Annotated in this window: 41 protein-coding genes; 17 read left to right on the forward strand and 24 right to left on the reverse strand. The window is 41.4% G+C overall.

The annotated features are described in order from the left end of the window. Positions 1-231: 231 nt before the first annotated feature. From CWC28_RS03520 to rnm, 6 genes are all read right to left on the reverse strand, one after another. Positions 232-1,083, reverse strand: coding sequence for a GNAT family N-acetyltransferase (locus tag CWC28_RS03520; protein ID WP_063704576.1), 852 nt, complete (start codon positions 1,081-1,083; stop codon positions 232-234). A 53-nt stretch (positions 1,084-1,136) separates the two neighbouring features. Beyond that, complete coding sequence (locus CWC28_RS03525; RefSeq protein WP_105174329.1) at positions 1,137-1,508, reverse strand: hypothetical protein; 372 nt, start codon at positions 1,506-1,508, stop codon at positions 1,137-1,139. Positions 1,509-1,622: 114 nt separating this feature from the next. Further along, entirely contained in the window at positions 1,623-1,985 is a 363-nt protein-coding gene (locus CWC28_RS03530; RefSeq protein WP_105174330.1) for a hypothetical protein, read from the reverse strand. Between the two features lie 229 nt (positions 1,986-2,214). Continuing rightward, a complete protein-coding gene (locus tag CWC28_RS03535; protein WP_138624749.1) occupies positions 2,215-3,018 on the reverse strand; it encodes a segregation and condensation protein A in 804 nt (267 codons plus the stop codon). Between the two features lie 41 nt (positions 3,019-3,059). Then, positions 3,060-3,680, reverse strand: coding sequence for an L-threonylcarbamoyladenylate synthase (locus CWC28_RS03540; protein WP_063704570.1), 621 nt, complete (start codon positions 3,678-3,680; stop codon positions 3,060-3,062). A gap of 9 nt (positions 3,681-3,689) precedes the next feature. Then, positions 3,690-4,529: an RNase RNM gene (gene rnm / locus CWC28_RS03545; protein ID WP_105174331.1), complete on the reverse strand. Its 840-nt coding sequence runs from the start codon at positions 4,527-4,529 to the stop codon at positions 3,690-3,692. Positions 4,530-5,052: 523 nt separating this feature from the next. Between rnm and CWC28_RS03550 the strand changes: the two genes are divergently transcribed. The 6 genes from CWC28_RS03550 to trpA are packed head-to-tail and all read left to right on the forward strand — an operon-like array spanning position 5,053 to position 11,613. Next, positions 5,053-6,621, forward strand: coding sequence for an anthranilate synthase component 1 (locus tag CWC28_RS03550; protein ID WP_138624742.1), 1,569 nt, complete (start codon positions 5,053-5,055; stop codon positions 6,619-6,621). Beyond that, positions 6,621-7,226, forward strand: coding sequence for an aminodeoxychorismate/anthranilate synthase component II (locus CWC28_RS03555; protein ID WP_138624743.1), 606 nt, complete (start codon positions 6,621-6,623; stop codon positions 7,224-7,226). The genes CWC28_RS03550 and CWC28_RS03555 overlap by 1 nt, the downstream gene beginning before the upstream one ends. 9 nt (positions 7,227-7,235) lie before the next feature. Then, entirely contained in the window at positions 7,236-8,255 is a 1,020-nt protein-coding gene (gene trpD / locus CWC28_RS03560) for an anthranilate phosphoribosyltransferase (RefSeq protein WP_138624744.1), read from the forward strand. Then, entirely contained in the window at positions 8,248-9,612 is a 1,365-nt protein-coding gene (trpCF, locus tag CWC28_RS03565) for a bifunctional indole-3-glycerol-phosphate synthase TrpC/phosphoribosylanthranilate isomerase TrpF (RefSeq protein ID WP_138624745.1), read from the forward strand. The genes trpD and trpCF overlap by 8 nt, the downstream gene beginning before the upstream one ends. 7 nt (positions 9,613-9,619) lie before the next feature. Further along, the gene (trpB, locus tag CWC28_RS03570; RefSeq protein ID WP_063706120.1) at positions 9,620-10,804 is read left to right on the forward strand and encodes a tryptophan synthase subunit beta; all 1,185 of its coding nucleotides are present in this window, start codon (positions 9,620-9,622) and stop codon (positions 10,802-10,804) included. Beyond that, on the forward strand, positions 10,801-11,613 hold the full coding sequence (gene trpA, locus CWC28_RS03575) for a tryptophan synthase subunit alpha (RefSeq protein WP_138624746.1): 813 nt from the start codon (positions 10,801-10,803) through the stop codon (positions 11,611-11,613). Before trpB ends, trpA begins: the two co-directional genes overlap by 4 nt. A 60-nt stretch (positions 11,614-11,673) precedes the next feature. Here trpA and CWC28_RS03580 read toward each other — a convergent pair whose 3' ends face one another. Both CWC28_RS03580 and CWC28_RS03585 read right to left on the reverse strand, forming a co-directional pair. Then, positions 11,674-12,246: a type 1 glutamine amidotransferase domain-containing protein gene (locus CWC28_RS03580; protein WP_063704556.1), complete on the reverse strand. Its 573-nt coding sequence runs from the start codon at positions 12,244-12,246 to the stop codon at positions 11,674-11,676. 137 nt (positions 12,247-12,383) lie between these two features. Next, on the reverse strand, positions 12,384-12,653 hold the full coding sequence (locus CWC28_RS03585; protein ID WP_054561225.1) for an HU family DNA-binding protein: 270 nt from the start codon (positions 12,651-12,653) through the stop codon (positions 12,384-12,386). Positions 12,654-12,846: 193 nt separating this feature from the next. Here CWC28_RS03585 and CWC28_RS03590 point away from each other — a divergent pair, with 193 nt between their 5' ends. Next, positions 12,847-13,434, forward strand: a complete 588-nt coding sequence (locus CWC28_RS03590) for an inner membrane-spanning protein YciB (RefSeq protein WP_119851616.1) — start codon at positions 12,847-12,849, stop codon at positions 13,432-13,434. 58 nt (positions 13,435-13,492) lie between these two features. After that, positions 13,493-14,131, forward strand: coding sequence for a CPBP family glutamic-type intramembrane protease (locus CWC28_RS03595; RefSeq protein ID WP_119851615.1), 639 nt, complete (start codon positions 13,493-13,495; stop codon positions 14,129-14,131). A 60-nt stretch (positions 14,132-14,191) separates the two neighbouring features. Here CWC28_RS03595 and CWC28_RS03600 read toward each other — a convergent pair whose 3' ends face one another. Beyond that, on the reverse strand, positions 14,192-15,616 hold the full coding sequence (locus CWC28_RS03600; RefSeq protein WP_063704554.1) for a sodium-dependent transporter: 1,425 nt from the start codon (positions 15,614-15,616) through the stop codon (positions 14,192-14,194). 176 nt (positions 15,617-15,792) lie between these two features. On the opposite strand from CWC28_RS03600, the gene CWC28_RS03605 reads away from it, so the two are divergent. From CWC28_RS03605 to CWC28_RS03625, 5 genes are all read left to right on the forward strand, one after another. Further along, positions 15,793-16,092, forward strand: a complete 300-nt coding sequence (locus CWC28_RS03605) for a YciI family protein (RefSeq protein WP_063704552.1) — start codon at positions 15,793-15,795, stop codon at positions 16,090-16,092. Between the two features lie 151 nt (positions 16,093-16,243). After that, a complete protein-coding gene (locus tag CWC28_RS03610; protein WP_063704550.1) occupies positions 16,244-16,495 on the forward strand; it encodes a PepSY domain-containing protein in 252 nt (83 codons plus the stop codon). A gap of 2 nt (positions 16,496-16,497) precedes the next feature. Then, positions 16,498-17,172, forward strand: coding sequence for a response regulator transcription factor (locus tag CWC28_RS03615; RefSeq protein ID WP_063704548.1), 675 nt, complete (start codon positions 16,498-16,500; stop codon positions 17,170-17,172). Continuing rightward, positions 17,166-18,503, forward strand: a complete 1,338-nt coding sequence (locus CWC28_RS03620; RefSeq protein WP_138624747.1) for an ATP-binding protein — start codon at positions 17,166-17,168, stop codon at positions 18,501-18,503. The genes CWC28_RS03615 and CWC28_RS03620 overlap by 7 nt, the downstream gene beginning before the upstream one ends. Then, positions 18,490-18,906, forward strand: a complete 417-nt coding sequence (locus CWC28_RS03625) for a hypothetical protein (RefSeq protein WP_119851613.1) — start codon at positions 18,490-18,492, stop codon at positions 18,904-18,906. The genes CWC28_RS03620 and CWC28_RS03625 overlap by 14 nt, the downstream gene beginning before the upstream one ends. Positions 18,907-19,116: 210 nt before the next feature. Here the strand turns inward: CWC28_RS03625 and CWC28_RS03630 are convergent, their stop codons facing one another. Continuing rightward, positions 19,117-20,154: an AI-2E family transporter gene (locus CWC28_RS03630; protein WP_063704542.1), complete on the reverse strand. Its 1,038-nt coding sequence runs from the start codon at positions 20,152-20,154 to the stop codon at positions 19,117-19,119. 152 nt (positions 20,155-20,306) lie between these two features. Between CWC28_RS03630 and CWC28_RS03635 the strand changes: the two genes are divergently transcribed. From CWC28_RS03635 to CWC28_RS03645, 3 genes are all read left to right on the forward strand, one after another. Then, complete coding sequence (locus tag CWC28_RS03635) at positions 20,307-20,897, forward strand: hypothetical protein (RefSeq protein ID WP_105174337.1); 591 nt, start codon at positions 20,307-20,309, stop codon at positions 20,895-20,897. 63 nt (positions 20,898-20,960) lie between these two features. Then, positions 20,961-21,866 (forward strand): M14 family metallopeptidase, encoded by a 906-nt coding sequence (locus CWC28_RS03640; protein ID WP_138624748.1) that lies wholly within the window; start codon positions 20,961-20,963, stop codon positions 21,864-21,866. Between the two features lie 185 nt (positions 21,867-22,051). Further along, a complete protein-coding gene (locus tag CWC28_RS03645) occupies positions 22,052-22,468 on the forward strand; it encodes a hypothetical protein (protein WP_063704538.1) in 417 nt (138 codons plus the stop codon). Between the two features lie 37 nt (positions 22,469-22,505). Here CWC28_RS03645 and ccoG read toward each other — a convergent pair whose 3' ends face one another. The 9 genes from ccoG to CWC28_RS03690 all read right to left on the reverse strand — a co-directional run bounded on the left by ccoG (position 22,506) and on the right by CWC28_RS03690 (position 34,162). Beyond that, the gene (ccoG, locus tag CWC28_RS03650) at positions 22,506-23,888 is read right to left on the reverse strand and encodes a cytochrome c oxidase accessory protein CcoG (RefSeq protein WP_119851611.1); all 1,383 of its coding nucleotides are present in this window, start codon (positions 23,886-23,888) and stop codon (positions 22,506-22,508) included. A 151-nt stretch (positions 23,889-24,039) separates the two neighbouring features. Next, positions 24,040-25,446: a sigma-54 interaction domain-containing protein gene (locus tag CWC28_RS03655; protein ID WP_054553081.1), complete on the reverse strand. Its 1,407-nt coding sequence runs from the start codon at positions 25,444-25,446 to the stop codon at positions 24,040-24,042. A 111-nt stretch (positions 25,447-25,557) separates the two neighbouring features. Beyond that, the gene (locus CWC28_RS03660; protein WP_063704534.1) at positions 25,558-26,115 is read right to left on the reverse strand and encodes a YceB family lipoprotein; all 558 of its coding nucleotides are present in this window, start codon (positions 26,113-26,115) and stop codon (positions 25,558-25,560) included. A gap of 55 nt (positions 26,116-26,170) precedes the next feature. Then, positions 26,171-28,852, reverse strand: coding sequence for a DUF349 domain-containing protein (locus tag CWC28_RS03665; protein WP_063704532.1), 2,682 nt, complete (start codon positions 28,850-28,852; stop codon positions 26,171-26,173). Continuing rightward, positions 28,842-29,123 carry a YeaC family protein gene (locus tag CWC28_RS03670; protein WP_063704530.1) on the reverse strand — a complete coding sequence of 94 codons (282 nt, stop codon included), beginning with the start codon at positions 29,121-29,123 and terminating at the stop codon, positions 28,842-28,844. The genes CWC28_RS03665 and CWC28_RS03670 overlap by 11 nt, the downstream gene beginning before the upstream one ends. A gap of 1 nt (position 29,124) precedes the next feature. Then, a complete protein-coding gene (locus CWC28_RS03675) occupies positions 29,125-29,451 on the reverse strand; it encodes a hypothetical protein (RefSeq protein ID WP_063706116.1) in 327 nt (108 codons plus the stop codon). A gap of 151 nt (positions 29,452-29,602) precedes the next feature. After that, positions 29,603-31,105: an alanine/glycine:cation symporter family protein gene (locus CWC28_RS03680; RefSeq protein ID WP_063704528.1), complete on the reverse strand. Its 1,503-nt coding sequence runs from the start codon at positions 31,103-31,105 to the stop codon at positions 29,603-29,605. 285 nt (positions 31,106-31,390) lie between these two features. Next, positions 31,391-32,518 (reverse strand): M14 family metallopeptidase, encoded by a 1,128-nt coding sequence (locus tag CWC28_RS03685; protein ID WP_063704526.1) that lies wholly within the window; start codon positions 32,516-32,518, stop codon positions 31,391-31,393. A 201-nt stretch (positions 32,519-32,719) separates the two neighbouring features. Further along, positions 32,720-34,162: a glyceraldehyde-3-phosphate dehydrogenase gene (locus CWC28_RS03690; RefSeq protein WP_063704524.1), complete on the reverse strand. Its 1,443-nt coding sequence runs from the start codon at positions 34,160-34,162 to the stop codon at positions 32,720-32,722. A gap of 174 nt (positions 34,163-34,336) precedes the next feature. On the opposite strand from CWC28_RS03690, the gene CWC28_RS03695 reads away from it, so the two are divergent. Beyond that, positions 34,337-35,143 carry a DUF2989 domain-containing protein gene (locus tag CWC28_RS03695; RefSeq protein WP_105174338.1) on the forward strand — a complete coding sequence of 269 codons (807 nt, stop codon included), beginning with the start codon at positions 34,337-34,339 and terminating at the stop codon, positions 35,141-35,143. Positions 35,144-35,199: 56 nt separating this feature from the next. Here CWC28_RS03695 and ihfA read toward each other — a convergent pair whose 3' ends face one another. The 5 genes from ihfA to CWC28_RS03720 form a co-directional block, all read right to left on the reverse strand. Then, entirely contained in the window at positions 35,200-35,499 is a 300-nt protein-coding gene (ihfA, locus tag CWC28_RS03700) for an integration host factor subunit alpha (RefSeq protein WP_002960690.1), read from the reverse strand. 2 nt (positions 35,500-35,501) lie between these two features. Continuing rightward, positions 35,502-37,889 (reverse strand): phenylalanine--tRNA ligase subunit beta, encoded by a 2,388-nt coding sequence (pheT, locus tag CWC28_RS03705; protein WP_063704520.1) that lies wholly within the window; start codon positions 37,887-37,889, stop codon positions 35,502-35,504. A gap of 15 nt (positions 37,890-37,904) precedes the next feature. Further along, positions 37,905-38,885 carry a phenylalanine--tRNA ligase subunit alpha gene (gene pheS, locus CWC28_RS03710; RefSeq protein WP_062568835.1) on the reverse strand — a complete coding sequence of 327 codons (981 nt, stop codon included), beginning with the start codon at positions 38,883-38,885 and terminating at the stop codon, positions 37,905-37,907. 77 nt (positions 38,886-38,962) lie between these two features. Next, entirely contained in the window at positions 38,963-39,673 is a 711-nt protein-coding gene (gene hda, locus CWC28_RS03715; RefSeq protein WP_171038282.1) for a DnaA regulatory inactivator Hda, read from the reverse strand. Then, entirely contained in the window at positions 39,673-40,728 is a 1,056-nt protein-coding gene (locus CWC28_RS03720; protein WP_105174340.1) for a DUF2066 domain-containing protein, read from the reverse strand. Before CWC28_RS03720 ends, hda begins: the two co-directional genes overlap by 1 nt. Positions 40,729-41,422: the final 694 nt, after the last annotated feature.

A 41,422-nucleotide genomic window follows, 5' to 3' on the forward strand; every position in this document is an offset into this window, starting at 1 on the left:
AAAACGAACAGCTTCTGTGCGTATATGCACACCCAGGGAAAGAGGAAAGTTGTAAGGGGAAAGGAAAAAGAAGGTGCTAGGTGCTAGGTGCTAGGTGCTAGGTGCTAGGTGCTAGGTGCTAGGTGCTAGGTGCTAGCAGTAGTATGAATCCTCGTTAATAAAAGCGTCTAATTCTTAACGTGATAAATTTTTAGTTTTCTCACAACCGATTAATCGCTCACCCCAATAAAATCAGCCGATTTCAAAAGAAGTAACACCGAAAATACGGTTTAATGGCAAACTCGGAGAGTCGTTGGTATACATTCTGGCGGTTTCAAATGACACCTGCATGTTGTACTTCTGTGCTAAAGCAACAGCAGCTTGATTGATTTCTGGCGTATCAAGGAAAATAGCGTCAGAGGCACCCACTTTAGATTTTAAAGCTAGAAATAGAGATTCAGCCATTTCTGGTGAGTCGGCAAATAGAGGGCCAATTTTAAAGCCATTCTGACATTTGCGAATAACGCCGTATCCTGCCAATTCCCCATTTTGCATTACGCCAAACGCATCGCACTGGGGTTGGCTTAACCACGCTTTAGTAAAGTTTGCCCTATTTACCGGGAAAAAAGCCTGTTCGTATGCGTCAATAATTTCGAATGGCACAGCATTAAGATCTACAATATCTGCATTTTGCGGTGACCTACCACCGCCTACTCCTGCAAAACGGATATTGCGATAAGCCAGATTAAAACCAGACTTTTTATAGTTTTCTTGCTGTTCCACCACACCATCAAGGCCGATATTCAACCCTTCAAGGCGTTTTAACGCGGCATTCCAGATTTGTATTCCGTAACCTTTGCCACGGTAACCGGGTTTAACAATGTAGAAGCCAATAAAGCCAAATACATCGTGGTAATTAATGGCAGAAATTGTAGCGATAGGCTCATCGTCTAGAAAACCAACTAGAAATCCTTCAGGATCAGCTGCAAAATAACACTCTGCATCATTAAGGCCTGGATTCCAACCTTCTGCTGCAGCCCAATCAATCATGAGTTCGACTTCCTTTTTGGTCATGGTTTTGATTGTAAAGTGTTTACTCTGCATCTGCTTTCCTTAAAAAATTGAGATAGTTATAAGTCTATCGTTTTTATAGCTGTTTACTTGTGATACTTCTCACAGCTAGTTGACCAATCATATTTTATAAATTTAGTAAACTGAGGATAATCATCATCTGTTTTGTAGGATACGACCACTCCCCCATTACCTATAACATTTACTTTAAATGCTGGTGAATCATACGTTTGCCCTGGGACAAAACTAGCATAAGATGTTTTCCAACCATCCTTGTGTTTGACTAATACCTTTTTCAGCTCGTCATACGCAAGATCGCCCTCAGTTATTATTGTTTCGCAAAACTCAAACTCTGGAGGAATGAGATCAACCCTAATCTGTTGATCACGATTAATATATAAGTAAGTTGCAGCCAACAGAATCATTATAGATAAAATTATTAGTGATAAAGCTTTCATAGTAATCTCTTAAACTAGAATCTTTGTAAAACCTCTATCCCAGTCATTTTAATGATTTCTTGCACTACTCGGTGTTTAGTATTTTCAATAAACACCTGAGTAGATAGTTAGCAATTATATTTTACTTGCTGTTATTTCAATCCTATACACTTCAACACCCTCCGTTCCAACCTCAATCGTTGCAGGTTCGTTAAGGTTTACCATTAACTTAGGTTCTTGAAATTTATTGTAAGAGCCATTTTCAAATTTATAGAGTGCTGATGTTAGTGTCACAGTTTGCTCGTTCAACGTAGGGGTTACATCAAATTTAAGAATATCATCTGCAGTGACTGTTTCAGTTTTGTCTTCTTCAGTTTTAACAACGTGCGTTTTTACAAGTTGATTATTCAAATAAAGGTTAAGGTCTAATTGCAAACTTTCTGCAGCTGAGGCACCAAATGCAGCGAGAGATAACAGTACCATTCCTAACTTTTTCATTATATTTTCCTTAATAGTTGGCTTACCCCAAAATGGGAAAACCAACTTATCAGTTACTGAGACTTGGCGCAATTGTTTAACACTCTGTAAGTTAAGTGTTTTATTCGCATATGAAGCAAATTTTCGTGACGAGCTACTTCTTCACTGATCATAGCCACTTGGCATGAAAGAAGTCACAACTTTGAAACTTAAAACTTACCGCTTAAAGCTTCTAACTATTAACTTCCAGCTATTCGCTTTCTTCCACTAAACCAACATAAATCTGGCTGTTGGCATCTACCTGAAAGCAGCTGATCAGGTTTTCTTTCACCAGCTCTAACATGGCAATAAAGCTAACAACAACACCACTTCTGCCCTCTTCTATGGTAAAAAGAGTACTAAAAGGCAGCTGTGATTGAGCCTCTGAGAGTTTATCTAAGATTAAGCTCATGCGCTCACGGGTCGATAAGGCTTCTGCGGTAATATGATGGTGTTCAAATGTTTTGGCTCGGGCCATAACGTCGCTTAGCGCAACTAACAAGTCTTTCATGTCAACGTCAGGTAACAGTACCTCACGCTCACTGAATTCTGGCACCAGTGCTTCGGCTACAAATATATCGCGGCCTTCGCGAGGGATCTCATCAAGATTTTCTGCGGCTTTTTTAAATTGTTCGTATTCTTGTAAACGTCTTACAAGCTCAGCTCGTGGGTCTTCTTCCTCTTCAAGCTCTTCATGTTTTGGTAATAATAATCGTGATTTAATTTGTGCTAATAACGCCGCCATCACAAGGTATTCACCAGCCAGTTCAAGCTGAAACTCGCTCATCATTTCAACATAACTTACATATTGCTCAGTAATACTAAAAATAGAGAGCTCTAGCACATCGAGTTTATGTTTTTTGATTAAATACAGAAGTAAATCAAGAGGACCTTCAAAGGTTTCTAAAATGATCTCTAGCGCATCGGGGGGAATATATAAATCTTCAGGTTTATCAACCACTGCTTTACCATGCAAAAAAGCCAGTGGCAGCTTTTGCTGTACTGGCTCTTGCAAATTATCTGGCGCGTCAAGCTCTGGGCTAGTCAATGAAGTCTCTACTCAAATGGTTTGGTATCACCACAACCGACACGTAAGATTTCGATGCTATCATCTGACAAATCAATTACTGTGGTTGCCTGTTCAGGAAGATAACCACCATGAATAATTAAATCAACTTGCTTTTCAATGCGATCGCGAATTTCATCAGGATCAGCCTCGGTATATTGCTCACCCGGTAAAATTAAAGAACACGACATTAACGGCTCACCCAATTCAGCTAATAAAGCGCAGGTGATTGGGTGTTCGATAACACGAATACCAATGGTTTTTTTCTTTTCGTTTAATAAACGCTTTGGTACTTCTTTAGTGCCTTTAAAGATGAATGTATAAGGCCCTGGGGTGTTATTTTTAATCAATCTGAATAACTGATTATCAACGCGAGCATAGGTAGATAGTTCCGATAAGTCACGGCAGACCAAAGTAAAGTTATGGTGTTTTTCAATGCCACGAATACGTTCGATGCGCTCTTTTGCTTGCTTATTACCAATGCTGCAACCAAGTGCGTAACCCGAATCGGTTGGGTATACAATAACACCGCCTTGCTTGATAATATCAACCGCTTGGCTGATTAAGCGTGGTTGCGGATTATCTGGATGAATATGAAAAAACTGACTCATTACACGCTCCTATTGCCCTTCCCATGCTTGCCAAACCCCTTGGCAATCTTTTGGTAAGTATAAATTTTTACCTAACTCCAACCAACTGGTCGGAAAATGAAAATCTGACCCTTGCGACGCAAGTAAACCATATTCACGGCAAAGTTCACCTAAAAACTGGCGCTCACTCGGCGCTTGCTGTGGCTGTGCAACTTCCATCGCATCACCACCCGCGTCTTTAAACTCAATAATTAACTTACGTAGCCACTTATTCGACATTTGATAACGCCCAGGATGTGCGAGAACGGCAACCCCACCCGCTTGGTGAATGGCAGCAATTGCCGTTTTCATATCACACCAACTACTTGGTACATAGCCTGTTTTTCCTCGCCCTAAGTATTTTTTAAATACCCCCGGGAAGTTTTTAGCTACACCACGTTCAATCAGTGCACGGGCAAAATGCGCGCGTGTGATCTGGGCGTTTTCGGCAAATGTTTTTGCTTGGTCGTAAATGCCTTCAAAACCATTTTTAGCGAGGCGACGACCTATCTCTAAAGCGCGCTCTTCACGCTTGCCTTGTTGCGCTTGTAATAATGACAACAGTGCGTCATTTTCATCATCAACATTTAAGCCAACAATATGAATTTCAAAGCTTTCCCATTTTGTTGACACTTCAACGCCAGCAATTAATTTAAGCGGTAAATTATCATCTGCAATGACTTGGCGAGCTGGTTTTATCGCACTTAACGTATCGTGATCGGTAATTGCAAACACATCTATGTTTTTCTCAACCGCGCGGTGTAACAATTGCTCGACTGATAGCTGACCATCTGAGTATGTGGTGTGGCTATGTAAATCGTATTTTATCAAAGGGAAAGACTGCTTTACGTAAGTTCTTGAATCAATGATGTGAGTATAACAAAAATTTACTGCGAGGGCGTGATTATCTTATATAACTGTGTGTTTTACCCCCATAAATGGGCAATTGCGATGGGTAAATGCCGAACTCGTACTAATATGTAAATTAATGCTTGACAGTATCGGCATAGGTACGCTTTACTGTATGCACTTTCAGACACGTTAAATAAGCAATAACAATGAACAAAACAATTCAAATCACAATTTGGTGGTGGCACTCGTAACTAGCGGGTGACGAATTGTCGTGTCTAACGATTTCAAAACCCGCTCAAGTAGCGGGTTTTTTTATATCTAAATTTTAAGGTTTTATAATGAATTACATAGCAACTCTTACACATCATTGGTGGTGGCGCCTGGCTTAGCGGGACGGTAAGGGTCTATCTAATTTATAGGCATCTTTATACGAACCCCGCCAAGCATCGCTTCGCGGGGTTTTGTTTTTTAAAGAGTTTTTGGGAATGAGGGAGAATGAGGTTTGATTTTTAGTCATATAACAACGACACCGGGTGAAGTAACCAGTATCACTCAAGTGCGCGACTACATCAGTAGCCCACTTGCGTTATACAGTTTACTCGATAAGCCTAATTCACTGCTGTTAGAGTCTGCTGAAATTGATTCTAAAGACAGTGTAAAAAGTCTAATTTTGGTTGACTCAGCGCTACGTATTGTTTGCCAAGGCAAACAGGTCACACTCACTGCACAGTCAAATAATGGCAAGCAATTACTGCCTTATTTACAAACTCATGTGCAAAACTGCTCTGCAGAGCTTGTAGAAGATACATTAACGTTAACCTACAACGAGGTCGCAAGCGATATTGATGAAGCCAGTAAATTAGTAGCAGATAATGCATTTAGTGCGCTACGTAGCTGCATTAACAGTATTAAAAGCACCACAGACAACCCATTCTCTGTGTTCTTAGGCGGTGTGTTTGCCTACGACATGGTTGCTAATTTCGAATCCCTTTCTGATGTACCTGACGGTGAAAACAGCTGCCCTGATTATGTTTTCTACCTCGCCGAAACGTTAGTTGTCATCGACCATCAAGCAAAAACAACCGAGCTAATTGGCAATGTATTTAACGGTCCTGAAGTTCATGCTAATTGTTTTGAGGTTGGTCAACAGTTAGAGCGTTTAAATGCCGTATGTGACAATGCACAAAGCTATCAAGGGCAAAAGCAAGCAGGCTCAAACCCAATTTCTGTTGATGTTAGCGACGAGCAATACTGCGAACATGTCATCAAGTTAAAAAAGAACATCGTTGATGGCGATATTTTCCAAGTTGTACCATCACGAACTTTTTCTCTCGCCTGCCCTGACTCACTTCATGCTTACAGCCAATTAAAACAACAAAACCCAAGCCCATATATGTTTTATATGCGCGATGAAGAGTTTGTGTTATTTGGCGCATCACCCGAGTCAGCCCTCAAATATTGCGCTGAGAGTAAACAAGTTGAGGTATACCCTATTGCCGGCACTCGCCCTCGTGGCAAGTTTGCTAACGGGCAAATTAATCCAGACCTAGACAGCCGCATTGAGCTTGAACTTCGCAACGACCAAAAAGAGCGTGCAGAGCACCTGATGCTAGTTGATTTAGCGCGAAATGATGTTGCCCGTATTAGCGTACCAGGCACACGTCACGCGAAAGAATTATTAAAAGTAGACCGCTACTCACAAGTGATGCATTTAGTTTCACGCGTTGTGGGTACTTTAAAGCCTGAACTCGATGCGCTACATGCTTACCAAGCTTGTATGAACATGGGCACCTTAGTGGGTGCACCTAAAGTGCGCGCTGCTGAGTTAGTTCGTCAAACCGAACAAAAACGCCGCGGCAGCTATGGTGGTGCTGTGGGTTATTTAACAGGTGATGGTGCCATGGATAGCTGTATTGTTATTCGCTCTGCCTTTGTTAAAAACGGCACAGCCTATGTGCAAGCAGGTGCAGGTGTGGTGTTTGATTCAGATCCACAATCAGAAGCCAATGAAACCCGCGCTAAAGCACAAGCTGTGATCACTGCGATTCAATCGACTTACGAGGCACAATAATGACGACAACATCAGCCTATAAAATCTACTTTTTAGATAACTTTGATTCATTTAGTTATAACTTAGTCGATGAACTTTCTATGTTTGGGTGCCAGTTAGTGGTATACCGTAATAACATCAGTGCACAAAGCATCTTCGACAAAATGTGCCAAGAGACAGTGCCTGTATTGTTAGTGCTTTCACCGGGTCCTGGCGCACCATCTGATGCAGGTTGTTTAATGGAGCTCATTGAACTGTGTAAAGGCCGTTTCCCGATGCTGGGTATCTGTTTAGGGCAGCAAGCACTAACACAAAGCTACGGTGGGGTTATTGGTCATGCAGGCGAAACTGTGCACGGCAAGTCATCAATTATTACGTTGACTGAGCACCCAGTATTCGCGGGTATGGGCGATAAAATGCCGGTTGCTCGTTATCATTCATTAATGGCAACTAAAGTCCCTGATGATGTTGAAGTAATTGCTTGTTATGAAAATATTCCGATGGCAATTTACCATCAACAAGATAATGCCCTTGGTTATCAGTTTCATCCTGAGTCAATTTTAACGCCAAATGGCGCATTGCTATTACAACAAAGCATTGAATTTTTAACCGCACGCGTGCAGTAGAGGAATAACATGGAAGCAACAACTCAAACCCAGTTAAACCAATTATTAGCAAAGCAAGATTTATCATTTTCGCAAGCAACTGCACTGTTTGACGCCATCATGAATGGCAAGCTTAATGATATTGAATTAACTGCTGCACTTATCGCCCTAAAACTGAAAGGCGAAACAAGTGATGAAATCGCCGGTGCGGCGGCATCAATGCGCGCCAATGCAGTGCCATTTAAAACCAGCAAAACCTTACTTGCTGATAGCTGTGGTACCGGTGGCGATGGCTCAAACACAATTAATATTAGTACCACAGCTGCTATTGTTGCCGCCGCTGCGGGCATCAATATGGTCAAACATGGTAATCGCAGTGTGTCGAGTAATTCGGGCTCAGCGGATTTACTTAAAGCCTTGGGTATCAATATCGATATGAGCCCTGAGCAAGCAGCGCATTGTTTAGACAATACTGGGTTTACATTTTTATTTGCACCGCATTATCACAGTGGTGTACGCCATGCGATGGGCGTGCGTACGGCTCTTAAAAGCCGCACAATTTTTAATATCTTAGGGCCACTGGCCAACCCTGCTGCCCCTGAGGTGCAATTGCTTGGTGTTTATGACCCTTCACTGTGTTTACCAATGGCCGAAACCCTAAAAACCCTTGGCACAAAACGCGCTATGGTGGTTCACGGTGCAGGCACTGACGAAATTGCCTTACATGGGACAACCAAAGTGGTTGAGCTTAATAACGGTGAACTGAGCGAATACACGCTAACAGCGAGCAATTTTGGTCTTGCAAACTATTCACTTGAACAACTAGCAGGCCAAGGCCCAGAATATAACGCAAAAGCGAGCTTAGCGATTTTACAAGGTCAAGGTGAAATGGCGCATAACGCTGCCATTATAGCCAACGTTGCCGCCCTTCTTTATTTAACCGATAAAGCAGGCGATTTAAAAGCAGCCGCAGATCAAGTAAGCGAATTATTAGCATCAGGCAAAGCGATGGACACATTGAACGCAATTATTGAGGTAAGTCATGGCTAACGTGTTAGACAAAATTGTTGCCGACAAACGCATTGAATTAGAACAAAGAAAAGCACAGCGCCCGCTTGAATCGTTCATTAGCTATGTTGTGCCAACCAAGCGAGACTTTGAAGGCGCATTAGCAGCAACCGGCACGCAGTTTATTTTAGAATGTAAAAAAGCCTCACCGTCAAAAGGGCTTATTCGCGAACCATTCAATTTAGACGAAATTACATCGGTTTATAAAAAGTACGCAACCTGTATGAGCGTACTAACGGATGAAAAATATTTCCAAGGCAGTTATCAATACCTTGAATACGTGCGCAGCCAAGTGGAACAGCCGCTTATTTGTAAAGATTTCTTTATTGATGAGTACCAAGTTTATTTAGCACGCTTATCTGGTGGTGATGCCATTTTATTAATGCTCTCTGTCCTTGATGACGAGCAATATTTAGCGCTTCACAAGGTGGCTGATTCTTTAAATATGTCGGTACTTACTGAAGTCAGTAATGAGCAAGAAGTAAGTCGTGCACTTGCACTTAATGCCAGCCTAATTGGTATTAATAACCGCGACCTTCGTGATTTAAGTACTGATCTTGCAACAACTGAGCGTTTACGTCAGCTTATCCCAAATGACAAAGTAGTGATTTCAGAATCGGGCATTTATACCCATAAAGATGTAAAACGTCTTGCACCATTGTGCGATGGCTTTTTAATTGGCAGCTCACTGATGGCTGAGCGCGACTTAGAAGCCGCATGCCGTAAAGTCATTTTAGGTGAGAACAAAGTGTGTGGTTTAACCCGTTCACAAGATGCGATGGCAGCCTACGCCAGTGGTGCTGTGTATGGTGGCTTAATTTTTTATCCCAAGTCACCGCGCTATGTCGATATCGACTGTGCCAAGCAAGTTACGCAAAGTGCCCCGCTCGCGTATGTGGGTGTGTTTGTCAATGCACCTCTAGAACAAGTGGTCGATTATGCACAAAGCTTAAAATTAGCTGCAGTGCAATTACATGGTGACGAGAATAGCGAGTATATTCAAAGTCTCAGAAAGCAATTACCGCTTGGCTGTGAAATTTGGAAAGCCCAAGCCGTTAAAGGCGAATTACCCAAACCGCTTGAAGGGGTTGATCGCCATTTATACGACACTTACAGCAAAAGCCAAAAAGGCGGTACAGGCGAAGCATTTGATTGGTCAGTGCTAGAGACGGCAACCGTGCCGTTTATGTTAGCCGGGGGTTTAAACCCAGAAAATATTCACGCAGCTCTTTATCGCGGTGCTAATGGCCTTGACCTAAATTCTGGCGTTGAAGCGTCAGCGGGTAAAAAGTGCCAAACAAAATTACAAAATGCGTTTTCGCATATCAGAAATTATTGAGGTTAGAATGCAAAATCCAGCTTATTTCGGTGAATTCGGTGGTATGTTTGTACCACAGTTGCTTGTGCCAGCACTCAAGCAACTAGAAGCAGAGTTTAATAAATCACAAAAAGATCCAGCTTTTCAGGCTGAGTTTGAAAAACTGTTAAATGAATACGCAGGTCGCCCTACACCATTAACTCTGACACGTAACTTAGTTAAAAATCCTAAGGTAAAACTTTATTTAAAGCGTGAAGATTTACTCCACGGCGGTGCGCACAAAACCAACCAAGTACTTGGTCAAGCACTTCTGACCAAACGCATGGGTAAAAAAGAAGTGATTGCAGAAACAGGTGCCGGCCAACACGGTGTTGCAACGGCCCTAGCCTGTGCCCTACTTGGCTTAAAATGCCGTATTTACATGGGCGCAAAAGACGTTGAACGTCAGCAACCAAATGTATTTCGTATGAAACTAATGGGCGCAGAGGTTATTCCTGTCACAGCAGGCTCTGGTACCTTAAAAGATGCCGTAAACGAAGCACTGCGTGACTGGTCAGCTAATTACAAAGATGCTCACTATTTACTAGGCACTGCAGCAGGCCCTCACCCATTCCCTACCATGGTGCGTGAGTTCCAAAAAATGATTGGTGAAGAAGCAAAACAACAAGTGATTAAAGCTGAAGGTCGCTTACCGGATGCTGTGCTTGCTTGCGTGGGTGGTGGCTCAAACGCCATTGGTATGTTCACAGACTTTATTGATGAGCCAAGTGTAAAACTAATTGGTGTAGAGCCAGCTGGTAAAGGCTTAGATACCCATCAACACGGTGCTACGCTATGTAAGGGCACGAAAGGCATTTTACACGGTACCTATACCTATATTATGCAAAATGATGATGGTCAAATTGAAGAGTCTTACTCTGTTTCAGCAGGTCTTGATTACCCAGCTGTTGGTCCACAACATGCTTATCTTCATGAGACAGGCCGTGCAGAATATGTGGGCATCACTGATACTGAAGCACTTGAGGCATTCCAACTACTGGCTAAGAACGAAGGGATTATTCCAGCGCTTGAATCAAGCCATGCCCTCGCATATGCCCTTAAATATGCCGAGCAACAAACCGAAGACACTATTTTAGTGGTTAACCTAAGCGGCCGAGGCGATAAAGATTTGGCTCACGTACACAGTGTTTTATCAGAAGGAGGCGCACTATGAGCCAGACTAACCGTTACGGACAACTGTTCGCCACATTAAATGAAACAAACCAAGGTGCTTTTGTACCCTTCGTTACGATTGGTGATCCTAATAAAGCACTGAGTGTAGAGATCATCAAAAGCTTAATTGATGGTGGCGCTGATGCCCTTGAGCTAGGTATTCCATTTTCAGATCCGATTGCAGATGGCCCGGTGATCCAAGCTGCTAACATTCGTGCACTTGATGAAAACATCAATACCCAAGATTGCTTTGATATCATTAAACAAGTGCGTGAGTACAATGCCGATATTCCAATTGGCCTATTATTGTATTCAAACCTAGTATTTAAGCGTGGCATCGAAAAGTTTTATCAAGATGCTAAAGAAGCCGGTGTTGATTCAATTTTAGTGGCTGACGTGCCGCTACACGAATCAAAGCCATTTCGTAAAACAGCAATGCAAAATGGTATTGACCCAATTTTTATTGCTACACCGAATGCTGATGATGACACTTTACGAGAGTGTGCGTCATATGGTCGTGGTTACACATACCTTCTTTCACGCGCAGGTGTGACAGGCACAGAAACCAAAGCACAAATGCCAGCAGACTCATTAGTTAAAAAACTAAAAGATTACCATGCTGCACCGGCTTTACTTGGCTTTGGTGTTTCTACACCGGAAGATGTTAAATCAGCACTTGAGTCAGGAGCCGCTGGTGCAATTTCAGGCTCTGCGGTTGTTAAAATCATCGAGGCAAATCTTGATGACCAAGCAGCGATGCTAACTGGTTTAAAAGAGTTTGTAGCCAATATGAAAGCAGCTACAAAGTAATTTATTGTATTGCTTAAAAAAGGGCCTTAAAGGCCCTTTTTTGTGCTTAACAATTTATGATTAATGATGGCGATGCTCGCCCTCTTTAATTTCTTCGATAAACTTACGATTAAAGGCTTCCAGGTCGGCTGGGCTTCGGCTTGTAACTATGCCCTTATCAACACATACCTCTTGATCAACCCAATTAGCTCCTGCATTGATCAAATCCGTTTTGATACTTGGGTATGAGGTTACTTTGCGCTCCCGTAGTTTGTTAATTTCGGCTAATAGCCATGGGCCGTGGCAAATCGCGGCAATGGGTTTGTTTTTACCGGCACTGAAAAAACCATCAACAAAGGCTTTTGCTTCACTATCTTGACGTAACGTATCAGGATTGAATAAGCCTCCAGGAAGCAGTAACGCGTCATATTCTGCAGAGTCTGCTTCGCTGACTACGCGGTCAACACTGACTCGCTCACCCCATTGGTTTTCATCCCATGCGGTGATATCGCCACGCTCAAGTGACACAACTTCAACAAGTGCACCAGCTTCTAATAATGCGCTTCGTGGTGACAATAGCTCGCTTTGCTCAAAACCATTGGTTGCAAGAATGGCAATCTTTTTACCATTCAGTTGGCTGTTTAAATTTGACATGTTATCTCCTTATTTAGGTAAACCTAAACAATTAACAGCAGGCAACATGCCAAACTTAATAGATTGAAAATATTGAATAAATTTCCAGGTGTTCTATGTGTGCTCTGTAAATACTACAGCCGCTTTGCAAATCCTGCTTATAAACCGTCTTTAAGTGCTTTTGCTGGTTTAAATACGGGCTTATTAGCGCCTTCAATTTCAATTTCTTCACCGGTTTGCGGGTTGCGCCCTTTACGTGCAGGGTAATAACTTAGGGCAAACGTACCAAAACCATTAATTTGCACTTGGTCACCCTCAGAAAGAGACTTTTCAATCGCATTTAACATGCTCGTTAAAGCAGCTTGAGTGTCTTTTTTTGTTAATTCACTATGGGCAGCCATTTGTGATACTAACGCGGCTTTATTCATAAAAATGCTCCAAAATACGCCGCTTAATCATCTGAGGTTAAGCGGAAAAAGATAAGGTAAAACAACCTAAACGCAGGTTTAGGCCAGATTGGCTTGGGAGGCTAAGCTTTCAGGGCTGCTAAGTCAACCTTGTATCTTGCGTGATAACTTGATACAACCCAGTATCTTTTTAAATTAGAGCATTTATAAATTTATGCATGCGATTATTGAATACATCCCGCTGATCCTGTTTTTTGCGGTTTTCAAGTTAGTTGATATTTATTGGGCAACAGCCTTGCTGATGCTAACCACCTTAATTCAAGTTGCTTACTGTTATTTTAAAGATGGTAAAGTGCCAACCCGTCATTGGGTGTTTTTTGCCATAGCGGTGGTATTAGGCACGCTCACCTTAGTGTTCCACGACGAGCAGTTCGTAAAATGGAAAGCCACCATTGTGTATGCCATTTTCAGTGTAACTTTGTTAGTAAGCCGCTATGTACTTGGCAAAAACTTAGTGAAAAAAGCACTTAGCTCGATTTTAGAAAATGCCTCTGAGAGTAAACAAGAGATCAACGTACCAGAAGCATTATGGAACAAACTTAACCTATTTTGGGTTGCAGTGACCGCAGGTATCTCGGCGCTAAATATCTATATTGCCTATAACTTCTCGCTCGATTTTTGGGTTAACTTTAAAGTGTTTGGCTTAATGGGTATTACTTTTGTTTGCGTATTAGCAACGATCATTACCCTTTTCAAATACTTACCTGAAGATGACGAAAAGAAAGATCCAAAGCAATCCTAATGTCATAAATCTGTCGTCTTAGCTTGTTAGCGTAAACAAAAAACACGCTGAGACGACATTGAACGCTAACCAATACCGCTGGTTTGAATTTACCCTCATATTTGTTTCTTTGCCGCTATTAGGCTTTTTTCTGCGTGCCTATCTCGCTAACTGGCTTATTCCTGCTCTTATTATTTTAATGGCCGTGTGCGGCATGTTGCTTTTATCTGATCCCCATTTTAAACGCTTTCGTTTAACTAGCCTTGGGCAATTTAGTGCGGTAAAACGTCGCTTATTTAGTTTCTTCTTTTTAGGGGCGCTATTCTCTGGGATGTTTTACGGCATCATGAATCAAGAAAACTGGTTTTCACTGCCACGAAACTCATTTAACGATTGGCTAATGTTGCTATTGCTCTACCCCATTTTATCGGTAATGCCGCAAGAGCTTATTTTTAGAACCTACTTTTTTCATCGTTATAAACGCATTATGCCAAGTAAAACGGTGCGTATAATTGTCAGTGCATCGGTGTTTGCGTTGGCTCACATCGTCTATGCGAATGTACTCGCCGTACTTCTAGCATTTTTAGGTGGGCTGCTTTTTTCTTACACCTATGCGCAAAGCCGCTCTACCTTCGTGTGTGTAATTGAACACAGTTTATGGGGACTTTGGATGTTTACCCTTGGTTTGGGTGATGTGCTCGATGCAGGGGCCTTTTAATATAAAAAAGAGAGGCATAAAAAAGCCGCGCAAAATGCGCGGCTAGTATTGAACTGGTTTTTAAAATCCGAAAATACTAAATGCAAAGAACTTAGTCGCCACCGTATTTACAAAGATTAGTAATAAAATGGCAGGGATAAACGTTGATAGCGAGAAGTTCACATACTTCTCTGTAAAGCTGCCAACATAGCCGTCACAGCCTTGGCTTAGCTCTGCTGATAAGTTTGCTTTTTTCCAACGATACATAACGAATAAACACACCATTAAACCGTTAAGCGGTAAAATTGTGTCGTAAAACACATCATAAACAATATCAAATAAGCTCTTATCTGCACCGCCATAGCTAACAAACTTTGTAAGTGAGTCAACCATACCAAATGACATGGTACACAGCACAGTTAATACACCTGTAGATAAGGTTAAGATAGCCAGTGCTTTTTTGCGGCTGATACCCTTACGATCGCTTAATGTTGCTGTTGGTACTTCTACAATTGATACAAGCGACGTAATTGCAGCAAAAAAGACAAGTAAGAAGAATACAAACGCAACAATTGATGCACCCACGTAACCAATGTCAGCTTGAAGTGCTAATAAAATTTTTGGTAGGTATACAAAAATCATTGATACCGAAGAGTCTGATAAAGTACTCGGATCAGTATTCGGATTAAAACTAAAAATAGCTGGAAGCACCATAAGACCGGCAATAAATGCAACCAATGAATCGGTTACCGCAACCATTTTTGCACTGCCAACAATGTCGTCTTTCTTAGAAATATACGATGCATAGGTCATTAAAATACCCATACCTAACGACAATGAGAAAAATGCTTGAGCCAGCGCACCATTTAGTACACTCGCATTCATTTTACTGAAATCAGGAACGATATAGTACTTAACACCCGCCATCGCGTTATCAAGTGTTAATACATACACAACCAGCGCGGTAAGTAGCACAAATAAAGCCGGCATCATAAACTTAGCCGCTTTCTCGATGCCCTCTTTAACACCACCCACTAAAATCAAGTTAACGATGATTGCAACCACAGCCATATAACCAAACACGGTGTAGCTATTGATAAAAGTGCCAAAATTATCAGGCTGGGCCAAGGCATCTAAATTACCAAATGCAGTTTGCGATAGATAACCGAAAATCCATACTGTGATCACCATATAAAAAACAGCAATCATAAATGGCGTTAATACGGCTAAAAAGCCAGCAAAGTTCCATTTTGGATCATTGCCTGCTAATAATTTGTATGAACCAAGTGGATCTTTTTGCGCTTTACGACCCATGGCCATTTCAGCCATCATCACTGGCAAACAGATAAAAATGACAAACAATGCATAGACTAAAAGGAAAGCACCACCGCCGTTTTTTGTAGCTGAAACAGGAAAACCTACTAAGTTTCCGATACCTACAGCAGAACCGGCTGCCGCTAAAATAAAACCGAGGCGGGAGCTAAAATGCTCGCGTTTTTCGCTCATTTAAAAACCTTATTATTATTTTCTCAACCCAGCGACTCTACCAGTGTTACACCGCGTATTTCAAGCTTTATAAGTTAAAGTTATATGGGTTTGTGTAAAGATTATTACGCGAATAATCTCTCGTCTATTGCTAAGAATATGCTACTATTTTTTAAAAATAACATTGAGAACACACCATGCTGTATATGATTTATTCAACGGATGTTGAAAATAGTTTAGAAGCTCGCAAATCTGCGCGCCCTGCTCACTTAGCACGCCTTCAAGAATTAGACGATCAAAATCGTTTATTTACGGCAGGCCCCCTTCCAGCGATTGATAGTGAAGATCCGGCTGATGCTGGTTTTACTGGTTCATTAGTGGTTGCAGAATTTGACTCATTAGAAGCAGCACGTGAATGGGCAGCAAACGATCCGTATATTGCTGCGGGTGTTTACGACAACTCAGTGGTAAAACCATTTAAAAAAGTATTTGGTTAATCCCTGAACTTAACTGAATCAATAATTCAGTGTTTGTTCACGGCTTATTAACTAAGATCTGGCTATCGAATTACAGAATTTAACGTAATTACTTGAATTTTAGTTAATTGGTTAATTAAACTAAATGGGTCTGGTTTAGGAGTTCCCCGTCATGCGCATAGTATTAGCCTTCAGTTTTAGTCTTTTATTTGCATTATCAAGCTTTCATGCTGATGCCAATAAGAAGCAAGCCCCAGAGGTGACTAAAAAGCAGGCTGTGATGATTGCCCAAAAATCTGAAGACGGCCGAACCCTGAAAATCACAGAGCAAGATAAAGTATTTACCGTAAGAATTTTAAAAACGAACGGCCACGTGGTTGATGTCCATGTGAACAAAAAGACTGGCGAAGTGAAAAAGGATTAAGAATGCGAATTTTAGTTATTGAAGATGATTTACACTTAGCAGATAACCTTCGTAATGCCCTAGAAAAAGAGCGTTACAGCGTAGACCTTTGTCACGATGGTGAAGCTGGTTTATTCCATATTACCGAGTACCCGCTTGATATGGCGGTGGTAGATTTAGGCTTACCAAAAATAGATGGTATCGAATTAATTACCAAAGCTCGTGCGCAAGGTATTACCATTCCTATTTTGATTTTAACGGCACGTGACCGTTGGCAAGATAAAGTAGAAGGCTTAGACGCAGGTGCAGATGACTACCTAACTAAACCTTTCCACGTTGAAGAGCTAATCGCTCGCTGTAATGCCCTTATCCGCCGCAGCGCAGGTAAAGCAAACCCAGAAATGACAGCAGGTCCTATCAAAATTCATACTCGCTCACAGCAAGTATGGGTAAACGATAAAGAACTTAGCTTAACAGCATACGAATACAAAGTTTTAGAATACCTAATGGTTAATCCACAAAAGGTAATTTCTAAATCTGAACTAACAGAGCACATCTACGACCAAGACTTCGATCTTGATTCAAACGTAATCGAAGTATTCGTGTTGCGTTTACGTAAGAAGCTTGACCCTGACGGTACCCTTAACCCAGTTGAAACATTACGCGGCCGTGGTTATAGGCTAAAAAGTCAGTGGTAGCATCGCAGATACCGCTTAAAGTAAGGCAAGGATTTATCCTTGTCTTTGTTTTATTAGTCGCCCTACCAATTCTGTTTTTCTCAATTGGTAAGGCTTACTACGCCTCCTTGGTCGAAGCGACCGAAAAAACCCTCGAAGCTCACTTATATTCATTAATCTCTGAAGTCGATTTCACTGAACGCGGCATTGTTATGCCAAGTACTATCTTAACGCCAGAGCTAAACCGACTAAATTCAGATACCTACGCGATGATTTATCGCGGTGACTTACCCGTTTGGTATTCTGAATCGGCGACCAATATCAATTTTATTCCTGATAACTTTGAAGCCCCTGCAGGCTCTGCGGATTTTCGCCGTGTTGAATACAACAATACTGTGTATTGGCAATTAACGCTTACCGTTATTTTAGAAAACATTGACCAATCTGAGCATGCGCGTTTCATTTTATTAAAGCGTAATGATGCCCTACTCAGGCTGATGGATGGCTTTAAACAAACACTCGTAAATTGGATGTATATCATGGGTGTGGCCATTGCTGCGCTAATGGCGATTGGTTTTGTTTGGAGTGCAAGACCACTGCAACGACTCGATAAAGAAATTAAAGCTATTGAATCGGGTGATAACCAACAAATTAAAGGTCTTTACCCAGTTGAGCTGCAAACCATTAAAGCCGATTTAAATTTATTACTTGAATCACAGCAGCGCCAAAAAGAGCGTTATCGCGCCTCATTGAGCGACCTTGCTCATGCATTAAAAACACCATTAGCGGTGCTTAAATCTAGTCCTTTGGCCAATGATGCTGATGCACAAGAGCAGTTAGACCGCATCAACGTGATGATCGAACACCAATTAAAACGTGCTGCCACAGGTGCGTCTGACACCTGGAAAAAACAAACCCATATCAAGCCTGTTATTGATTCAATCTTAAGCGCAATGAGCAAAGTTTATCGCGACAAAGATATTATTTTCACCTGTGAAGTCACAGAAAAAGACTATTTCTTGGGTGATAAAACCGATTTAATGGAACTACTCGGTAATTTAATCGATAATGCCTGTAAAGCTTGCCGCTCACAGGTCGATATAAAGGTTAAGCAGAACAAAAAGTTAACGCTCAGCATTAGTGATGATGGCCCAGGTGTCCCTGAACACAAGCGTGAATCATTACTGACTCGCGGTACCAGACTCGATACCTACGAAAGCGGCCACGGTGTCGGCATGGCTATCGTGTCTGATTTAGTCAAGTCGTATAACGGCACCTTAACCATTAAAGATGCAGAGAAACTAGCGGGTGCTGAGTTTATATTAGAGTTTAATTACAATGATAAGAAATAAAAAATCGTTACTTATTAAAGGTATGCTACTAGCCCTATGCGCTGGTTCAGCGCATGCTCAAGCTGAGCAAAGTTGTGAGCTTACGAGTAACAATACAGACGAGACTAAACGTTACATTCAATGTCTTGATCAAGTTATTGCCGATTTGCATCGCGACCAAAAGATGTGGATTAATAAGCTCACGATGGATCTTGAAAAAATTAAAGAAGATAGCGGTAACAGCCAATTGCTGCCTATATTCAATCGCAGCGTCAAGAACCAGGAGCGTTATTTAGAAGATAGTTGTCGCTGGCGCTACTTACAAAAAATGCCAAATGGTACGAAAGCTGCCATTGTCTACAAGCAATGTGAAATTGAAATTCTGAAAAACCATATACAGGTTTTACAACGGCCTCTAAAGTAATAATACCAATCCGCAATAATACTTAATCATTTTGAGGGATTAAACCTGTCGCTACCTGCGTTAAAAATTTCTGATTTAGAACAACTAAATAACGAAATTTTTGCCTTGTTATCAACGAGGTTTTATTGCCTCAAAATAGACCATTTAATTAAGCGAATTGGTATAACACTTAATCATTTTGAAAGATAAAAAGGCGCTTAAGCGCCTTTTTTAATCTTCAAGTTTTAGCTCTTCGCCATTGCCAAGCAAGGTAGCAAGCCATCTCCCTTCTTGGCTGGTTTCTAAAGCAATTTTAACTATCATGGTCAATGGAACTGATAACAACATACCCACGGTACCCATCAACCAACCCCAGAAAATTAATGATAAAAATACCACAAGCGTCGATAAACCCAGCCCTTTACCCATAAAGCGTGGTTCGACAATGTTTCCCATTACGGTATTAATCACTAAATAACCACCAGCAATAAACCCTGCAACCAATGGGCCTTGAGTGATCAAAGCAAGTAGTACAGCAGGCACAGCTGCAATGATAGACCCAATGTTAGGAATATAATTAAGCATGAACGCCACTACACCCCACAGTACAAAGTAATCAACATCAAGTGCCCACAGCATAAAGCCTGCAAGTATACCTGTGCCTAAGCTAACCATGGTTTTAATGGCAAGATAAGAATTAATAGAATCTAAAAAGCGATCAATTTGCTGCATTTTCATTTCAGGATCATCTAATGCTAAATGCACTTTCTTGCTCAGCATAGGTCCTTCAAATAACATGAACACCACGGTTAAGATGATCAAAAACAGATTCGCCATCACCCCACCAAGGCCAGTCAGCATGTTGGTTGCAACATCAATCATTTTGCCCGGATCGAATAAAGAGATGATCTGCTCTTTATCAATCAGAATGTTATAACTTGCGGCAACATTAACCACCCAGACAAACTCTTCTTTTAGTTGTGCTTTGTACTCAGGCAGTTTTTCAGAGAAATCGGTCATAGATTGCCCAACCAACCCGGCAAGGCTTATCCCTACACCGACGATCATCAGCATCACAAACACAACAGCAATCCCTTTAGGGATACCGTATTTGGCAAAGAAACGGATTAAGGGATTACAAATAATGGCAATAAAAGCCGCCAATACAAATGGAATAACAATCACACTTGCGGCTTTAATACCCGCTAAAACAACGACTAAAGCAGCAAATATCACTAAACTTTTATTTACACCAGTCAGGCTCGACAAAATAAAATCCTTGTTAGTTTTTTTAACAGTGTAAGTGAAATACGCCGCAAAATAAATCTCAAAGCAGCTGGCACAATTAATGCTCTTTATACGTGCATAATTTGAACAATTTATGATACATATAATTAAGCGTGCTTTAAAAGGAGCTTTATATGGCACATTTATCCGACCAAGAACTTACTTTTTTCAACCGTTTATTCGAGGCTGAACGGACTAACAGCGATCCAACCGACACAAAAATGTCTGTTAGGCTCAATTTACCTGATAAATTAAACGGCTTACTTACCAATGCCAAACTAACACTACTGGCTGAAGTAGGGATTTATCAGTTGTGGTTTCCGCTTGAATTTACTAATGACGAACATGGCCAACTGATCCCCGTACTTAGCGCACCAGAAGTTATCGATACTAAGGGTATCGAACGCAGCTGGCGTACCCCTGAACTTGAAATTCACACAGAGCAATTTCAGATACTGTCTTTATCAAGTACAGGCGTGTTGCTCAAGCCAAAGCGTCAATCACCCGATCTTAATAAAGAGATACTGTTGGCATTTAATTTACCTACTGAAGATCACATTATTCTTAGTGTGAAGCCAATACGAACGACCAGCAAAGGAATTGCCGGAAAAATAGTGCAAGTGTGCCAAGGTGAAGATGCACTGCGTAAATACTTATTTGAGACCCATAAGCACCATCATGCAAAGCTGTACGAACAAGGTAACTTTACGACTGAGCTTATCTAGTTGCAGCAGCTTAACAGCTTAGATAAGCTTGGCGTTTTGCAGCAAGTCAAAACAAGGTATTTTATGAGTTATCCGATTGGAACCCCTGGTAAACCGTGGAACGACGCAGATAAAAAAGCATGGTTTGAGTTACAAACAGTAAAACGTAGTTATTTAGATGATGTTGTGTCGCAGCTAGACTCTTTATCCAGTGATTTCAACATTGAGCAATATGGCGCATTAAGTTACGACAGCGACAAATACCCACTTTACATTTTAAAGAGCAAGCAATGGCACGCTGATAAACCAACTGTCTTGGTTACCGGTGGTGTGCATGGCTATGAAACAAGTGGTGTGCACGGTGCTTTAGCGTTTGCTAAGAAAAACGCAAAAGACTATTTTGCTGAATTTAATATCTTAGTGGCTCCGTGCATTAGCCCATGGGGTTATGAAACGATTAACCGCTGGAATCCAAATGCCACGGATCCAAATCGTTCATTCTATGCAGATAGTCCGGCTGAAGAGTCAGCAGCAATTATGCAGTATTTAGCCGACAACGCAATCGCACCTTATGTGCATATTGACCTGCATGAGACAACAGATACTGATAATAGTGAGTTTCGCCCTGCTTTGGCTGCACGTGATGCAACGACACACGATAACTGGAACATCCCTGATGGCTTTTATCTTGTCGCTGATAGTGAGCGCCCGCATGATGCATTTCAAACAGCGATTATAAAATCAGTTGAAAAAGTAACCCACATCGCACCAAGTGATGAGAACAACCAGTTGATTGGTGTACCACAAACCCAGTTTGGTGTAATTAATTACGAAGCGAAAAAACTAGGGTTATGTATGGGCTTAACAGATGCAAAATATGTCACAACAACAGAGGTTTACCCTGATAGTCCACTCGCGAATGATGAAATTTGTATTGATGCACAAGTCGCCTCAATTACTGGTGCTTTGAACTATATTGTTAACAAATAGTTAGTTATATTTTAAATCTGGGGTGAATGATTTATCCACCCCAAACCTAAATAATTAGATAAGATTTACACATATACAAATTTAATGAAAAAGTTATGCTTTTTAAAATTTGTATACTAAATAACTAGACACATACATAGAATTGTATAAAATTCGCGCTCTTTTTAATTCAAAAGGGAAGCAAATTGGAATTTAAGAATCACTATGGCAGTGTCAGTATCATCACTGATGGTCCAATTATTATTGGGCAATTTTCTGGTAATATTAACGCACGTTTGGTCAATGACTTTGCAGTCGATTTAAAAAAGCATATTTCTGCTTTAGCTGGAAAGCCGTGGGCGTATATTAGTCATTCTACCCAATTACTTGCTACTACCCCTGATGCCGAACGCGGCTTCACGCATTTATTTCGTGCTCTACACGGCACTAATTGTATCGCAACTGCTTATATGTTTAGTTCGTCGATTGTGCTTAATCAGATGAAACGCATCATTGCGCAAGCACAATCACCGATTCAAATAATGGATTGTTTATTTGATGATTTAGACAGCGCTAAGGCGTATGTCCTGAAGCAGCTCGAATTCGCAGAAATGGCTTGTTAAAAACAAGCCATTTTCGTTTCTGGAGCCGTGATTGAGGTTAATCTCGGTAAAACTTAGTTTCTTTAGTTATTGCGATATCAGCATCTTCTAATGCTTGAATGTGAAAACTGATAGGCGTTACTTTTGATTTCAATTCGTAGCCATCTGCAACCACAGTGACAGGCACACGTTTCATCTGCCCTGCTTCAATCGTAATGGTGTCTGGTACTTGTAAGCTTGCTTCTTCAATACCACTGATACCAATTGAATAGCTCAAGCTATGCTGTGTTTTGTTGATAATTGATAAGGTATATGGATTTTCAACTAAGCCTTCAAAATTAACACGATACAGTGCATTACGGTCACGAATGACAGAAGCCTCTATTGGTGTACGCATTGCCATCCACACAACCATGCCCACAACAAACAGCGCCGTTAAACCACCATAGCCAAGCAGTTTTAACCTAAATGGGTTGGTCGTTTTGCCTTCCATTTGTTTTTCAGACGCGTATTTGATCAGGCCTTTTTGATAGTTGAATTTTTCCATAGTGCTATCACATGCATCAATACATAAGCCACAGTTTATGCATTCATACTGTAAGCCATTACGAATATCTATACCCGCCGGACATACTTCGACACATAGGTTACAGTCTACGCAGTCACCTAAGCCTAACTCTTTAGGATCGGCTTTACGCTTACGTGCACCACGAGACTCCCCTCGCGCTTGATCGTAGGTAACAACTAACGTGTCTTTATCAAACATCACTGATTGAAATCGTGAATATGGACATGCAACAGTACACATTTTTTCACGTAAGAATCCCGCATTGCCATAGGTACAAAATGCGAACAGGAATACCCAAAAGCTGACAATCCCAGACATTTCTAAGGTAAATAAGCTCATGTATAAAGACTTAGCGGGGATGAAATAAGCCATAAATGACATCGATGTAAGCAAAGAGATCACCAGCCAAGCTGCATGCTTAGTGATTTTCTTTTGCCATTTACTCACTGACCAATCTGCTTTATCAAGTTTAATGCGCTGATTACGATTACCTTCAACTTTGTGTTCGACCCAAGTAAACATCAGCATCCAAATTGTTTGTGGGCAAGTGTAACCACACCAAACACGCCCTAACCAATTAGTGACGAAAAACAAAGCAAACGCTCCTGTCATAAATAACATGGCTAAGATCATAAAATCTTGTGGTAACAGCGTTAAACCAAATAGGGTAAATTTTTGGCTGGCTACATCGAGTAATACGGCTTGACGGCCATCATAGGGGATCCACGGAATGGCGATAAATGTCAGCATCAGCACCCAGCCTAAATAACGACGGATGCGTTGGAAGTATCCCTTTTGCTCACGAATATAAATTGGCCCTTCTTGGTTGTAGGGCTTGATGATTAAGTCTTGCTCTTTAATATCAAATTTCATTTTGCTACTTACTTTTGTGTCGGTAATAGCCTGATAGAGCAACTATCAGGCCAACACAAAATAAAAATAAACCATTGATATTAAACGACTAAATTTACATTTAACCCCTAAAAAGCACGATATATCGCGAATGGTCGTGATATATCGCGAATTACCGTTTTATAGCTAGCTTTTTCATTTTTGATCTCAAGGTACTTTCTGGAAGTCCCAGCAAGGTTGCGGCACCATTTTCACCTGATATTTGCCCGTTACAGCGCTTTAGCACCTCACAAATATGCTGCTTTTGTACTGCATCAAGAGAAACCACCTGCTCATTTGATTGCTCGTTACTCAAAGGTGCTGAAAGCTGCAGTACCGTTTGCTTAGACAAAATAGCTTCACGCTCAAGGATATTTTGTAGCTCACGAATATTGCCTGGCCAATCATAATTCGCCAGTTTGGTGAGTGTTGCTTTGCTTAGCCCTTTTAACTGTTTACCTAAGCGCTTATTCAGCTGCGTAATAATATTTGCTGCGAGTAGTGGAATATCTTCTTTTCGCTCACGAAGCGCAGGCACACGAATAGGAAACACATTTAAGCGATAATACAAGTCCATTCGAAAACTGCCCTGCTCAACCATTTGCCACAAATTACGATTTGTTGCAGCTAACACTCGGATATCCACTTTTAAGGTTTGACTGCCCCCGACGCGCTCAAACTCTTGCTCTTGTAGCACGCGCAGTAATTTACTTTGTGCCTCTAATGGCAGCTCGGCCACTTCATCTAAAAATAGAGTGCCTTTATCAGCCAGTTCAAAACGCCCTTTTCTGCGTTCATTAGCACCGGTAAACGCCCCTTTCTCATGACCGAATAATTCAGATTCAATTAAGTTGGCTGAAAACGCCGCGCAGTTTACTTTTATGAAAGGTTGCTCAGCACGATTACTCAAACGGTGAAGGTTTCGTGCCACCAGCTCTTTACCTGTGCCGTTTTCACCTAAAATCAAAACCGTACTATTGGTTTGGCTTACCAGGGTAATTTGCTCGAGCATACTTTGAAACGAATGACTTTGGCCGACCAAACCTGAGTCTTGCCAATCTTCGTTTAACTCTGAAATAAGGTACGCATTTTCAGCTTGTAGCTGCTCAGATAAATGTTGAACTTGCGCTAGTGCGTCACGTAAAGCCACTTCTGTTTGCTGCTGTTTTGATACATCGCGAAAAATCGCGACTGCACCAATCAAGGCACCGTTTTTATAGACTGGTGTTGAAGTATACTCAACGGCAAAATAGCTTCCATCTTTACGCCAGAATACTTCATCGTTTACATGTCGATGTTTGCCATCAAACATAGTGCAATATATTTGGCATTCATCTGCGGGATATGGTGAGCCATCTTTACGTGTATGGTGATGATATTGGTGTATTTTTTTACCAAGGAGTTCGTCTGCTTTCCAGCCGGTCATGCGCTCAGCAGCAGGATTTACAAAAACCGCATTTCCCGATAAATCGAAGCCATAAATACCTTCGCCTACAGCATTTAGTAATAATGTGGGGTCGTTTAAAAATTCCTTGATCATAGCAATCACTCAACTCGCGAAATATCACGAGCAATTATGACAAGGTTAAATTTGCTTAACAAGCAATTACAAAAAAAGCGGCATGAAGCCGCTTTAAAATATCAAAGAGTTTTACAGTGTGGGCACTAAGATAATTTCACCCTGAGATACTTTCATATCTAATGGTAATTTGCTCAATAATGCGACTTTAGGGTCATTCATATTTAGCTTATAGACGGGGTTAACCGCTAAAAAGCCGTTAATCACTTGCATTGCTTGATCATCTAATAAGTTTAAGCTGCCCTTGAAACCCGCGGTGTCGATTGTTGTATCAACCAATTTTACATTACGTAAAAAGACTGCTTTTTTCTCGCTGTCATAAAATGGGCTACCTTCGATTTGCAGCTTTAAGCGTACTGGATACTTAAGTGCGAAAGCTTTAATAACAGCACTAGAATCAGCCCCTAAAACCACCACGTCACGCTTATCTGGGCCAACATTGACACTTAGGTCGTTTACAGCAAAATCAACAGGTAAGCCCATCAATTTTATCTGTTCACTTAATTTTGGTAATTGATCAGCAAGGGCTGCTTCAATTTCTGAATTGGTAAACGAGTACACCGACATCCCTTGATCTGTACTTTTACAAGCCCCTAAAAATAAACAGGTAAGTAGTAATAAAATTCTCATTGTTTTCCTCAAAAAAACACGGAAAAAAACCGCTATAAAAAGCGGTTTTTATTCGTTAAATTGCAAATATTGCTTTAAGCCTTGCTAGTGTGTCAGCTGAAACTGAACCCTCACTGACTGCAAGTAATTGCTTTAAGTAATAATAAACATCTGCGTGCTCGCCACGGTGTTTATCATCTAACATCGCAACTTGCTCTGTCATACGTAACTGACTATCGGCCGATTCAACGCCCGCTAGAATTTCGATACGAGTTAACAGCTGCGCAGCGTTTAGATTAGTTATTAATGAAGCTTGGAACTGCGATGGCAGTTCTCTGCCGCTCTCAAGAGCAGCAAATAAAGCCGTTAACTTAGACTGCTCAGCTTGCTTGCTAATTAGCGCTGTTTTTGCACTAATCGCAGCCTCTAACTGAGCTACACGCGCTGATAACGCTTTTGAGTACTCAAGCTCTGCCAGCTTTACTGTTAAATCTTTAAGCTGTGCAAGATGAACGACAACCTCAAGTGCAGATTCAAGCTCAGCTAACTGCGCTGCTGCAACTTCATCATTTTGCTGCTGAACTTGCTTTTGCTGTTCAAACTCAGCGCTACGCTTCGCAAAAGTGTCGTCATTAACACGTCTAAATTGCTGCCATAAGGTGTTTTCTGCCTTCATTCCAGCAAAGCCGATTGTTTGCCACGTTTGTTGAAGCGCTTTAAGCTCTTGGCATGCAGCCGCTAAATCATCGCTCTGCGATAACAGTGTTGCTTGCTCAACAAGTGCTGCTTTTTGTTCAGCATTTGCTTTATGAAATGCAATTAGTTGAGATTGTACTTGTGATTGTGCAGCTTTGAATTGTGCTTGCAGCTCACGATACGTTTTAGGGTCAACATTACCCGCTGAACGCCATGTCTTTGCAATTCGATTAAATTTACTTTCAAACTGCTTCCAATCGAACTCGTCAGACTGAGTATTTAGCTCAGTAAGCTGCTGCATTTGCGTGATTATTTCAACACGCTGTGCTTTAGCTTGCTCACGTTGCTGCTCTTGCTCTGCAAAATACTCGCGGCACGGCGCAAACAGTAATTCAATGTGTTGATCGAATAACTCGCCTTGTTGCTTTTCTGCATCAGTATCTAGACGCCCTAATTCATTCCAACGACGACGTAACTGTTTAACTTGTTCAGCACGTTGTTTAGGGTCAGTACACTCAGTTGCAGCAAGTTCAGTTACTTCCACGAGTAATGCATCACGCTTTGGCGCTGATGCGTATTTTTGCCAATCTTTTGCTTCTGCTAATTGTGTTTCTAAATCAGCTTTTAAGCTAGTTAATGGCTGCTTGTAATACTCTGTAAGCGTGGCATATAACTCTTCAAAGCCTTTGAATACACCAAATGCAACATTAAAGCGACCTTGCTCAATTAAACGTTTTACATCACGGCCTTTACGTTTCGCTGCTTGTTGGTTCTTCTCAAACTTATTAGTAAGCGGTGCCATCGCTTGCTGCCAGCTATTTACTGCTTCAGCTAAATTTGCTTTAAAGCGACCTTGTAAGCGATTAGGAATACTTGCCAGCTTTTTACGTGCAAGTTTTTGTTGTTGTTCAAACTGCTGTTTTAGACTATCAAACTCGTTTTCGTCTTCAGACGTTGCCACCGTGTTTAATTTATCAAATGCCTCTTTAAACTCAGCAATCGCGCTAACTAGCTGCGGTAACTGTTCAACTTGATTGAATAAATTTGTTAAGTGCTGTTTTACATCACGGACATTTTGATTTTCAGTTAAGTTAGCCTCTACTAGCGTATCTTTTGCCTCTGCAACTTTAGCCTCAAGCCAATCTTGCTGAATTTGCTCCGGCGTTTCTAAGCCTAATTGCAAAGCGTTTTCTATTTCTTCACCAATTGCTTCAAGGCTCGCAAGCGCTAATACTTGACGCTGTTGCTCAGCTAACACTTGCTGTGCAGCTTCATGCTCTTTGCTTAGTTGTGCAATATGAGACTCAAGCTTTTGCGTAATTGCTGAATACTTTTTATCAAGTGTGCTGACTTGTTCTTCGCTCAGCCACTTTAATTCGATAGCTTGCCACTGCTGTAATAATTCAGCATGTTGCATCGATACTAATTGAAAATCATGCTTATCACGCAGCGCATTCAGCTTTGCCAATACCACGCGTGTATCTGCTTCTACTTTGGCGGGCATTTCTATCGCTAAGCGTTCATTCTCAAGGTGAGTCGCCAGTTGTGTGTGTGCTTCACCTTGCGCATGTTTTAGTAGTGGTTTTGCAAGTTGGTGGTTAATAACAAGCTCAACAAGCTGTAATTGCAGCTCTTCGCGGCCTTCTTTAAAGGCTTTATCAATTAGGCTTGGATTGGCTAAACGCTTTAATAATTTAACGCGAACTTGAATTTCTTTTTCAGCAAACGCTAGCTTTTCGAGTGTTTTTACTGGCGCATAACGCTCAATAAACTCGTTTTTGATATTTGCATCTAATTTGCTATCGGTATTTAAAACCGCTTGGTTGATATGCTGCTCTGCAATTTCTTTAAGTGCTTGGTCTTGCTTATAAACTTGCCACCATAATACAAGATCATTGACTTTGTTTAAGGCTTTTTTACGGATCTCAGCTGAGCTATCTTCAAGGGCAATGCTATTTAAGATGCTAAGGTCACGTTCTGTATCAAGGCGTTCAACCGCGGCTAAACGAACTTGGCTTTTAGGGTGCTTCCATTTCGGAGTAAACAGGTGTTTAAAGATCATTTTCACTAAACCTAGCTATTTCATTTTCTGATGCGAATTCTTTTTGCAATTGAGCTTTGCTCTTTTGCACCATTTCACCATTTGCGCCAATGGTAAACTGCTCATTGGTTTGCGAAACTTTAGCTTGGTAAAGCATCACGAGTTGAACGGTTTGTTGTTTTTGTTCGTCAGTTAACGGTGTGCCATCGGGCCATTTACCCGTTGAGGCGCCATACTGAAGACGTTCAAATACTTCTGGGGTGATATTTTTTACGATGTGATCAATATTCATGTTACTTTTTCTTTTTCAAAACAACTAAATAAATGCGGCTTATGATATACCACACAAAACCTACTGCCATTGCCGCTGAATAGGCATACCACTCAGGAGATTTTGCTTCGGGGTGCATAAAATAAAAACAGAAAAAGCCCCCTAAAAATAAAATCAGTGCGAGGAAAGACTGATTCATAAACTTTTGTTGTCTACGAATACGCGTTTCTTTTTGCATTTGCTGCAACTGCTCATTGCTTAGATCGGTGACTTGGCATTCACAATGCGGACATTGTTTATGTTTGTCAGATATTGATTTTGCACATTGCGGGCAACTAATAATCGCCATATCTTTCTCCATACTACGCATAAAAAAGGCGCCTTTAGGCGCCCTTTATTGTACTTGTTTTATGAGTCGATGTCTTATTTGAATTTCACTCAATTGTGAAGATTCGAAAACCTGCACAACTAAATCCTCTACAAAAACTCAAAAACCAGATTTATTGTTTCTCTTTCGCCTTTTCAGCTAAACGCTTTTCCCAGAAAGTCGCATTTTTAATGCCTAATTTAACTGGGTCAAAAGTAATTTCACCACCGGCTTTCTTTTGATCTTCGTAATCACGTAAACAGTTAAGCGCTGGTTTTGCGACGAAGAAAATAGCTAATATACCGACAATATTGATCCATGCCATTAAGCCTACACCAATGTCACCAATGTTCCAGATATAGCCAGAGCTATTTACCATGCCGTATGCCACCATAAACATGATCACAAGTTTCACGGCAACCAGTGGAATATTACCTTTGAAGTAACGGTTCAAATAAGCAACGTTAGTTTCTGCAATATAGTAATAAGCAAGAATGGTCGTAAATGCGAAGAAGAATAAGGCAATACCTACAAACGCTTCACCAAACCCACCAAATACGCTAAATAACGCCATTTGTGTGAAAGCAGCTGAGCCTACTTCTGTTGCTGCATCAACATTTTGCACAATAAATTGACCCGCAGGTAATTCACCCACAATGTTGTATTGATTTGTGATTAAAATCATTAGCGCCGTTGCGGTACACACAAAAATAGTATCAACATACACAGAGAACGCTTGCACCAAGCCTTGCTGTGCTGGGTGATCAACTTCAGCTGCTGCAGCTGCATGCGGGCCCGTACCTTGACCAGCTTCGTTTGAGTAGATACCACGTTTAACACCCCAGCCAATGGCAGCACCAAAGCCTGCTTGTGCTGTGAATGCATCAGATAAAATCATTGAGAAGATACCTGGTACTTTATCTAAGTTTAAAAACACCACAATTAACGCTAATACGATGTAACCTAGCGCCATAAATGGCACCACGATTTGTGTAAAGTTTGCGATACGCTTAATGCCACCAAAGATAATAAACGCTAGCACAATTAAGATGATTGCAAGGGCAACTAACTTAAAGCTACCTACTTCGCCAAAGCTGGTGCTAACGAGAGTGCCTTCACCGAAAACTTGTGTAAATGCATTACCGACTGCATTCGCTTGAACACCCGGCAGGAATACACCACAGGCAATAATCGCTGAGACTGCAAATAATACAGCTAACCACTTTTGCTGTAAGCAACGGTCAAAGTAATAAGCAGGACCACCTCGGTACTGACCATCTTCTTCTGATTTATAAATTTGACCAAGGGTTGACTCGGCATACGCAGTACTTGCGCCTAAGAACGCAACTACCCACATCCAGAAAATTGCACCCGGACCACCAAAGCCAATAGCTGCTGCAACGCCAGCAATATTACCTACACCAACACGGCCCGATAATGATACAGCTAACGCTTGGAACGAAGAAATACCCGTATCTGAATTATTAGAGCTAAGCAATAACTTACACATTTCTTTAAAATGTCTAACTTGCGCGAATCGGGTTAAAACGGAATAAAACAGACCTGCACCTAGACATAAATAAATGAGTGCATTACTCCAAATTATGTCATTAACGGCGCTTACTAAAGCTTCCATGGATATCCTCTATGATTATATTTTTTATTGTTAGTTACGATACTCAGCGTGGGCTTGTGAGAATGCGCGACATGATGACTGTGAGAAATAAATTTAAAATTATATTACCTCTCAGCTGAACGTATTGAATATTAACTTAAACCAACCAAGTTTGTTAACAGTTAATTTTCAATATGACAAATGTACCTACCTAGTTAACATTCGATGCATCCTGCTCTGCACCGTCATTTTTCAGTTAGCAGATACAATTACGGGCATCAGTTTTGCTGATGCCCGTAAGGTTCGTTATCTTAATTTATCAACCACGTTAACGATAGCCGCTAACGTATCTTGACCAAATTGATACGAGCGACGATCTGACCAGCCGTAATCAGGGTCTGGTAAATCATCGTTATCTTTAAATGGCATCTCTACTGTATACGCTAATGCATTAAACTCATGCGCGACAGCAGAAGAACCAACAGTTAGATTAGCCTGGCCCGGTTCATCTTTAGGGTAACCGTGCTCGTCTTGGAACTCTGGCGTTACTGTTAAAAGCGCAGCTTTAAAGCTATCTTCTAACTCTTTTAAGCGGTCATCGTAGCCCGGGATACCTTCACTGCCCGCAACAAAGTTATAAGGAATAGCTTCGTCGCCATGAATGTCTAGGTGCATATCAAGGCCAGTTTCACGCATTTTATTTAGCACTAGGAATACTTCAGGGCTATTTTCCATGCTCGGTGTTTGCCACTCACGGTTTAGGTTAACGCCTTTAGCATTCGTGCGCAGGTGACCACGCACACTGCCATCAGGGTTCATATTTGGCACAATGTAGAATACGGCTTTTGATAATAATGCTGCTGCATGTGGATCTTCATCATCAAGTAGTTTATGAAGCAAACCTTCAACATACCACTCGGCCATTGTCTCACCTGGGTGTTGGCGTGCTGTGATCCAGATTGTTTTCTTGTCACTGCTAGGAATACCCACTCGTAATACACTCATATCGCGACCATCAAGGGTTTCGCCTAATGTTTCTAATTCACACGCATGTTGGCTTTGTGCCCATGCAAGTAAATCTAAGTGACGGTCGTAGCTGTATGGGGCAAAGTAAGCAAAGTACATGCTGCCGCACTCAGGCTCTACTTCAAATGATAGCGTGCCGTTTGCATACTCAGATGGCACACGGAACCAAGTTTGACGGTCGTATGATGCAACCGCGTGATAACCTTCCCAACCATCAGGATATGCTGAGTTTTCTAAGTTATTAATGTGTAATTTATGGCTTTGAAACGGCGTTGTTTCAAGACGAAAGTGAAACCACTGGAAAAAATCAGACTGATTGTCTTTATTAATTTCTAATTGAATATTCAGCGGATCAACGGCTTCAATAACCTTGATATTACCACTGTCAAAATTGCTGGTGATTTTCATTCTATAAACCTATTGGTTAAAAATAATTCTTAGCTATTCGCTTGTTAGTTAAGAATTAAGTCAACGCTCTTTGGTAGAACGTTTTGTTAGTAAATTAGTGTAGACGTAGCACAGCCTACCACATGAAGAAAATTTGCAAAAACTTTCACGACTAAAAAAGCCAGCATAATGCTGGCTTCTAGATTGTTTATTTTTTAGCTATTAGCGAGGTAAGCTTGGGAAAGTTACTTCAGCCATGTCACGCATACAACGTACTACCTGACAGCTATAACCAAACTCGTTATCGTACCAAACATAAAGCACAACACGGTTGTCATCTACGATTGTCGCTTGTGAGTCAACAACACCTGCGTAACGGCTACCCACTAAGTCAGTCGATACGATTTCAGTAGACGCTGTGTAATCGATTTGGTCACGAAGGTCTGAGTAAAGTGCAGTTTCACGTAAGAACGCATTTAGTTCTTCAACTGTAGTGCCTTTTTCAAGGTTTAAGTTCAAGATTGCCATTGATACGTTTGGTGTAGGAACACGGATAGCGTTACCTGTAAGTTTACCTTCAAGCTCAGGTAAAGCTTTAGAAACCGCTTTTGCAGCACCCGTTGAAGTGATAACCATGTTAAGTGCAGCAGCACGACCACGGCGCTCAGCGTTGTGGTAGTTATCAATTAAGTTTTGGTCATTTGTGTACGAGTGAACTGTTTCAACGTGACCATTCTTGATACCAAACTTATCGTTAAGTGCTTTTAACGTCGGGGTAATAGCATTGGTTGTACAGCTTGCTGCACAGACAATTTTATCTTCAGGTTTGATATCTTGGTTGTTTACACCGTATACGATGTTCTTGATGTTGCCTTTAGCTGGTGCAGTTAATAATACTTTTGCTGCGCCTTTTGCTTCTAAGTGCTGACCAAGACCTGCTTCGTCTTTCCAGATACCTGTGTTATCAACAACAAGTGCATTCTCGATGCCGTAAGCTGTGTAATCTACTTCGCTTGGAGAGTTAGCGTAGATAACTTGAATGTAGCTACCGTTAGCTTTAATTGCGTTACGCTCTTTATCAATTGTGATAGAGCCATTGAATGGACCGTGGATAGAGTCACGACGAAGTAAGCTTGCACGCTTTTCTAGGTCACCGTCTTTACCGCCACGAACAACGATTGCACGTAAACGTAAGTCTGCATAAGGACCTGATTTTTCGATTAATAGACGTGCTAATAAACGGCCGATACGCCCGAAACCGTATAACACAACATCACGTGGCTCTTTGCGCTCTGAGTTTGCGATTTCTGCTAATTCGTCAGTTAAGTATTCTTCAACTGAACGACCTTTTGCAGCATCTGTAAACAAATAACCATACGCTAGTTTACCAATATCGATACGTGCTGAGTTTAATTCCATTTTGCTAATCGCTTCTAAGAAAGGGAAGCTTTCACGTAAACGTAGTTTTGTACCTTCAAACTGAGCAACTGTTTTGTGCGCTTTGATGATATCGATTGTACTGGCATTAACGAGAGGACGGCCATATACAGCGATTTCGATACCACGATTACGATAAAGTCTACCAATGATAGGTTGCATACTTTCTGCGTAATCTTGACGTTCTTGCCAGCTGCTTGTGTATTCTAACTCGTGAGATGAGGTCATTTTTTTTACCTAATTAAACAATTTTGAACGGATAGCCTTAAAAAATGTGTTGTGATTTGAGAGCAACACATCTCAGGCAGGGGTATTCTAATTTAAACTCGAACGATTCTCCACTGTTACAGAGCAAATCATTGCGCTAGAATAAAGTAGTACAAATTAAGTTGAGGTTAAGGAATGTTATTAAGAGCAAGCGTGTTGCTTGGTTTATTGGCATTAGCAGGCTGTGAAGATCCGCTTACACTAGCGAAAGTGTGCGACGAAACGCCTGGCTTCTGTAGTGATTTAAATAAAGACAGTCACTGTAAAGAGCAACGTGCCGAGGTCATCATTCAACGTTATGTTGAATATAAGTCGCCAACAGACGAAAACAAATACCAATTATTAAAAGATTTCGAGAAATACGATCAGTGTGTGTCGCTTGCGGCCAAGATTGAGCATATAAAACTAAAAGAAAAAACCACCTCTCGCGTTGAAGGTCATTTAACAAGCATTAAAGAAATGACACGTATTTTTCAAGATACCAAAAATACAAACCATCCAGGTTTGTTGTATTACCATTGGTCACGTAATAACGACCAATCAGCGTTAACTAAACTACTCGCCCTTGAAGAAAAACAAGATAAACGGGTGACCGAAGATGCTGAGATGCAGTTTTTCTTGGCAAGCTACTACGTGAAGTTTGATGATGAAAAAACCATTGATTTGCTATACAAAACGCTCGAGTTAAATAAAGCAGGTGAAACACCGAATCCAGAGATCTACCCGACTCTGGTCAGCTTATTTTACAAACACGAAAAGTATAAGCACGCATACACTTTTGCACGCGTGGCACAATTATCAGGGTATGAAAATGTCGATATTTTACCTATCGAACATCAACTCGCTGCCATTGGTAAGAGCCTAGACAGCCTAGATGATTTAGCACAAAAAACTTACGACAGTATCCAAGCCGGCACTTTTGTGTCGCCGCGCGGATTCTAGCCACTCGCAAGTAATGTTTTTAAACAAATAAAAAAGGCAGCTAACGCTGCCTTTTCTTATTTTGCTTTGCTTGTGCCAACTTCTACACGAGTCTTGAGCTTTTGACCTGGTCTAAAAGTCACTACTCGGCGTGCCGAAATAGGGATATCTTCACCTGTTTTCGGATTGCGGCCTGGACGTTCTTTCTTATCTCGAAGATCAAAGTTACCAAATCCAGAGAGCTTAACCTGCTCGCCTTTTTCTAGCGCTGAGCGGATTTCTTCAAAAAACGCTTCAACTAAATCTTTGGCATCTTTTTTATTGATCCCGAGTTTTTCAAATAGGTGTTCAGCTATGTCGGCTTTAGTAAGCGCCATATCTAGTCCCTCAACGATGCGTTAAATTGTTCGGCCAATGCGGCCACCACATTATCAACTACTTGATTGATATCTTTCTCTTCGAGCGTTCTATCAACCGCTTGCAGTGTTAGAGCAATCGCCAAACTCTTATAATTTGGCTCAATACCTTTGCCCTTATACACATCGAATAAGTTTAGGTCAACCAATTGATTTCCGCCAACTTTTTCTATGACATTTAAAATATCGCCAGATTTTACGTGATCTTCCACTAAAATCGCGATATCACGGCGGTTTGACGGGAATTTCGACACTGCTACCGCTTCTGGTAATTTTCTTTTTTCTAGTGCAGACATTTCGATTTCAAACACAAATGCTGTGTTGTTGATATCTAGTGACTTTTGCACCTGTGGGTGCACTGCACCAAAGAAGCCAACTTTTTTACCATCAACATAAATAACCGCTGATTGACCTGGGTGTAAGCCGTCAGACTGCTCTGCTTTTATCTCAAAGCGTGCAGTATCGTTGCTAATTGCTAAAAGTGCTTCAACATCACCTTTTAAGTCATAAAAATCAACGCTACGCTTTTCTTGAACCCAATGTTCACCGTGTGCAAGACCAGAGATTACACCACCGATAACAGCAACTTGGTTTACACCGTTTTCTGCATTCTCGTCACGTAAGAATTTTAAGCCATGCTCAAATAAACGTACACGTGGTTGCTGACGGTTTTGATTGTAAACTAATGACGCTAATAGACCCGGCATTAAACTTACACGCATTGCTGACATTTCAACCGAAATTGGGTGTGGCAATACAAGTGCATCACTTTGTGGGTGTAAAATAGCTTGTGCTTTTGGATCAACGAAGCTGTAAGTAATTGCTTCTTGGTAACCACGTGTTACAAGCGTATTGCGGAACTTAGTGACCGCAACATGAGACTCGTCATGGTTAGTCATTTTTAATTTAGCAGTTGGTGCAACGTTTGGAATGCTGTTATAGCCGTAAACACGTGCAACTTCTTCAATTAAGTCTTCTTCGATACGAATATCAAAGCGATAGCTAGGTACGTCAGCGCTCCATACACCATCAACAATTTTCACGTCTAAACCTAAACGGGTTAGGATGTCAGTTACTTTTGCATCATCAATGTGATGGCCAATTACGCGGTCTAAACGCTCACGACGTAAACGCACTTCTGTTACTTTTGGTAATTTATCAGTAGCGACTGCTTCAACTACAGGGCCGGCTTCGCCGCCAACAATTTCAAGTAATAATGCTGTCGCACGTTCCATTGCATCTTTTTGCAGCGCAAAATCCACACCACGCTCGTAGCGGTGTGACGCATCGGTGTGTAAACCGTAACTACGCGCTTGGCCAGCAATCGCAACCGGGTTAAAGAAGGCGCTTTCTAATAAGATATCTGACGTTGATTCCGTTACACCTGATTTTTCACCACCAAAAATACCTGCAATAGCAAGCGCTTTGTTGTGATCAGCAATTACAAGTGTAGACTCGTTAAGTTTTGCAGTGTTGCCATCAAGAAGAACGATTTCTTCACCTGCATTCGCGCTACGTACTTTAATGCCACCTTCAATTGCATTTAAATCAAATGCGTGCATTGGGTGACCAAGCTCTAATAACACGTAGTTTGTAACATCAACAACTGGGTCAATTGAGCGAATGCCACTGCGACGAAGTTTTTCTACCATCCAAAGTGGTGTTTCTGCATCAAGGTTAATACCTTTGATCACACGACCTAAATAACGAGGACACGCATCATCATTTACAAGCTCAATTGATACTTTGTCTTCAATCGTCGCCGCAACAGGTGCGATTTCAAGTGTATTAACATCAATACTATTCAGTACGCCCACTTCACGCGCTAGACCTTTAATACCTAAACAGTCACCACGGTTTGGTGTTAAGTCAACATCAATAATGCTGTCGTCCAGGTTTAAATACTCGCGTAAGTCAGTACCGATTGGCGCATCACTTGGTAATTCCATGATGCCATCGCCTTCTTCGCTGATGCCTAATTCAACGAATGCGCACAGCATACCGTGTGAAGGTTGACCACGAAGTTTGGCTTTTTTAATTTTGAAGTCGCCAGGTAATACAGCGCCAACAGTCGCAACAGCGACTTTTAAGCCTTGGCGACAGTTAGGTGCACCACACACGATATCAAGTAGCTCATCACCACCTACGTTTACTTTAGTTACACGTAACTTATCAGCATCCGGGTGTTGACCACACTCAACCACTTCACCAACAACAACGCCTGTGAACTCAGCCGCTGCAGGCTCAACACCGTCAACTTCAAGACCAGCCATTGATAACTGTTCCGAAAGAGCCTGTGTGTCGATTGCTGGGTTAACCCACTCTCTTAACCACTTTTCACTAAATTTCATTTTATATCTTCACTCTTAACGGAACTGGTTTAGGAATTTTAAATCGTTTTCGAAAAATGCACGTAAGTCATTTACGCCATAACGCAACATCGTCAAGCGCTCAACACCCATACCGAATGCAAAGCCTGTGTATTTTTCTGGATCAATACCCACTGATTTAAGAACGTTAGGGTGAACCATGCCACAGCCTAATACCTCTAACCACTTGCCGTTTTTACCCATAACATCAACCTCAGCTGATGGCTCGGTAAATGGGAAGTAAGAAGGACGGAAACGAATTTCCATATCTTCTTCAAAGAAGTTACGTAAGAAGTCGTGCAGAATACCTTTTAACTCAGTGAAGCTTACATCTGTATCAACCATTAAGCCTTCCACTTGATGGAACATTGGCGTGTGTGTTTGGTCGTAATCGTTACGATAAACACGACCTGGAGAAATGATGCGCAGTGGTGGCTGCTCAGTTTCCATCGTACGGATTTGTACACCACTTGTTTGTGTACGTAACACAAGCTTAGGGTTGAAATAGAAAGTATCGTGATCAGCACGTGCAGGATGGTGCTCAGGAATATTTAGCGCATCGAAGTTATGAAAATCATCTTCAACTTCAGGACCTGACTTAACCGCAAAACCTAACTCACCAAAAAAGCTTTCAATACGTTCAATAGTACGAGTTACTGGGTGTAAGCCACCTGTTGGCATAACACGACCCGGTAAAGTTACGTCGATCGTTTCTGCCGCTAGCTTCTCTTCAAGAGCCTTACTTGCTAGTAACTCACGCTTTTCGTTAATGGCTGTTTGTACTTCTTGTTTTGCTTGGTTAATCACTTGACCCGCTTCTTTACGCTCTTCAGGGGCAATCTTGCCTAGCGTTTTAAGTAAGTTGGTGATTTCACCTTTTTTACCAAGGTAATTAACCCTGATATCTTCTAATTGCGCGATTTCGTTCGCACTGGCAACAGCCTCAAGTGCTTGCGCTAAAATATTTTCTAAGTTCATTGAGTACCTGGTCTTTCACAGAAGGATTTTTGTAATAGCTAATGATAACTGAAAGCAAGGACTAGATTCTAGCCCTACTAAAGCTTTAACGTTGATTTTATAAAAGGAATTGTTAATTTTCTTTGTGCAGCCATTGAGGCGTGGTCAAGTTTGTCTAAAACGTCCAATAATGCACGCATATCACGGCTTAATCGCGTTAATAAAAAGCGCGCACACTCATCCGTCAATTCAAGGCCACGCATATGAGCACGGCGTACGAGCGCTTCGGCTTTGTCATCATCGCTCATTGAACGGATCTGTAATGTTGTGCCCCATTTCAAACGCGAAACTAAGTCAGGTAAATTGATATGTAGCATGTCAGGTAATAAATCAGCTGTGACCACAAGGTATTTGCCAGGCTCATTGAAGCGATTGAAAAAGTTAAATAATCCTTTCTCCCACGCATCGTTGCCTGCCACCAAGTGCACGTCATCGATACATAACACGTCAAGGTTTTCGAGACCTTCAAGTACCACAGGACCGTAGTCAATCACTTCACGCATTGAAAGTAACATGGTTGATAAACCGCGCTCTTGAGCGTGAATGCAGGTCGCGTACAACAGATGCGACTTACCTGAATCACCCAAACCGCATAAATAGGTATATTGAAATTTGTTACTCAGCTTTGTGAACGCATCTTTTAGGTGGCTCACTTCAAGCGAGTTTTCGCCACCAAAATAAGAAGTAAATGTTTCATCATCTGGCAAAGTAACTGGCAATGCCATTTGCATTGGTTCTTGCACTGCGATTAAAGCCCCTGCCACTGATATTCAAGCTCGTCTTTATTGACCACTTGGTAAAAATCACGCGGGTCTTGATACGCTTTAAAGGCACTATCAAGTTCTAACGCTTTTCTAAAGTCGTTCATGCTGCCTGTGTGATTAACTGTAAATTGTACGGTATCGGGTGTACGCACAGATATTACGGCACGAGTAACAACACTTAAGCTCTCTAAACGGCGTTTAGCAAATTCAATATCAACAAAGTTATTGATACCTTTTAGATAGAAGGTTGCTGTCGCAAGTTGACCAATCATCGTTGGATCAATGGCATATTCTGCTGCTAAGCCACCTGCTAGACTATCAATCATATCTGCAACAATTTGCTGTTTATCACCCATCAAACGATTAGTATCGAATAATTCCGCATTAGTGAAACGCCAATCAAGGATCCAGGTTTCTGAATCTGCTTGTTGATACATTCTTGCAGTAATACTGCGCTCTGCACTATAACGACTCGACGCTCGCTCTACCGGCTCAGAGAAATTACCCCATACTTCTGGTATCCCAACAATAGCACGGTCTTCTAAATCAAGCAGTGGCACAACGACAGGTAAACCACGACGGCCAGCTTTGTCGTATATAAGCTGTTCAAGCTGCGGATATGACTCTTGAGTCACCAGTTCACGGCGCCAGTTATCTTCAATAGCTAACCAGATAGCCACTAAAGGACGACGTGTCCCCCAAAGAGGCAGGCCAAGATCTTTGATCAATGCATTAATTTTATTCGCTTCAAATTTAACAACTAGATTTAAACTGCCATCTGCTTTTTCATCATATTCAAATTTGAGCATGTAATCGGAAATGTCGCGGGTACGTTCTTTAGCTACAGGGTTTTGATCTGCGCTTGTGTCCCCACTTACTTTCACCAACACATTTAGCAGCGCTTCACGACTTGCAGCCAAACGAGCATCACGTGATTTGTCTGCAACTTTAAGAGTATCTTGATATAGGTTAGTCACCTCAACAGCAAAGGTTGAAGCACTCGAAAAAAATAATAATAAACAAATAAGTAATCTAGACACAGGCCATTAGTTCTTGCTTTTAAACTGATTTGATCCTAAATCAAAGCCATAAACAAAGCAAAGTTAATTTAATGAACGGCAGATGAGCAACTTCGTGAGTTACAAGTTGGGAGTTAGCGAGGGGAAAGTTGAAAGAGTAAAGTTTTAAGTTCTGGTGTAGGTTGGGTAGAGCGAAGCGAAACCCAACACAGAGCTATCAGCTTTCAGCCGTCAGCGATCAGCCGCGCGGTGGGGTTGTTTTGTGCTGTGTCTTCCTCTGGTTCTAGGTTCTAGGTTCTAGGTTCTAGGTTCTAGGTTCTAGGTTCTAGGTTCTAGGTTCTAGGTTCTAGGTTCTAGGCAAAGTGTACTTGTAGGAATGGCTTTAGCCATGAATATGTTTGTTATGGTCTAGATTCGGCACTGAAGTGCCTCCTACGGGGTTTGTTGCTGAGGGTGACTCTGTATTAAACAAACCAACAGTTCAACTTTACCCTTGCTAACTAACAACTCGCTAACTATTTAGCCATGAATGTGTTTGTTCTGGTCTGAATTCGGCACTGAAGTGCCTCCTACGGGGTTTGTTGCTGAGGGTGACTCTGTACAAAACAACCCCGCAGTTCAACTAACATCTAATATCTGACCTCTGATATCTCTGTATTTCAGCTGACGTCTGACGGCTGAAAGCTGATAGCTCTAAACGCAAAAAAGCCCGACT

The sequence above is a fragment of the Pseudoalteromonas sp. S4492 genome (assembly GCF_005886115.1).
GTDB lineage: Bacteria > Pseudomonadota > Gammaproteobacteria > Enterobacterales > Alteromonadaceae > Pseudoalteromonas > Pseudoalteromonas gelatinilytica.

What these genes read in the sequence shown, in the direction of transcription:
- CWC28_RS03520 (WP_063704576.1), bottom strand. Translation starts at nt 1,083, where the DNA reads ATGCAGAGTAAACACTTTACAATCAAAACCATGACCAAAAAGGAAGTC.
- CWC28_RS03525 (WP_105174329.1), bottom strand. Translation starts at nt 1,508, where the DNA reads ATGAAAGCTTTATCACTAATAATTTTATCTATAATGATTCTGTTGGCT.
- CWC28_RS03530 (WP_105174330.1), bottom strand. Translation starts at nt 1,985, where the DNA reads ATGAAAAAGTTAGGAATGGTACTGTTATCTCTCGCTGCATTTGGTGCC.
- CWC28_RS03540 (WP_063704570.1), bottom strand. Translation starts at nt 3,680, where the DNA reads ATGAGTCAGTTTTTTCATATTCATCCAGATAATCCGCAACCACGCTTA.
- CWC28_RS03555 (WP_138624743.1), top strand. Translation starts at nt 6,621, where the DNA reads ATGACGACAACATCAGCCTATAAAATCTACTTTTTAGATAACTTTGAT.
- trpD (WP_138624744.1), top strand. Translation starts at nt 7,236, where the DNA reads ATGGAAGCAACAACTCAAACCCAGTTAAACCAATTATTAGCAAAGCAA.
- trpCF (WP_138624745.1), top strand. Translation starts at nt 8,248, where the DNA reads ATGGCTAACGTGTTAGACAAAATTGTTGCCGACAAACGCATTGAATTA.
- trpB (WP_063706120.1), top strand. Translation starts at nt 9,620, where the DNA reads ATGCAAAATCCAGCTTATTTCGGTGAATTCGGTGGTATGTTTGTACCA.
- trpA (WP_138624746.1), top strand. Translation starts at nt 10,801, where the DNA reads ATGAGCCAGACTAACCGTTACGGACAACTGTTCGCCACATTAAATGAA.
- CWC28_RS03580 (WP_063704556.1), bottom strand. Translation starts at nt 12,246, where the DNA reads ATGTCAAATTTAAACAGCCAACTGAATGGTAAAAAGATTGCCATTCTT.
- CWC28_RS03585 (WP_054561225.1), bottom strand. Translation starts at nt 12,653, where the DNA reads ATGAATAAAGCCGCGTTAGTATCACAAATGGCTGCCCATAGTGAATTA.
- CWC28_RS03590 (WP_119851616.1), top strand. Translation starts at nt 12,847, where the DNA reads ATGCATGCGATTATTGAATACATCCCGCTGATCCTGTTTTTTGCGGTT.
- CWC28_RS03600 (WP_063704554.1), bottom strand. Translation starts at nt 15,616, where the DNA reads ATGAGCGAAAAACGCGAGCATTTTAGCTCCCGCCTCGGTTTTATTTTA.
- CWC28_RS03605 (WP_063704552.1), top strand. Translation starts at nt 15,793, where the DNA reads ATGCTGTATATGATTTATTCAACGGATGTTGAAAATAGTTTAGAAGCT.
- CWC28_RS03610 (WP_063704550.1), top strand. Translation starts at nt 16,244, where the DNA reads ATGCGCATAGTATTAGCCTTCAGTTTTAGTCTTTTATTTGCATTATCA.
- CWC28_RS03615 (WP_063704548.1), top strand. Translation starts at nt 16,498, where the DNA reads ATGCGAATTTTAGTTATTGAAGATGATTTACACTTAGCAGATAACCTT.
- CWC28_RS03625 (WP_119851613.1), top strand. Translation starts at nt 18,490, where the DNA reads ATGATAAGAAATAAAAAATCGTTACTTATTAAAGGTATGCTACTAGCC.
- CWC28_RS03635 (WP_105174337.1), top strand. Translation starts at nt 20,307, where the DNA reads ATGGCACATTTATCCGACCAAGAACTTACTTTTTTCAACCGTTTATTC.
- CWC28_RS03640 (WP_138624748.1), top strand. Translation starts at nt 20,961, where the DNA reads ATGAGTTATCCGATTGGAACCCCTGGTAAACCGTGGAACGACGCAGAT.
- ccoG (WP_119851611.1), bottom strand. Translation starts at nt 23,888, where the DNA reads ATGAAATTTGATATTAAAGAGCAAGACTTAATCATCAAGCCCTACAAC.
- CWC28_RS03655 (WP_054553081.1), bottom strand. Translation starts at nt 25,446, where the DNA reads ATGATCAAGGAATTTTTAAACGACCCCACATTATTACTAAATGCTGTA.
- CWC28_RS03660 (WP_063704534.1), bottom strand. Translation starts at nt 26,115, where the DNA reads ATGAGAATTTTATTACTACTTACCTGTTTATTTTTAGGGGCTTGTAAA.
- CWC28_RS03665 (WP_063704532.1), bottom strand. Translation starts at nt 28,852, where the DNA reads ATGATCTTTAAACACCTGTTTACTCCGAAATGGAAGCACCCTAAAAGC.
- CWC28_RS03670 (WP_063704530.1), bottom strand. Translation starts at nt 29,123, where the DNA reads ATGAATATTGATCACATCGTAAAAAATATCACCCCAGAAGTATTTGAA.
- CWC28_RS03675 (WP_063706116.1), bottom strand. Translation starts at nt 29,451, where the DNA reads ATGGCGATTATTAGTTGCCCGCAATGTGCAAAATCAATATCTGACAAA.
- CWC28_RS03680 (WP_063704528.1), bottom strand. Translation starts at nt 31,105, where the DNA reads ATGGAAGCTTTAGTAAGCGCCGTTAATGACATAATTTGGAGTAATGCA.
- CWC28_RS03685 (WP_063704526.1), bottom strand. Translation starts at nt 32,518, where the DNA reads ATGAAAATCACCAGCAATTTTGACAGTGGTAATATCAAGGTTATTGAA.
- CWC28_RS03690 (WP_063704524.1), bottom strand. Translation starts at nt 34,162, where the DNA reads ATGACCTCATCTCACGAGTTAGAATACACAAGCAGCTGGCAAGAACGT.
- CWC28_RS03695 (WP_105174338.1), top strand. Translation starts at nt 34,337, where the DNA reads ATGTTATTAAGAGCAAGCGTGTTGCTTGGTTTATTGGCATTAGCAGGC.
- ihfA (WP_002960690.1), bottom strand. Translation starts at nt 35,499, where the DNA reads ATGGCGCTTACTAAAGCCGACATAGCTGAACACCTATTTGAAAAACTC.
- pheT (WP_063704520.1), bottom strand. Translation starts at nt 37,889, where the DNA reads ATGAAATTTAGTGAAAAGTGGTTAAGAGAGTGGGTTAACCCAGCAATC.
- pheS (WP_062568835.1), bottom strand. Translation starts at nt 38,885, where the DNA reads ATGAACTTAGAAAATATTTTAGCGCAAGCACTTGAGGCTGTTGCCAGT.